Genomic DNA, 56,950 nt, shown 5'->3' with positions numbered 1-56,950 from the left:
CGCGGGGGCGGGGCATCGGCGTGGAGGCGAGCAACCAACCGACGCGCGGCCAAGACCTCGCAGATCTGAAAACGTTGCACCAGCTCCTGATCGACCCGATCGCCGATTTGCTGCCCACGGATCCGGGCGATCGCGTGATTTTGATTCCCCAGGGCTCTCTGTTTCTGGTGCCCTTCGCCGCTCTAGAGAACGCCCAGGGAGAGTCGCTGATCGAGCGCCACACCCTGATCACTGCGCCGTCGATCCAGGTGCTGACCCTCACCGAGCAGCAGCGCCAAAAGCTCACCCAGCAGCCCCAGGCCAGTCAGCTGGTGGTGGGCAACCCCGCCATGCCAACCCTGCCCAGCCTGGACGGCCCCGCCGAGGCGCTCTCGCCGCTGCCCGGTGCCGAAGAGGAGGCGCGGGCGATCGCCGATCTCCTGGACACGACGGCCTGGACGGGCAAGCGCGCCACCGAAAGCGCCATCGTGCCCCAGATGGCCGAGGCGCGACTGATTCATCTGGCGACCCACGGGCTGCTGGACGACTTCACGGGTCTGGGCATTCCGGGGGCGATCGCCCTGGCGCCTGATGGCCGGGCCGACGGCCTCCTGACCGCCAGCGAGATTCTCGATCTCAAGCTCAATGCTGACCTGGTGGTCCTGAGCGCCTGCGACACGGGCCAAGGACTGATCACGGGGGATGGGGTGATTGGCCTGTCGCGATCGCTGCTGTCTGCTGGCTCTGCCAGTGTGCTGGTGTCGCTGTGGGCGGTGCCCGACGAGCCCACCGCCGCTCTGATGACGGAGTTTTATCGCCAGTACCGCCAAAATCCCGACAAGGCCAAAGCTCTGCGGCAGGCGATGCTGGTGACGCAGCAGGAGTACCCTGACCCTCTGGACTGGGCGGCTTTCACGCTGATGGGGGAGGCCGAGTGAGCGATCGCCCATCGCCACAGCAGACGCCCAAAACGGAGGGTGCAGCGGAGACACTCGCTAGCCAACCTACAAATCCATCTGGGCGAAGTGGTCTTGCAGGAGCCGGTGCATGAACCGGTAGCGACCGCCAATGCGCTGCAACAGGAGCCGCTCGGTGCAGTAGTCGAGAAGCAAATCGTAGCGGAAGGGCGCATAGCGATTCCAAGCCAGGACAATGCGCAGAGCAGTATGTTGAAGCAATGCTTTCCCACCCCCCTCTAGAAAACTAATCAAAACTAACAAAGCCAGAGAAACAGCGACTATTTGAGACAGCAGCTGAGGACCAACTATGCTATTCAAGAGATTTTCGAGGAGAAGCTTCAAGGGCAAAGCCGTTGCAAGGGCAATTGTGCTGACAATTATCATATTTTTGATTGAGTTTTTAATACCTTTATTTGACTCGGTTCGAGTTTCGATATCAGCTTTGAGACCACTAATCAGCCCACTAATTAGCCCACTAATTAGCCCACTAATTAGCCCAAAAACCAGCCCAAGCATTAGCCCAATCGTTAGCTCAAAAATTAGCCCAAAAATTAGCCCGCCAGTTAGCCCAATAATGAGCCCAATAATGAGCCCAACTATTAGGCATTCCTGGATCGATTGTAAAATTTCTCGCCGCGCTTCACGCGACATCGAAATCGAGATTGATTCTACGAGATTAATTATATCCAGCCCACCAATTAGCCCAGCTATTAGCCCAGCTATTAGCCCACCAATTAGCCCAAAAATTAGCCCAAAAATTAGCCCACCAATTAGCCCACCAATTAGCCCACTAATTAGCCCAAAAATTAGCCCAAAAATTAGACGATATGTCCATTTTTGTTGTCGAGTCAGCAGAGCAGAAGGTTGTAGCTTTTCGATCAATAGCTCAGTGCTAGAGTCGCGGTCCAAAGTCATGGCAGCAAAGACCAGAGAGCGGCGCACGGCTTGGCGGGTTGGCAGTGACTTTTTGCCGTAAGTTTTGCTAAGAATGCCTTGTTTTCGCTGGACTGGATCAAGAATCAACTCTCGCTCGATCGTCGCTTCCCAGTAGGTATCGAGCAAGTACTCAACTTTTTTCTCAGAGGTGCTGCGCGCACTCCAGTCTTGAGCCACAAATTTTCCCTGAGTCGCGACCAAACCAAACATGGACAGGAACAAAGGTTTGGTCAGCAACTCCTGCAAAGCTGCGTCTTGGTGCACAGTTTTCCAGACATCTTGCAAGTCAAATTGGACAAAATATTCTTCGATTTGCTGCGAGTTGAGCGCTTGTACATAAATTGCTCCGTACAAGCTCAGCGGTTCTTGCACCACTTGCTCAAATTCTTCTCGCCGACAACAGATTAGCACTCCGCAAGGACGCTCTGTCATCCCTCCCGTCAACCAATTATTGATTGCCGAAGCACAAGCTTTCTGATGTTGCGGCGCAACTTCATCGAGGCCGTCTAGTAAGGGCACCAGTTGGTGCTTTTCGAGCCAGTGTTTCGCGAGATCTAGGGGTAACCCATACTTAGCTTTTAGCTCAACCAATAACCACTCAAAAATTGGCTGCTTTGGATCTTTCCAAGCCGACAAACTGAGGATTACCGGGATTGGTTCTGCCCTGTCAAACTGCGCTCGATCTAGCAATTCTTGGGCCAGCTCCAGCAGCATCGTGGTTTTGCCTGCTCCTGGCTCCCCCAAGATCAGCAACTGCCGAGCAATCTTTGGGCGATCGAACACCTCGATAATCCGCGTGTCAGGGTCCAAAGCTTCCCCTAACTGCTCTGGTTGTACGACCGTCGCAGACCAAGGACGCTGAACCCGATAGTCTTGCTGCTCCATGCCCAGCACCAGCCGCACTGCCTTATGCAAAGACTGCTTTAACTGCTCTTCTACCTCTCTGGTAACATCTCGCAGCAGATTTGCTTGGGTGGGGTCTCGTTTGGCTAGTGGTTTTGGCTGGGATTGCGGCCCATTGGGCGACTTGCGATCGCGGGCTATGACTTTTTTGCTAGAGCCTTAGTCCACCGACTAAACGTCGGGAAATGGGTGCGAACAAAGCTTTCGGTGTCTATCTCGGCCTCATAAGCCAGACTCACAAACGGCGGCAACAGCGACAACGCTCCTTTCAGTTTTGCAGCCGCAGGAGTTCCGGGTTTGCTCACCTCGGCATAAATCTTTTTGAGATAGTCCAACACCTCGTCAGGATATTGCTGACTCGTTTGCAGTTTCTCGGTTTGCTCAACAATTTCAGCAACGATCACCTCCGCCTCTGGCTCAGTGATCGCGGCTATCCCTGACTGCTCCGCCAAGATCTGCCAATACTCTTTTTCATATTCTCGAATCTTAGGTTTTATCTCCAAAACCAACGTTTGTTGAGCCTGGATGCTCGGCCTTCCTGTATTTAGCAGTATGTCCCGCTCTAGTTGCTCGTGTTGCTCCCATAAGATTTTCAAAAACTCTTCAACTGTGCGTAGGCGATCGCTCGTCATCCGTGGCTCCAGAACCCAAACGTCAGTATTTCGGTTTTACCCGATCTGTCTCGAAATACTGATTAGGTTTTTACCGAATTGCAGAAAATTCGTGAACTCTTTCTCAGGGCTTCGCTAGCCTACTGGTCTGGCGTCAGCAATCGGTAGCACTCCTGGGCGATCAGCCAGTCCTCTTGGGTGTGGACCACCAGGATTCGCGCCGTCGAATCTGGGGCCGCGATGTCCGCGTCTCGGGGCGACGCGGCATTTTGGGCCTCGTCCAGCCGCACCCCCAGAAAAGCCAATCCCTCGCACACCGCCGATCGCAGAGGCCCGTGGTGCTCCCCCACCCCCGCCGTGAAGACCAGGGCATCGAGCCCACCGATCGCGGGCAGCATCGACGCGATCGCCCCTCGCAGGCGATGCACATAGATATCGAAGGCTAGCTGGGCGCGGGGATTTCCCTGGGCGATCGCCTGCCAGATCTGGCGCATGTCCGCCGAAATTCCCGAAATCCCCTTGAGGCCCGACTCCCGGTTGAGCAGGCGATCGAGCTCCTCTACACTCATTTCCCCTTGGCGCAGCAGATGCAGCAGCAGCCCCGGATCCACCGACCCCGAGCGACTGCCCATCATCAGCCCCTCCAGCGGCGTGAAGCCCATGGTCGTATCCAGGCTCCGGCCCCCGCGCAGCGCCGCCAGGGAGCAGCCATTGCCCAGGTGGGCGATCACCATTCGCCGGTCAGGACGAGGCCCCAAGATCTGCTCAACCCGCTGGACACAGTACTGGTAGCTGATGCCGTGGAAGCCGTAGCGCCGCAGCCCCTGCTCTCGCCAGGCGTAGGGGCCTGGGTAGACCGCCGCCGCCTGGGGGAGCGTGCTGTGAAAAGCCGTATCAAACACCGCCACCTGGGGCACCTCGCCCAGATGGGCCTCCACCGACTCGATGCCCGCCAGGTTGGCTGGGTTATGGACCGGGGCGATCGCCGCTAGACGGGCGATCGCCTCCTTCACCGGGGGCGTCACGCGGGTACTCTCGCGGTACTCCTGGCCGCCGTGAACCACCCGATGCCCCACCGCCGCGATCGCCGCTGGCGACTCGATTACCTGAGTCTCGCCGCTCCACAGCGTCCGGAGCAAAAACGCCATCGACTCCGATCGCGACTCCGGATTGAGCTCCCAGCGGCGACACACCCCCGCCTGGGTTTTCACCGTCAGCTCCGCCACCGTCGCCTGGTGGGTCCAGTCCAGATGGGCCTCCCACAGCGGCGCTGGTACGGGGTCCGGCAGCGTTGCGCTGTCCACCTCGTACAAACAGCTCTTTTGGCTGCTCGAGCCCGCATTCAAGACCAGGATCTTCATGGTCGCCCCTGAGAAACGGCTGCCAGCGATCGCCCTAGAGGCTGTGGGCCAAACGATCGAGGCGATCGGAGTAGGTCTGCATCACATTGAGGGCAAACATCGGCGTCTCCTGGACCGCAAACAAAAAGCGCTGCTGATCGAGAAAAGCCAGCTTGCAGGTGGTTTTCGCGATCGCCGTATAGGGTCGGTTGGCGTGGCCCAGCAGCGCCCCAATTCCAAAAACAGAGCTCGCAGAGAGCACCTCCACCGTCTTGCCGTCTACCTGGAGCTCCACTTCTCCGTCCAGGATGCCGTACATATAGTTCGCTGGCTGTCCCGCCTGGAAGATAGCCGTACCGGCTTCGACAATTTTGGGATCTGCCTGTTTTTGGAAAATTTTGACAGTTGCTGCGGGTTCTAACATCGTGCGTTCTCAGACTCAGTAAAACAACACCGGACAAACGCAGGGCGACCGGAAACTCGGTCCCCCAAAGTAGGGACACAAGGGGCTAGCGCTCAGGCATCAGCAAGGCACTCCTCCAAAACCGGCAGGCTGGCGTGAGGTGCACCAGCCCCGGCTAGGGAGTGTTTTGCGTGACCAGCTGGCAATGATCCAGACTACAGCGCTTTCCAGCAGATGTTAGGAGCGCTACAGCACCTTCCGGGGTCTCTCTGGGCTGTGGGCGATCGCCCACAGCCAGCCTCAAGCGCTGGTCTTGGCCAGCTGCAAGACCGCGCCTAGACCCGCGCCCATCTCTTCCGGCGTGATTTTGCCGTCCTTATTGACATCGAGAGCATCAAAAACCGCATCGGTCCCCAGCCACTCTTCGCGGGTGATGAAGCCATCGCCATCGAGGTCATAGAGGCAGAACAGCTCTTGGGCCGCGGTGTTGACGGGCTCGGGGCCTTCTAGCTGGCTGAGGCGATCGATCAGCAGCGCCTCCAGGGTTTCGAGGGCCTTGGTAAAGCCGGTGATCCCTTCGTCGAGCTTCTCCGAGGCCATGCGGTTCTCGGTGTGGAGCCGCTCAAAGGTGGCCTGGTCCATGGACTGGCGCTCAAGCTTCAGCGTGGCTGCGTGAGCGGGATCGAGCTTGCGGGGCAGGTCGGCCTGGGTCGCCTGAAGCTCGCTCAGCAGGGCCGGGGAAATGGTGAGCAGATCGCAGCCTGCCAGCTCGGTGATTTCGCCCGCGTTGCGGAAGCTGGCACCCATGACCTCGGTCTTGTAGCCAAACTTTTTGTAGTAGTTGTAGATCTCGGTGACCGACAGCACGCCGGGATCTTCGGCAGCGGAGTAGCTGTCGCGACCGGTCTCTTTTTTGTACCAGTCGAGGATGCGGCCCACAAAGGGAGAAATCAGGGTGACGCCCGCTTCGGCACAGGCGATCGCCTGATGGAGGCCAAACAGCAGGGTCAAGTTGCAGTGAATGCCCTCTTTTTCCAGGATTTCGGCGGCGCGGATACCCTCCCAAGTCGAAGCAATCTTGATCAAAACGCGATCGCGCCCGATCCCCGCAGCTTGGTATTCCGAGATCAGGTAGCGGGCCTTGGCGACCGTGGCCTCGGTGTCGTAGGACAGCCGGGCATCCACCTCCGTGGACACGCGCCCCGGAATGATTTGCAGAATCTTCAGGCCAAAGGCGATCGCCAGCCGATCAAAGGCCAAGTTCGCCACCGCCGACGCCTCAGCCGCCGCGCCTAGATCTTGGCGAGCCTGCGTGAGGGTGTTGTCCACGATCTCTTGATACTGGGGCATCTGGGCCGCCGCCGTGATCAAAGAGGGGTTGGTGGTGGCATCCCGAGGCTTAAATTTCTCGATGGCCTGAATGTCGCCAGTGTCGGCCACCACGACGGTCATTTCGCGTAGCTGATCGAGCAAGCTCTTGGACATAGTTCTCTCATCAATGATGGTGTCAAGGGTGGGGTCGGCGATCGGACGCAACGGTGATTGCGGTAGGCCCCAGGCATTTTCGACATCAGGGGACAGCCTCTGGTGTTCCCCCGCGCTAGGGTCTCCGCTGGGCGATCGGTCCGGTGTGGTCCTGCCCCCACCAACCTCCCCAAATGTATCGGATGGCTCGGGTTCTCGCCCAGTTTCGCCACAAACGTTCAAACCTGGCGAGGTTTGGGGGCGATCGCGGCCTTGCTCAGAGCCGCGCGCGATCGCCCCTCCCCCGCTCAGCGCCCTAGTAGTGCCACTGCCAGTCGCGAATCGCGGGCATATCGTCGCCGTAGGTGGTGATGTACTGCTTGTGCTCGATGAGCTGGTCCGCCAGCATCTGGCGCACGTGGGCACCCTTCACCTGGAGCCCCGGCACCCGGTCAATCACGTCCATCACCAAGTGGAAGCGATCGAGGTCATTGAGCACCACCATGTCAAAGGGCGTCGTCGTCGTTCCCTCTTCCTTGTAGCCGCGCACGTGGAGATTTTTGTGGTTGGTGCGGCGGTAGGTGAGGCGGTGAATCAGCCAGGGATAGCCGTGGTAGGCGAAGATCACCGGCTTATCCAGGGTAAAGAGGCTGTCAAACGCCTTGTCGCTGATGCCGTGGGGGTGCTCCGTGTCAGGCTGGAGAGTCATCAGGTCCACCACGTTGATAAAGCGCACCTTCAGCTCAGGGAAGTGCTGGCGCAGGATATCTACCGCAGCCAGAGCCTCCAGGGTAGGGATGTCCCCCGCACAGGCCAGCACCACATCGGGTTCGCTGCCCTGGTCGTTGCTGGCCCACTCCCAAATGCCCAGACCCTTGGTGCAGTGCTTGATGGCCTCATCCATGGTCAGGTACTGGAGGGCGGGCTGCTTCCCGGCCACGATCACGTTCACGTAGTGGCGGCTGCGCAGACAGTGGTCGGTCACCGACAGCAGGGTGTTGGCGTCGGGGGGCAGATAGACCCGCACCACCTCGGCTTTTTTGTTGACCACATGGTCAATGAAGCCGGGATCTTGGTGACTAAAGCCGTTGTGGTCCTGGCGCCAGACGTGGGAGGTCAGAAGGTAGTTGAGAGAGGCCAGGGGACGCCGCCACGGAATATGGCGCGTGGTTTTCAGCCACTTGGCGTGCTGGTTGAACATCGAGTCGATGATGTGGATGAAGGCCTCGTAGCAGGAGAAGAAGCCGTGGCGACCGGTGAGGAGGTAGCCTTCGAGCCAGCCCTGGCAGGTGTTCTCGCTGAGGATCTCCATGATGCGGCCGTCGGGAGAGAGCTGGTCATCGTCGGGCAGGTAGTCGCCCAGCCAGGTGCGATCGCTCGCTTCGAGGACCGAGCCCAGTCGGTTGGAGGCGGTTTCGTCGGGGCCAAACAGCCGGAAGGTCTCGGGGTTGCGCTTCATCACGTCCCGCAAGAAATTCCCCATGACGCGGGTGGCTTCGGCGATCGTGCCTCCCCGCTTGGGCACCTCCACCGCATAGTCCCGGAAGTCCGGCATCCGCAGGTCTTGGAGCACCACGCCGCCGTTGGTGTGGGGATTGGCCCCCATGCGGCGATCGCCCTCGGGCGCTAGCTCCGCCAGCTCCGCGATCAGCCGCCCCTTTGAGTCAAACAGCTCCTCCGGCTTGTAGCTCTTGAGCCACTCTTCCAGCATCTGGACATGGCCCGGATGTTTGGCCATGTCGGCCAGGGGCACCTGGTGCGATCGCCAGGAACCCTCGGTTTTCTTGCCGTCCACTTCCTTGGGGCCGGTCCAGCCCTTGGGCGATCGCAGGACGATCATGGGCCACTGGGGCCGCCCCTTGAAGCCCTGGGTGCGGGCATCGCGCTGAATTGCCTTGATTTCGGCGATCGCCGTATCCAGGGTCGCCGCCATTTTTTGGTGCATCTCCACCGGATCCGAGCCCTCGACAAAATAGGGCTTGTAGCCGTAGCCCACCATCAGGCTCTCCAGCTCCGCCGGGCTAATGCGCGCCAGCACCGTCGGATTGGCGATCTTGTAGCCGTTGAGGTGCAAAATCGGCAGCACCGCCCCATCCCCAATGGGATTGAGGAATTTATTCGAGTGCCACGACGTGGCCAGGGCCCCGGTTTCCGCCTCGCCGTCGCCCACCACACAGGCCACGATCAGGTCAGGATTGTCGAAGGCCGCCCCAAAGGCATGGGACAGCGCATAGCCCAGCTCGCCCCCTTCATGGATCGAGCCTGGGGTCTCCGGCGCTACGTGGCTGGGAATCCCGCCCGGAAACGAGAACTGCTTGAAGAGCGCCTGCATGCCCTCCTCATCCTGGGCGATGTTGGGGTAGACCTCGCTGTAGATGCCTTCGAGATAGGTGTTGGCCACCAGCCCCGGCCCGCCATGCCCCGGCCCCGCCACGTAGAGCATGTCGAGGTCGTAGGCCTTGATCACCCGATTGAGATGGGCGTAGATGAAATTCAGGCCCGGCGTCGTCCCCCAGTGGCCCAGCAGGCGCGGCTTGATGTGCTCGAGCTTCAGGGGCTCCTTGAGCAGGGGATTGTCTAGCAAATAAATCTGCCCCACAGACAGATAGTTTGCCGCCCGCCAGTAGGCATGGATTTTGCGCAATTCCTCATCGGTGAGGGGTTTGTTGTTTGTCGAAGTTGCTACAACCATTTTTAATGTTTAGACTGATTGATCGCTCTTTTTCGTTTGAACTGTCTGCTCAGGCTATTTCAGTTGCCCCTATTTTAGTGATCCCCCGGGAAAACGCCTGGAATTTGGCAGTCATTTAGCGTTTTTCAGAATCATCCCCAGGCCAGAGGAGAACGAAAGAACGCTTTGCTAGCCAAGCAGATTTGTCCCTGAAGCGATCGCCCATTGCCGCCATTCTAGAAGGAGAAAGATCGTCAAGATTGAGCCTTCGAAGATGGCGTCTCACCCACCCCGGCGATCGCAAACTTAGCCGTTTTACGGCGCTATTTTTGACAGAAACCGCGAGCGCTTGTTTGTTATCTAAATCACGTTTTAGGGTGAAGGTCGGCCAGAGGCCACCAACCCCGCCAAGCCCCGCATTTTCTCCGTGTCCCTCGGTCCGCCCAGCCCCAAACGGGGCACACTAATCCCATGACTCACCCCCTCCCTCTCGTCCCTTCTCTGGAACTGCTGCTGATCAGCGGCAAAGGCGGCGTCGGTAAAACCACCCTCGCCTGCACCTTGGCGCGGCAGTGGGCCGCCAGCCAGCCCGGGGAGCAGGTTTTGCTGCTGTCGACGGATCCGGCCCACTCCCTGGGCGACGTCCTGCAAGAGACCGTGGGACAGGACGCTCAACCCCTGGGCGATCGCCCCAATCTGGCCGTGCGCGCCCTCGACGCCAAAACCCTGCTGCAAGACTTCAAGGCGCGCTACGGCGACCTGCTCGAGCTGCTCGTCGAGCGGGGCAGCTTCGTGGACAACGAAGACCTGACACCCGTGTGGGATCTCGACTGGCCCGGAGCCGACGAGCTCATGAGCATCCTAGAGATCCAGCGCATCCTGCGAGAGCGCGAGGCCGATCGGGTAGTGGTGGACATGGCCCCCAGCGGCCACACCCTGAACCTATTCGAGCTGATGGACTTCTTGGACACCCTGCTCGAAGCGCTAAATCTTTTTCAGGAAAAGCACCGCGTCCTGGTCCAGACCCTGGCGGGCCGCTACACCCCCGACGAGGCCGACGACTTCTTGCGGGATCTGCGCCGCGACCTGACCGAGGGCCGCCAGCTGCTCCAAGACGCCCAGCGCACCGCTTGCTGGATCGTGGCGATCGCCGAACCCATGAGCTGGCTCGAAACCCAGCGCTTCCTCGACGCCTTGACGGCATTGGGCATCCCCTGCGGCGGCTTCCTAGTCAACCAAATCCAGACCGCCCCGCTCAGCGACGATCGCGCCTACGAACAGCAGCAGCTCCTGCAAAAATTCCAGCACCTGGCGGGCGATCGCCCCGTGTGGATCTGCCCGCAGCAAGGGATCGCCCCCGTTGGCAGCCGCGCCCTCGACGCCCTCGCCCCCCAGCTCCAGCCCTTCCACGCCGCCGAAACCCCCGCGATCGCCGCCCCACCCACCATCCAGTGGCCCGAGCCCATTCCCCCCGGCCTGCCCGACCTCCTCGCCGACGGCCGCCGCCTGATCATCATCGGCGGCAAAGGCGGCGTCGGCAAAACCACCGTCGCCGCCGCCCTCGCCCTCGGCCTCGCCCAGCGCCACCGCGATCGCCGCCTGCAAGTCATCTCCATCGACCCCGCCCACTCCCTCGGCGACGCCTTTGGCCAGCCCCTCGACCACGACCCCCAGCCCCTCCTGCCCAACCTCCTGGGCCAAGAAATCAACGCCGATCGCGTCCTCGACCAGTTTCGGGCCGACTACCTGTGGGAGCTCGCCGAAATGATGAGCGGCGGCAACGACGACAGCACCCTCCAGATCGCCTACGGCCCCCAAGCCTGGCGGGCGATCGCCGATCAGGCCCTGCCCGGCGTCGACGAAATGCTGTCCCTGCTCACCGTAATGGATTTGCTCGATCGCGGCGACCTCGACCTGATCCTCCTCGACACCGCCCCCACCGGCCACCTGCTGCGCTTCCTCGAAATGCCCAGCGCCCTCGCCGACTGGCTCGCCTGGATCTTCAAACTCTGGATCAAATACCAAAACGTCCTGGGCCGCACCGACTTCATGGGCCGCCTGCGATCGCTCCGTCAGCGCGTCCTCCAGGCCCAAAAAAAACTACAAGACCCCGCCCACACCGAATTTATCAGCGTCCTGCAAAACCAAAGCGCCATCATCGCCGAAACCCAGCGCCTCACCCACGCCATCGACCAGCTTCACATCCCCCAACACTACGCCATCCTCAACCGCCACCAGCCCCACCAAACCAGCCCCAGCGAACACTTCCCCCACCAAACCCTCATCCACCTCCCCGACCTCCCCCGCTCCGTCCCCCCCAGAGAACGCCTCCAACACGCCGCCCACCTGCTCCTCCAACACTAAAACCCAGCGCCGCCCGAACCCGCCCATTTCTCCCAGATCTACCAACGCCCTCTCCCCCAAATCTGCCAACACCCTCTCCCCCAGATCTGCTTTTGTGCGCCAGCACAAACCACCCCACCCCAGCCCAAGCCCAGCCCCCAAACCTCTCCCCAGCACTCTTATCGCGAAGGGGTCTGGGGGGAAAGCGCATTCCCCCCAGCGGGGGCTTGGGGGTAGCACCCCCAAAGACCGCCATCGCTGAGCCCCAAAAGCCCATAAACCAACACACGAATTCTCCTAACACCCTCTCTCCCAGATCTGCTTTTGTGCGCCAGCACAAACCACCCCACCCCAGACCCAGCCCAGCCCCCAAACCTCTCCCCAGCACTCTTATCGCGAAGGGGTCTGGGGGGAAAGCGCTTTCCCCCCAGCGGGGGCTTGGGGGTAGCACCCCCAAAGACCGCCATCGCTGAGCCCCAAAAGCCCATAAACCGAAGACCTAAGCAATACTTCCCCGCTTCCGAGCTTCCTTGTAAGAAATCCCAATATTTTGTAGGCCCGCCCGCAGCATCTGCTGCTCCAGCAGCGCAAAAAACCGCGCGCGATCGCCCCCCCGCACCACCGCCTGATTGTGCGCCTCCGCCAGCGCCACCGGATAGCCATAGCCCTTCTGGACCTGCGCCAGCGTCAGCCGCAGCGCCCAATCCAGCAGCACCCTGTCCTCCGCCACCCAAGCCGGAAACTCCACCCGAGCCACCTCCGGCCCCACATGGAGATAGCAGAAATAAATCCGCTGAGGCTCCTCATATAGCTCCAAAATCCGCGCCCAGCTGCGCCAGAGCGGCCCCCGAAACCCCGGCTTCAGCGAGCCCGCCCACAGCAGCGAATCCCGCAGCGGACTAAACACCTGACACGGCGCATTCTCCACCGCCCCCGCACAGTGGGTCGCACAATCCGGATTGGCATAGGGGCAGCTCTCCAGTCGGAAAAAATTCAGCGCCTCCGTACTGCGGGACGCGCTCAGATAGCTCACCAGAGGCACCCCCAGCTGACGGATTTGCTCCCAGGCTGCCAAAATCGGCGGCAAAATGCGATCGCGCGCCTCCGCCGGTAACCCCTCCAAAAACCAATAGATCAGCGAGCCATCCACCATCGCCAAACAAGGCGACGACTCCAACAGCGACGGCTGCACCACCCCCGAGCCAGAGGCGATCGCCCCCGAGCCCGCCACCTCCTGCACCAAATCCGCCAGCACCACCGACTCCAACACCGTCCGCTGATAGCCCATCCACTCCTCCGTCCGCACGCCCCACTGACGCGACAGATAGAGGTCCTCCGCCCGATACACCACCTCCGGCAGACTATCGAGCAGCGGCGCGCAGGCCTGCCCATAGTGCAGCACCACCCGCCCCACATTCAGCAAATAGCAGTAGGCAATCTCATGGTGATTGGGGGCCATCTGCGACCCATCCGTCGCCACCACCGAATGCAGCGCCGGGGCCGGACCCACCTCCACCATCGTCTCCAGCGGCTCCACCGGCTCCGCCGCCGCAAATCCCAGGCGATCGCTCCACTCCCGGCGCTGCTCCACCAGCACATCCTGCCGCCGAATGGCCCGCGCCAAAAGCTGCTGCACCCGCTCCAGACGCTGGCGACTCGCGATCGCCTCCTGAGCTAGGTGCTGACTCATGCCCTGCATTTGCAGCGCTAACTTTGTGAGATCCAGCATGGAGAATCACTCTCGCAGTTTCTCCCCATTGTGCGCCGAGCGATCGCCCTCGATCCATCGCCAGATCCTAGGCGTGCCCCGTCGACTCCTCCATCATCGTGTTGCGCCGCAAGCTGTACTGCCACACTTCCCGCGCCTTCGCCCGCGCCCGCCAGTCCCGAATCGCGCTGGCCGTCCGGCTCGCAGGCGAAGCATAGTTCTTACCCATGCGCCGCGCCGCCCCCACCGCATCTTCATCCTCATCGCCCCAGGGCGACGACTTCGCCGGCCGGCGCTGCACATTCATGCACTGGGCCAGACTGTCCAGGTGATCCTCCAGATCGAGGGCCCGCAGCACTTCCTCCGCCGACTGATAGCGCTCCCGCAGCGACGACTTGAGCATTTTGTCGAGCACCTTGCCCAGGTGATCGCTGACCGTCACCATATCGCGCCAGCGCACGTCCCCCGTAAAGGTATCCACGTCGTAGTCCACCGGCCGCTCGCCCGTCAGCAGATAGAGGCAGGTCACCCCCACCGCAAAAATATCGCTGGAATACACCGGCCGCAGCGCAAACTGCTCCGGCGGCGCAAAGCCCACCGTCCCCACAAACTGGGTCGAATGGCGACAGCTCGTCTCGCCCGCCTGGGCGATCTGCTCCTTGACCGCGCCAAAGTCGATCAGCACCAGCCGCCCATCGTCGCGGCAGCGAATCAAGTTGGGGGGCTTGATGTCGCGGTGAATCACGCAATTTTGGTGAACGTACTGCAAAAGCGGCAGAATCTCGCGCAGAAACTGCTTGACGGCCTCCTCGGACCAGGGACCCGATCGCCGCACCTCTTTCGCCAGCGTCACCCCGCGAATATATTCCTGAACCAGATAAAACTCGCCATCGACCTCAAAGTAGTCGATCAGGCTGGGAATCTGGGAGTGGCTGCCGAGCTTGCTGAGGATCGCCGCTTCTCGGTGGAAGCGCATCCGAGCGCGCTGCAACGCTTCGGGGTTGTTGACCTTGGGACAGAGCTGCTTGATAACGCACAGCGGCTCCCAGGGCAGGGTGATGTCTTTGGCCAGGAAGGTAACGCCGAAGCCTCCTCGACCCAATATCCGTAGAATTTCGTAGCGATCGCGAAACAGCTGTGTCGAGCCGCAAATTTGACCGAGAGCAGTCTCTTGCAGCACATCAGCGTGAGGGTTTGATAGCCGGGCAGGAGGGCAATTCATCGATCTAAGGCCAAGGATGGACAAGGAGGAATCACGATGGGCTCCAGTCCCAAAGGACCAGACAGGTATGACGTTGCCTTTATGACCAGTTTAGAAAAAGATTGGGGGTTTTGTTGAAATCTTCACAGATCGATTGGGAGCGCCTTGAAAGTCTGTGTGAAGAATTATGGGCAGCCAGTACACTCAGAGACCGTGTTCTAAAAAACACCCCGGTCGGCTCCTAAAACAAAATCTCTCCTTCGGTAGATTTTGCCCAATCGCCCCTCCCCGCTTCAGGACGATCCGCACGAAAAAAGCGTGCCCCAAAAGACACGCTCCCGGGGGGCGATCGCCCCCCCGATCAAGACCCAGAGCGGCTCTAGGCCCAGAAATCCACCACCTGATAGCCCAGCTCCGTCATCATCTGACGCAGCAGCGGCATACTCAGACCGATCACATTGGTGTGGCAGCCGTCCAGCTTCTCCACAAACAGACTGCCCTGGCCCTCCAGGGCGAAGCAGCCCGCGCAGACCAGCGGTTCTCCCGTGGCCACGTAGGCCTCGATTTCCGCATCGCTGACCGCCGCAAAATGCACGCGGGTCACCCGGTGGCGCACCACCTGGCGGTGACGGGTGCGATCGAGCAGGGCGTGGCCCGTATAGAGGTCGCCCACCTGACCGCGCATCTGGCGCCAGCGGGCGATCGCCTCCTCAGGGTTCGCCGGTTTGCCGTGAATCTCGCCCCGCAGAGCCAGCACCGAATCGCAGCCGAGCACCAGCCCCTGGGGAAACTCCGACGCCACGGTTTCCGCCTTGCAGCGGGCCAGGGTTTCCACCAAAACCCCCGGATTGGGGTCTTGGACCAGCGATTCATCAAAATGGCTCGTGCGCACCACCGGCTCGATCCCGGCCATTTGCAGCAGACGCCGCCGGGCCGGCGACGCAGACGCCAAAACAAAGGTTGGCATACTCATCGCCTCGCCTAGTAGACCGTGAAGGAGCTAACCACGGTCTTGAAGCGCTCCGCCATCTTGGGCCAGCGCCGCTCGGGCGTAGAAACATTGAAGGTCAACAGTCGGCCTCGGCTCACCGCAGCGCTGGCGAGGTTGTGGCGCTTTTGGTTGGGCAGCTCGACCTCGTACTCCAGCAAGTAGTAGGTGATGCCCTGGGATTCGCGGGCCTCAGCGTTCACCAGCTCGGCCTTGCGACCGGCCTCGACCGAGGAAATAATGCTTTGGGCCAGACGCTGACCCAGTTCAGAGGGCGTACCCAGGTCTTGGAGGGTTTGCCCTTCTTCGACCGGGTTGATGACCACGCTGACGTTTTCGGTCTCTTCGATCAGGTCGTGAAAGACGACGTCCGGGCCACCAGACACTTTTACAGACACCCATCCGGTCGGGTACAAGAATTCGTAGCCTTTGTTGGTGTTGACGTAGCTGTTGAGGCCCGCTCCTCCCGAGACGCAGCCCGACAGGCCCAGACACAGCACCGCGAGCAGGACGGCGGCAAATCGTTTCAGCATTGCGTGACTTTTCTCCAAACCTCTGCAAACTCAGCCCAGGCGTCACAGGTTCGCGATCGCCCGCAGGCGGCAGCTTTCGGCGCTATTTCCGTTGAGACGCTGGCGAAGAGGCCCAAGCCTCCCCAGCCCCCTCAGAAAGGTCGAGGCTGCGCACCACCGGTTCCCATTGTCCCATTGCTCGCAGTGGTTGGGGCGATCGCCTAGGGCTCAGGGCTCCAGTCTGGGCACGCAGAGTCCTCGGGCCAGCCCGCCGGATAGAAGCCGCACACCAAAACGGTGCGGGTAGCGCGGCTCTGACCGTAGGCGATGCCGTGGTAGTGCTGGCAGCCAACACAGGTCGAGGGCCGCGTAGGGGCAGTGTCGTTGAAGCCCAGCTGCGATCGCAAAATCTGCAATTTGCTTTGGTGACGGTGCCAGCGCTGGTGGTCCGCTTTGATAAAAAAGTAGTTCGCCCGCTGGAACGGATCGGGAGCCGTGGTCATAGCAGGGGCAGGTGGCGAAGGATACCCCCTAGCCTACTCAGAATTTGGGTCGCTGTACTCGGTACAGAGGCAGAAGTGATCCCCCGGAAAGTCACCAAAATCACCGAGCGTAGCCGGTTTCTCGCAAAAAGCTCCGCAGCTCACTGAAGTACTGCTCGCGATCGCTGTAGCGGTACACCTGACGCAGCCGTCGCCAGCCGTCTTCTTCCTGGCCCAGCAAATACTTGTCCGCCATATAGGCCGCTAGCACCCCTCGCACCTCCAGGGCGTCATGGTTCGGATTTTCGCGGCGGACGCGCTCAAAGCTCTGCCACCAGCGAAAGGCGTCATTGTAGATTCGCGCTGGGTACTGGCGCGTCACATCGGTCCAGCGCCCCGCCCGATAGTTCCAAATCTGCACCGGGACCCCAGAGCCCGCAAAGGAGGTGAACTGATAGGCGAAACGGGGATCCGCCGACACAAATTCCGGCACTGCGTCGCCGTTGAGGAACTCCCGGCGGTAGGAATAATCTCGCCAATCTTTGGTGGATGCCTGGTAGGTGTTTTGATCGGGCAGATAGCGATAAATGTTCGAGACCGTGCAGCAGTGAGCCCCGCCGGTGTACAGGTCCAAGATCACCTCTGGCTCACCGTCGGCGTCTAGATCCTGAATCTCGACTGGGACCTCGCCCCGAGCCGCCAAGGCCACCAAATTGGACTCGGGCACTGCTGCATCGAGGAGGGTTTGGCCCTGACGGCTGATCTGGATGCGCACATTGTTGACAAAGCGGCTGTCGGGCTCGGGGTCGTAGGAGACTTCCGCCGAAATGGGGCCATTCACCAGGGTTTTGGTTTCGGCCTGGGCTGGCAAGGCCACGCTACTCAGCACAGCTAGGCTCAGGCCAAGGGTCGTCAGGAGCGATCGCGCTTTCATGGGGACATCTCCGGCTGCAGCAGCCAATCAAGGGATGCTTCTAGACCACAGGCACCGAAGACACTTTTCCGGTCAACCAGTAGGTCACCATGCTGCCCCGACCCCGGACATCGATGGGGCCGCGCTCTTCGAATTCGTAGCGATCGCGCAGGCACTCGTAGGTGGAGGCCGTCACCTGGATGCCATTGGGCAGGCCGTGGGACTCCATGCGGCTGGCCACATTCACCGTGTCGCCCCACAGGTCATAAATAAATTTCTTGGTGCCGATCACCCCCGCCACCACCGGGCCGGTGTTGATGCCGATGCGGATGCTCAGCTCGAAGTCGTGGCTTTGGTTGAAGTGCTCGACCGCTTCCAGCATGGCCAGGGCCATCTCGGCGATCGCCTCCGCGTGGTCGGGGCGCGGCATCGGCAGGCCCCCCACCACCATGTAGGCATCGCCAATCGTCTTGATTTTCTCTAGGCCGAACTGCTCGGTCAGATGATCAAAGGCCGAGAAAATCTCGTTGAGCAGGCCCACCAGCTGCTCCGGCGCAATCTGGGCCGACAGCTCCGTAAAGCCGACAATGTCAGCGAACAAAATCGTCACGTCCGAAAAGCCATTGGCGATGTGGTTGTGGCCCTGCTTGAGCTTCTCGGCGATCGGCTGAGGCAAGATATTCAGCAGCAGCTGCTCAGCCTTTTGCTGCTCCCGCGCCAGCTCGGCATTGGTCTCCCGCAGAGCCAGCGTGCGATCGGCCACCCGCAGCTCCAGCTCCTGGGAGGTCTGGCGCAGCCGCCCGATCACCAGCAGCAGACCCACCAGCGCCAAGACCGAGAGGATCAGCATGGTCAGGGCCGTCCCCCGCAGTCCCTCGCGAGTCTGCTCGATCACCGAGTCCAGGGGCGTAATGATCTCCAAAATTCCCCGCACGTCCCCGGCCTTCCAGTCTCGCTTGGGGCTGTCGGGGTGCTGGTTGTGGCAGTTGACGCAGCTCGCCTTGAGGATGTCGGCCTGGGCATAGCGAAAGCTAGCCTGACCATTGAAGGTTTCCAGGCGAGTAAAGGGGGTCTGGGGGTCGCGCTGGAGCTGGGCGATCGCCGCTCGCTCAAAGTCGTCCTGGGGACCGCCGGTAGCCTGACGCCAGGGAAAAGGGTAGTTGCTAAAGAGGCGCACCACCATGCCAGAGTTGGTGTCCTCGATGCGGTGCCCCAGCTCGATCAGGTAGGTCGCCGGTAGCGGGACAGCCCCCTCTTGCTCGCGATAGGCATGGGTGACAGTCACCCCAGAGGATTGCTCCAGGCGCTGAACGACGTCGGTGTTGTAGAGGGTGCGGGCCTCCTGGATCACCTGGGCGTACAGGGTGGCGTTGCGCAGGGCCTGGGTCTCGACCAAGTTGGACGCCAAGCGCGAGGTATTCCAGAAGGCAGCCAGGCCACCCGCCAGCACCAGCAAGACCAGCAGCAGGACCGTCCGGCGATAGATCAGGCGCTGAATGGGCCGCAGGATAAACCGCCGGAGCAGTCCGCGAGGCGTTAAGCTAGCGAGAATTTGATCTCTGGGCATGGCTGCTGTTGAGGGGGGCTTTGGAATCTGGGCGATCGCACCTTTTGCCGTTGCCAGCCGCAGGGAGGGAACGAGTCTGGTTTTGAGGACGGTCTACAACGACCCTAGCTGGAATTTCGCACATCCCCATCCCCGACGCCACTGTGGGGGCGATCGCAGGCTCCCAGGTTCGTCACGCATCCCCAACGGGCGATCGCGCTAGGCGGTGAGCCGTCCGCAAAATCTGACCGGCCAGCACCGCCGCCCCGAAGCCATTATCAATATTCACAACGCCAATTCCGGCCGCACAGGAATTTAGCATCGTCAGGAGCGCCGACAGCCCCTGGAAGCTCGCCCCATAGCCCACGCTGGTCGGCACTGCGATCACCGGACAGGAGGCCAAACCCGCCACCACGCTGGGCAGCGCCCCTTCCATACCCGCCACCACGATCAGCACATCGGCCTGATCGATTACGTGGCGATTATTTAGCAGGCGATGGATGCCGGCCACCCCCACATCCCACAGCCGCCGCACCCGAAAGCCCGACAGCTCCGCCGTCATCGCCGCCTCTTCGGCCACCGCTAGGTCCGCCGTCCCCGCCGACAGCAAGCTGATGGTGCCGGGGTAGCGGGGCTCGAGGTGCTCCGGCGCCAGCGCGCAAATGCGGGCCATGGGAAAGTAGCGCGCATCCGGCACCTGCTGCTCGATCTGGGCAGCCACCTCCGGCGTGATGCGCGTCGCCATCACCACCGAGGTCCGCTGGCGCATCACCTGCATGATTTCGGCGATCTGGCCCGGCGTTTTGCCCGGTCCCCAGATCACCTCTGGGAAGCCCGTTCGCAGGGCGCGGTGGTGGTCGATGTTGGCAAATTCGCCCACCGGCTCAAAGTCAAAATATCTCAGTTTCTCCAGGGCAGAGTCGGGGCTGGTCTGGCCAGCCGCTACCGACTCCAGCAAAACACGCAGCGCTTCAGGTTCAGTCACGGCTCTCTCTCAGAAAAAGGTCGCCCCCAAAGGGGTTAGTCGTTTTTGATTTTAATTTCTCGCAGGTTCCACAGGCCCCAGGTCGGCAAGCTGGAGTACTTTACGCCGTCGAGGCGATCGCGCCCCGCCATCAGCGCCAACTCCGCCACCAGGTGAATCACCGGCAGCTCCTCCTGGACGATTTGCTGAAACTCGCCGTAGATCGCCCGCCGCTTCGCTTCGTCTAGCTCCTGAGCCCCCGCCGTAAACAGCCGGTCGATCTCCCGCTCCCAGGGGTAGGGCTGCCAGCCGTCGAGGGGCGGCTGGCCGGGCTGGGGACCGAGGTTGAAGACGTGGGAGCCGCCGCCGCTAGTCCACAGATTAGCGCCGGAGTGAGGTTCAGCGCTGCCGGTGAAGCCGATCAGGTGGGCGTCCCAGTCGCGGGAGTCCGTCAGCTTGCTGGTCAAAGCATTGAAGTCGATGGGCGTGAAGTCCACCTGCATGCCGATCTTGGCCAAGTCGCTGCGAATTTGGGAGCCGATCGCCTCACGGATCTTGTTGCCGCTGTTGGTGAGTAGGGTGAACTGCACCCGGTTGCCGTCGCTATCCAAGAGCTCGCCGCGATCGCCATAGCGAAACCCCGCCGACTCCAGCAGCGATCGCGCCTTGGCTGGGTCATAACCATAGGTCTTGAGGCCCTGGTCTGGCGACAAAAAGTAGGGGCTCTGGAAAGACACCGGCGAGTCTTGCAGCTCTCCCAGGCCGCGAAACACATTGTTGAGCAGCTTGGGGCGATCGATGGCGTAGGCCACCGCCTGCCGAAACGCCTTCTGCTGAAACCAGCGCGCCTTCACCGGATTCACCACCGGCTGCCCCTGGGCGTCGCGGCCCTGGTTGAGGTTAAAGCTCAAGAACGTCGTTCCCGACCAGGGGCCACCGCCGTAGACCTGGAAGTTTCCCCGATCCTCCTCCCGCCGCAGCAGCGCAAAGTACTCCGGCCGCAGGGGGCGCGTATCTCCCATCACGTCCAGATCCCCCGACCGAAACCGCAGCAGCTGGGTATCGGTGGACTCGACGATTTGCCAGATTACCCGGTCGATATAGGGGAGCGGCTGGCCTGCCTCATCCCGCCGCCAGTAGTAGGGATTGCGGCGAAAAATCACTCGCTGCCCTGGCACGTACTGGTCGATCAGGTAGGGGCCGCTGGTCACGATGGAGCGCGGGTCCGCCCCCGTGGACCAGGTCGAGAGAAACTCCAGCGTGCCGTCGGGGTTGCGGGTGCGGGTGGCGGCCTCTAGGGCATGGCGGGGCAGGATCGCGACGCCGGTGGGGGGACCAATGGTGGTGCGCAGCAGGGGCGCGAAGGGCTCCGGCAAGATGAACTCCACCTCGCGATCGCTGCGTTTCTGGACCTCGGGGAAGCGGCCCTCGGCCCCAATGCGCAGACCGTCGGCTCCGTCCGTGGGGATGTCGGGGTTGAAGATCACCTGTTGATAGGTAAAAATCACGTCATCGGCGGTCAGGGGCTCGCCGTCGGACCAGCGCAGCCCCTCCCGCAGCCGAAAGCGCACCCGCGTGCCGTCCTCCGAGATCGTCCAGGCCTCGGCGAGGGCCGGCTCGATGAAGCCCGTTTCCCCGTTTTCCGCCGTCAGCCCCTCGTAGGTAAACAGAAAAACATTGGGAAACTCCTGGTTGAGGGCCTGGTTAAAGGTTTTGGGGTTGCTCAGGGTCGCCAGGACGATCTGGGAGCCCTGGGCGGCAGCCACCCGCAGCTCGGAGGAGCGGCAGCCCACCAGACACAGGGCGATCGCCAGACACAGAGCGATCGCCCGTTTCCAGCCCTGACGCTTCTTAAGGAGCGATCGCACCCTTTCCATCGCTACTCCGCTCGCAGCTCCGCCTTCAGCGCCGACTGCTCCACCAGCCGCAGCAGCGGTGCATTCCACAGGATCTGGTACACGCTGCTCTGCAGCGGCGACATCTCGACATTCTGCAAGCGATTTTTCACCGCCGCCAGGGCGTAGCCATTCACCAAGTGGATGTAGGGCAGGTACTCCTGGGCTAGCTGCTGGGTTTCGGCATAGATTGCCTTGCGCTTCGCCTCATCGAGCTCCCGAGCCCCCTGGATATAGAGCTCTCCAATGCGGGCCTCCCAGTCGTAGACCTCCCGCCCTTCGACCGGCGGCTGTCCCGGCAGCGGCTTTTGGTTGAAGCTATGGAGGCCTCCGTCCGGCGACCAGATATTGAAGCCGTTGTTGGGCTCGACGCCGCCGGTAAAGGCCAGGAAGTGGCACTCCCAGTCCAAAGAATTGGTGATTTTTTCCACCAGCGTGCCGAAGTCGATGGGCTGGAAGTCCACCTGCATGCCGATCTTGCCGAGATCTTGGCGAATCTGGGAGCCGATGGAGTCACCGAGGCGGCCGCCGGTCGGCGCCAGCAGCGTAAAGCGCACCCGGTTGCCGTCCTGATCGAGCAGCTGATTGGCCGCGTCATAGCGGAAGCCCACCGACTGGAGCAGCTGCCGCGCCTTCTCGGGGTTGTGGTCGTAGACCTTGAGGCCCTCCTGGCGGGAGAGATAGTAGGGGCTCTGGACCGAGATGGGCGAATCCTGGGGCTGTCCCAAGCCGCGCAGGGTGTTGTTGATCATCTTTTCGCGATCGATGGCGTAGGCCACCGCCTGACGAAATTCCACCGTGTTGAACCAGCGGGACTTGATGGGGTCGATCAGAGGTTTGCCGTTGCGGCTGCCCTTGTTCAGGTTGAAGGAAATGAAGGTGGTGCCGGAGTCGGGGCCGCCATTGTAGATGGTGAAGTTGCTGCGCTTTTCTTCCTGCTTGAGCAGGGCAAAGGAGGCGACGCCGATATTGAGCAGATCCAGGCCGCCGGCCCGGAACTGGAGCAGGCCCGTTTCGGGGGATTCGACGATCTGCCAGACAAAGCGCTCAATGGAGGGCAGCGGGTTTCCCTGATCGTCGCGCTGCCAGTAGTGGGGGTTGCGGCGAAAGACCACGCGCTGGTTGGTGATGTAGCGCTCGATGGTGTACGGACCGTTGACGATGATGTCTTGGGGCGGGGTGTCGATGCCCAGGGCCGTGACGAATTTGGGGCGGCCGTCGGGTTCTTTTTGGGTAACCAGGGGCTCGAGGGAGTGCTGGGGCAGGATGGGGAAGCCGGTGATGCGCAGGAAGGGCGCAAAGGGCTCGGGGGTGGTGAACTCCACTTCGCGATCGCTGATTTTGCGGACGCTGGGGAGCTGGCCGCTGACGCCGATGCGCAGCACGTCCCGGGCATCGGTGGGGATGTCGGGGTTGAGGTAGACCTGATCGTAGGTGAAGACAACGTCATCGGCGGTCAGGGGTTCGCCGTCGGACCACTTGAGCCCCTCCCGGAGCCGAAACCGGATGCGCAGATTGTCGTCGGAGACCTCCCAGGACTCGGCTTGGGCCGGCACGATGGCGCCCTGGGCGTCTTCGGTGATCAGCCCTTCGTAGAGAAAGCCGAAGACGTTGGGCGACTGCTGGCTGAGGACGTAGTTAAAGGTTTTGGGCTCGGTGGTGGTGATGCCCACCACCTGCGGCACCTGGGCCGTGTCTTGGTTTTTGAAGTTTTCGAGGCTACAGGCGGGAAGGGCGATCGCCATCAGCCCGCAGCAGGCGATCGCCAACCAGCGACGCCACCAGCGGCGGAGGGAAACGGTCATGGGCATGGATCAACATCTGCGACAGTCCGTGCCCAGTATTGTACGAGGATTGCTTCGGGTTCGCCCTCCCGGTCTAGGAGTTTTCGCAGCTAGGCGGGCACCGTCAGGGCCGCGCCATTGTCGCGGGCGCTGAGCTTGAGCAAAAAAGCCACGGCGCGGCGGCCCCAGACTTTGAGGGGGGTGTAGGAGGCTGCCGCTGGGCCAAAGCAGATTTCCAGCATGTCGGTGTGGATGATGCCGGGGTTGAGGGCGATCGCCGCCATGCCCAGGGGCAGCTCCTGAGCCAGGGACTGGGTGAGACCCTCGATGGCCCACTTGCTGGCGCAGTAGGGGGCCACCTCCGGCGAGGTCGACCGGCCCCAGCCCGAGCTGAAGTTGACGATCACGCCGCTGTTGCGATCGGCCATAGCGGGCAAAAAGTGGCGGATCACGTTGGCCACGCCCTTGATATTGACGTCGATCACTCGATTAAATTCTTCGCTGGGCACCTCCCACAGGGGCGCCAGGTGGTTGATCACGCCCGCATTATTCAGCAGCAAATCCGGGGGACCGTACTGGGCGATCGCCCGCTCGGCCCAGGCCTGGACCTGATCTTCTTCCGTCACATCCACCACCGCAAAGTCATGGGGCGCCCCAAAGCGCGCTTGCAGCTCCGCCGCCGCCTCCGGCGTCTGGACGCAGCCCAGCACCTGGTGCCCCGCCAAAACAAACTCCTCCGTCATCGCTCGCCCCAGGCCCCGACTTACCCCCGTAATGACGACCACGCGTTGATTTGCCATCGCAGCATCCCTCCTATGAATTGGGAAATACCATAGGGCAAGGCCGTGCGGTATCGTGATCAAACAGTGGCAACCTCATCACACCCGCAAGCCCATGACCTCGGTGCAACCTCATAAAAAAGCCAAAGCTTTAAAATCCTCTAGTCGCCGTCCGGCCAAAGAACTGTGTAGCGAATGTGGCCTGTGCGACACCTACTATATCCACTATGTCAAAGAAGCCTGCGCTTTTCTCAATCAGCAGATTGCGGACCTAGAAGCCGAGGCCCACGGGCGATCGCGCGATCTCGAGCAGTGGGACGACTGCTACTTTGGCGTTCACCAGACCATGATGGCGGCCCGCAAGCAGCAGCCCATCGAAGGAGCCCAGTGGACCGGCATCGTCAGCAGTCTGGCCATCGAGATGCTCAATCGGGGCTGGGTTGAGGGCGTGGTGTGCGTCCAAAATACCGAGAGCGATCGCTTTGGGCCGCAGCCGGTGATCGCCCGCACCCCCGAAGAGATCCTGGCCGCCCGCGTCAACAAGCCGACCCTTTCTCCGAACCTGTCGGTGCTGGAGCTAGTCGAGCAATCCGGCCTCAAGAAGCTGCTGGTGATCGGCGTGGGCTGCCAAATCCAGGCCCTGCGAGCCGTCCAGGACAAGCTCGGCCTCGAAAAGCTCTACGTCCTCGGCACGCCCTGCGTCGACAACGTCAGCCGCGACGGCCTGCAAAAGTTCTTGGAAACCACCAGTCGATCGCCTGAAACCGTCGTCCACTACGAGTTCATGCAGGACTTCCGGGTCCACTTTAAGCACGAAGACGGCTCCATCGAGAAGGTCCCCTTCTTTGGCCTCAACACCAAAGAGCTCAAGGACGTGTTTGCCCCCTCTTGCCTGAGCTGCTTTGACTACGTCAACTCCCTGGCGGACCTGGTGGTGGGCTACATGGGCGCGCCCTTTGGCTGGCAGTGGATCGTGGTGCGCAACGATCGCGGCCAAGAGATGCTGGATCTGGTGATGGACCAGCTGGAGACCCAGCCGGTGATGTCCAAGGGCGATCGCCGGGCCGCCGTGCAGCAGAGCATCCCCGCCTACGAAAAGGGCGTCACCCTGCCCATGTGGGCCGCCCAGCTGATGGGGGTCGTGATCGAGAAAATCGGTCCCAAGGGCCTGGAGTACGCCCGCTTCTCCATCGATTCTCACTTCACGCGCAACTATCTCTACGTCCAGCGCAACCACCCCGAAAAGCTGGCGGACCACGTACCAGACTATGCCCAGCGCATCGTGGGCCAGTACCAGCTGCCCCAATCGTGATCTCCGGGGCGATCGCGCCCCTTTCGCAGGGTAGAGAGACAGGTTTCCCCGAGTGTGATTCACTCGATCAGCGCCAGGTGCGGTGGGTCGAAGCGCGATCGCGGGAAACCTGAGGAGGAACGCCAGAGGACAGGGGATGGAGAAAATCGAATCTCTGCCCATCATTGGCTGGAGAGAGTGGCTGGCCCTGCCCGAGCTAGGCATTTCGGCCATCAAAACCAAGGTAGACACCGGGGCGCGCTCTTCTGCGCTCCACGCCTTTGACCTTCGGCGCTTTTGTCAGGCCGGCCAGGAATGGGTCCGCTTCACCATTCACCCCTACCAGCACGACCTGCAGCAGACCGTGGTCGCGACCGCCCGCGTCATTGATGAGCGCCAGGTGCGGACCTCTAGCGGCCACACAGAGCTGCGTCCGGTCATTCACACGCCGATTCTCTTGGGGGGCTGCCAGTGGCCCATCGAAATCACTCTCACCAACCGAGACGTGATGGGGTTTCGGATGCTGTTGGGGCGTCAGGCCATTCGCCAGCGATTTTTGGTGGACCCTGGCCACTCGTTTTTGCTTAGTTCCCTGCGGCTGCCGTTGCGATCGCCCACTTCCCGCTCTCAGCCTCTATGAAAATCGCGATTCTCTCTCAGAAAGCTTCGCTCTACTCCACCCGCCGTCTCAAGGAAGCGTGCGAAAAACGGGGCCACGACGTCCGGGTCATCGACTATTTGCGCTGCTACATGAATATTGCCTCCCACAAGCCGTCGATCATGTACCAGGGCAAGCTGCTGGAGGGCTTTGACGCAGTGATTCCGCGCATCGGGGCGTCCCAGACCTTTTATGGGACGGCGGTGGTGCGCCAGTTCGAGATGATGGACGTGTTTACCGCCAATGAGTCCCAGGCGATCTCGCGATCGCGGGACAAGCTGCGCTGTCTCCAGCTCTTGGCCCGCGAAGGCATCGGCCTGCCGGTCAGCGGCTTTGCCCACTCCACCAAGGATATCGAGGGCCTGATCGGCATCGTGGGGGGTGCGCCCCTGGTGATCAAGCTCCTCGAAGGCACCCAGGGCATCGGGGTGGTGCTGGCGGAAACCTACCAGGCCGCCAAGTCGGTGATTGAAGCTTTTCGGGGCCTCAACGCGAATATTTTGGTGCAGGAATTTATCAAAGAAGCTGACGGGGCCGACCTGCGCTGCTTTGTGGTGGGGGGCAAGGTGGTGGCAGCCATGAAGCGCCAGGGCGGGCCGGGAGAGTTTCGGTCCAATCTCCACCGGGGCGGCACGGCCACGGCGATCAAGCTGACGCCGGAGGAGCGCAGCACGGCGGTGCGGGCCGCCAAAATCATGGGGCTGAATGTGGCGGGGGTGGATTTGCTGCGATCGAATCACGGGCCGGTGGTGATGGAGGTGAACTCATCCCCGGGCCTAGAGGGGATCGAGGAGGCCACCCAGGTGGACGTGGCCAGCAAGATTGTTATGTTTTTAGAGAAAAATGCAACACGGCCCAAGGGGCGCGATCGCGTGCAGCACTGACAACGCCAGGGAGCAGTCCCCGGCGATCGCCTTTGAGTTTGAGTCGGTCAAAATTGGTCCCGGCGAGCGGCGACGCCTCGAAATTCCCATCGCCCGCCTGCCCACCCACGCCCTGGTGTCGCTGCCCGTGACGGTGATTCAGGGTACCGGCCCGGGGCCGCGCCTGTGGCTGAGCGCCGCCATCCACGGCGACGAGCTCAACGGGGTCGAAATCATCCGGCGGGTCCTGAACCGCGTCGATCCCCAGACCCTCCAGGGCACGCTGATCGCCGTCCCCATCGTGAATGTGTTCGGCTTTTTGGACCAGTCGCGCTACCTGCCCGATCGCCGGGATCTCAACCGGTCCTTTCCGGGGTCGGTGCGGGGGTCTCTGGCGTCGCGGCTGGCTCGCCTATTTATGGAGCGGGTGGTCAAGCAGTGTACCCACGGCATCGACCTGCACACCGCCTCTCACCACCGGGTCAACCTGCCCCAGATCCGCGCCAACCTCAGCCACCCCGAGACGCGGCGCTGCGCCCAGGCCTTTGGGGCACCCCTGATGATCCATGCAGCGGTGCGGGACGGCTCCCTGCGCCAGGCCGCCGCCAATCTGGGGATTCCGGTCTTGCTCTACGAGGGGGGCGAGGCGCTGCGATTTGATGAGGAGGCGATCGCCGCCGGAGTCACGGGCATTTTGCGGGTGATGGCGGCCCTGGAGATGCAGGCGGATTGGCCCGGTCCGGCCGCGGCGCCGTCGATAGAAATTCAGCAAACGCGCTGGGTGCGATCGCCCCACAGCGGCATCCTGCACCGCCAGGTCAAGCTCGGCCAGTGCGTCCAGCGCCAGCAGGTGCTGGGCTACATCGCCGACGCCTTCGGGGACAGCCCGGTCACCGTGCGATCGCCCTGGGACGGCATCGTCATCGGCTGCACCCGCAATCCCTTGGTGCATCAGGGCGACGGCATTTTTCACCTGGCGCTCCAAACGGCCCATTCATCGCTTGATCCCTCGCCAAAACCTATCTAAAGCGTGGTGAAAGGTTTTCCTCAATTGGGCAACCTAGATAGTTGGGCTCTAGTAGTTGGGCAATCTAGTACTAGAGCCGCGTGTTTCCGAGCTTAAAAGTCTCCTGATCTTGGCAGCCAAACCACGCTCATTCTCACCGAGTCACGACGGCGAACCAGGCAGGTCAATCTACTCACTCTGTGTTTCCCAAGGAGCAAGGAACAATGTCAAAAGAGCGCGCCAGTGATTTTTTGGAAGCGATCGCCCAAGATGAAACCCTACGTCATCGTTTTCAGGGCGTTGAAGACGGCGAAGCCTTTTTGGCGATCGCCGACGAGATGGGCTACACCTTCAGCATCGGAGAGCTCAAGGAAGTCATCGGCGAGCTGAGCGAAGGGGTCCAAACCCGACGCCACACCGGCGTTTGGAAGTGGCTCCGCAGCGACGCTAGCTGGCTTTGGAGCAAGGTCTGAAGCAGACAACCAAGGGGGCGATCGCCCAAACATTCGAAATCAGCGGGAGAGTCGACTCTCCCGCTGATTTTTGCGTCAGCGCGGCAAAGCGCCTCGCCCAGAGTCGCTAGGCCTAGGGCGACGGCGAAGCAGTCGGTGAGGGCGATGCGGCTGGCGGCGCGACCGGAGAGGCTGAGGCCTCTGGCGAGGGCGAAGCCGCCGGAGAACCAGGAGCCGGGGACGGTGACGCAGCCGGTGACTCTGGCGCAGCCGGGGCTGGGCTGGGCGTCGCGCCGGTTGGGGGAGTCCCTGGCATCGCCGGAGCAGCCGGACTGCCGGGCGCTGCGGGCGTCACGGAGGGGGCACCAGGAAACGGCGAAGTCGCGGGCGCGGCTGGGGCCGTCTGGGCAGGCACTGGCTGCGAGCCACGCCCCAGGATGCTGGGGTCTCCGTTATCGAAGATCCCGGCCACGCAGCCGATCATCAGCGTCGCCAGAGTCCCGATAAATAGCGCTTTCCAGCCGAGCTCAGAGATATCTTTGCGCCGCGAGGGAATCAGGGCGATCGTCCCGCCGACAAAGATCCCCACCGACGCCATGTGGGCAAATCCCGACAGCGCGTAGCTGACAATCAGCACCGTGCGATCGCTCAGTGCGCCCGCCGCTGCCAGCTGGCCAAGCTGCTGATAGGGCGGAATCGCGGTCTTGAGCAAGCGGCTACCAATCAAGATCGACGCCTGCCAGGACTCGTCGTAGGGCACCCCGGTCAGCAGCGTAAAGGGATAAAACATCACCCCCAAAATATTGTCGAGGGTCACCACCTGGAACACCTGGCCCACCGGCTGCAAGAACGCGTAGGAGGAGTTTTGCAGGCCCGCCAAGGCTGCGAAAATCTGGTCGATCAGGGACACCAGACCCAGGATCAAAATCAGCACAGCGCCAATGGTCACCGCCATCCGGAGACCGTCAATGGCGCCGACGATCGCCGCGTCCACGGGGCTCACCCGCTCGATAGGCTCCCCGCCCACCGTTTCTTGGGGCGCGCCCTCAGTGGCAAACTCTTCGTGGCCATCTGCAAACTGCTTTTCTTCATCGAAGCCCGGACGAGTTTTGAGGCCTTTATTGGGCTTCTCTTCCTGGGGAATGCCGCCCGCCGTCAGGGGAATCTCCGTCTCCGGCACCAAGATTTTGGACAAGACAAAGCAGGCTGGAATCGCGATGATGGACGCCGAGACCAGGTGCACCAAGATATTGGGGAAGACGTCCTGGAGAGCCCGCACATAGATGGCCAGGGTCGAAGAAGCCGCCGTCCCAAAGCAGCAAGCCAAGATCGCGCAGAGCTCGCTGCGGGTCATTTTGGCCAAGAAGGGCTTGACGACGATGGCGGCCTCGATGCCTACGAAGATATTCGCAGCGCCGCTGAGGGCCTCTGCGCCGCTCAGGCGCATCACTGCGTAGAACAGCTTCGCAAAGAAGTTCACGACGGGCTGGATCACGCCAATGTTGTAGAGCAGGGCCATCAGGCCAGCAAAGAAGACCACCGTCGGCAGCACCCGAAAGGCAAAGATAGTCCCAATACCGGGAGTGGGCGCCTGGCCAATGGGCGGAATCAGGGCCGGGCCAAAGACGAAGCGCGCCCCCACATCCGCCGCCACGAAGACGCCATCTAGCAGCCGACTAAAGGCTTCGAGGGCGAATTTGGTGGGCGGGAACCAGAAGACAAGCAGGCCCAGGAGGAGCTGGAGGCCAATTCCCCAAAAGATAATGCGCCAGGGGACGATGCGTCGATTCTCGGAGAACAGCCAGGCGATCGCGCACAGGCCAAACATGCCGAGCAGCGAAATAACGTTTAGATATATCGGGTGAGCCATAGGCCAAGTCCTCAATCGGGTGCAAAGGCAAAACGGCCGGGGGTTACGTTGCTTTGGCGGGGTAGGCGGAGAGCCCTAGAGGCAGGCCAGATGGCCAGACCCGAAGCCAACGAGGAGAATTTCCTCTAAAGTGGCTTGCGGCGGGCATTCTGTAGCGAAATGATACACCCAAGAAAATACTGGAAAATATTACGTTTTCTGTGTGTTTTGGCGGACATCCTTCATCTGGAGGATGCGGTTTTGGCGAGAGGGGGGCGATCGCCGATCGGGAGCACACCGAGCGGGGGACGCTAAGATCAGGGCCAAAGGCTCAATATTAGGGCCTTGCTCCGCGGTTGAGCGGCCTCTTTTTCTGCCCATTCGCCTCAGGACGCCCATGGACGCCTTTGACCCAATTTCGCCCGAGTGGACTCAGCAGGCAACCCACGCCCACGGCTTTTGCTGTCCCGTGTGTCACCGCGGGCCTCACGATGCCCTGCGCGTGTGGCTCAATCGGCGATCGCCCGTGTTCACGCCCGGAGCGGGCCGCAAGTGGCAGGAGTTTTATAAGTGTCAGTGCGGCGCGGCCTGGTGGGCCTGGAGCAGCGATCGCCCGCCCTCGCCCCTCCAGCCCGCCGACCGAGCCGAGGGGTCAGCCCCCGATGAGTTTTGACCCCAGCTTGCCCACAGAGGCCGCCCGTCTAGCGACGCCCAAAGCGAACCTTCAGACCATCTTGGGGATGGGGCGTTGGCACTGCCGCCAGAGACAGATCCTGATTGGGCAGCAGTTCCCAGGTGTACTCGCGGGCCAGCAGCGCCGCAAACAGCTTCATTTCGAGGCGCGCAAACTCTTTGCCCAGGCACTCTCGCAGACCCGCCCCAAAGGGCACATAGCCGCCAAAGGCCGGACTGCCCGCTTCTGAGCCAAAGCGCTCTGGATCAAACTGATCGGGGTTGGGATACAGCTGACCGTCGCTGTGGGTGCTGCCGATTTGGTAGAGCACCGTCCAGCCTTCCGGGATTTGGTAGCCCTGAAACTCGCAGGCTTTGAGCACCCGCCGGAAGCCACCGCCCACCGGGGGAATCAGGCGCAGCACTTCCTTGAGCACCTGCTCCAGGTAGGTCATCTGCTTGAGGTTCTCGAAGGTCAAGGGCAGGTCCACGCCGAGGCTCTCCTGCTCGGCGCGCACCTTGGCGAAGACCTCCGGATACTGCGCCATCAGCAAGCAAAAGGAGGCGATCGCCGAGGTGAGGGTTTCATGGCCCGCAAACAGCAGCAGCAGCACCTGCTCCTTGAGCTCTTCGAGGCCCAGGCGATCGCCGTTTTCGTCCTCCGCCGACAGCAGCAGCCCCAGCGCATCGGTCTGAGACGCGGGCATCTGCTGGCGCTGCCGAATCAGCCGCTCCAGCTCCACCATCATCTGCGATCGCGCCTTCATCGCCTTGCCAAATCGCGTCCACGGCAGCTCAATGGGCAGCATAAACAGCCCCGCGCACCACGTCTCAAAGTCATCGCAGAGTCGGGTTTGGGACGCATTGTCCACCCCCACCAGCAGCTTGCACGCCACATCAAAGGTGTACTTGCGCAGCTCAGGGTACCAGGTCAGCTCCCCCGTCTGGGTCCAGGCCCGGACATAGCGCTGGGTAATCGCCAGCATCGTCTCGGCGTAGCTCGCCAGCGCCCGCGGCTGGAAAGCCTGATAGAGAATCTTGCGGCGGCTCTGGTGCTCCGCGCCATGCTGCAACGCCAAAGACGCATTGCCCAGCAGGCGCCGCGTGCTCGTCGGCCACGTCACCTCAAAGCTCTGATTTTCCTGGGTCAGCACGAAACGGTTGGCGTCAGCGCCCTTCAGCACCACCGTCGGCTGCCCAAAAATCTGCGTCTTGAACACATCTCCATACTTTTGATGGCGCTTTTGGGCAAACTTGCCGTCTGTGACAAAGGCCAGCGACTCACCAATGACAGGCAAGCCGAAGGAGCCAGGCGGAACGGGTTTCACATTGTTGGTTGCAGTCATAGTGCCAATCGAGTGTTGCCAGCATTGTCTCTAGTATCAGACAAGGGTTCTGGCAATTGGCAACCTGACTTGACTGCGTCTTTGGGTTACCGGAGAAGCAGCGTTATGGACTTTCGAGGAAGGTTTGCACTTCGCCGTTGGGACTCAGGACCACCCGCAGCACCGGCGTGCGATCGCCCTCCACCGGCGACACAAAAGGCTCTCCCATCAGCGGCATCGCCGTGCGATCGAGATAGGTTTCCGACGCCTGCCCCAGGGGCACAATCTGCTGAATGGAGCCGTTGGCGTTCAGCACCAGCCGATACTCCAGCGTCTGGCTCAGGCCCTCAGGCGGGCTCCACTGCTGCCGGAAATACTGCCGCGCCTCCGCCACCTGGGGAATGGTATCAAAGGCCGTTTCGGTTTGAGGGGCTGCGGACCGAGCCATGCCTGCGGCGGCTTCTCCGTCCGCAGGGGCTGCTCCCAGCGACAGCGACGATGCTGCGTTTTGGTCCGCTAGCGGATCGCCGCCCAGCTTCGCAGCTCCCGCCTCCGCCCCGGGAGGAGCGGGCTCTACCGGCGCTGACGCGATCGCCGTTTCGGGAGATTCAGCCTGGGTCTGGGCCGGTGCCTCCGCAGGAGCAGCCCCGCCCCCTTGAATCGGCGCCACCGGGATTCCCGTCACCACCGACGCGCCGGGATCTTCTACAACTGTCTCTTGTTGAGGGGCCGGAACTACGGTGGTTGAGGTACCCGGGACCCCTACCGAGGGCAGTGGCTGGCCTGCTTGGGTGCCGCTCCCAGCAGCGCCCGGAGACGGCAAAACTTGTCCCGAGGTCGCTGGCGGCTTGGGCACCAGGGCAATGGAGGGCTGCTGGGATCCAGGCGGAGGCGGCGGGGGCGTTGCAAAGTCCGTAGGCCCTTGATTGGCCGTGGGAGCATTTAGCTCCGAGCTAGCCGTCGTCGCGACGGGACTGTTGATAGAGTCCACCCACTTCACCGCGCCGGTGGTCAGCCCCACCGTCACCAGCACCACAGCCGCTGTGCGCAGCCACGTCGGCGGTGCCTGGACCCAAGCGGGCCGCTCCAGGGTCGGCATCGCCAACACATCCACAGTGTATTCATCGAGGGCCGAGGCGAGGTCAAAAAGCTGCAACAAACTCAGGGTGACGACCGCTTGCTCAGCGCTCGGGGCCAGCTTCCCCAGGGTCAACTGGTGGGACAGCCGGCCCTGGGGCGCCAGGACCAGGCCCAGCGCTTCGGCGCGGCCGCGCGGCGTCAAGGTGCCGTCTACCAAAAAGAATTCCGAGCCGCTACTGGCAACGGGTTCGGGGTCTGGCGCTAGGGAAATGGTTTCTCCGGACTCGTCCCAGGGCGATCGCGCTAAGGCAGGATGAAGAGAGCGCGGGACCGCCTCCGGTTCGAGGGACGACTGAACGAGCAGGCCCTGGACATAATCTGAAACGACGTCACACAGAGCCTCTAGCTGAGCGCGATCGCCGTGAATGACAATCTGCTGATCCTCCGGCAGGCGCGGGTCATCAAAGCGCAACTGAAACCGCAGGTTTTTCAAGACCGGTCTCCCAGCCCAGCGTGAGAGCGGCGAGTCCTTTGCAGCCACTTCGAGGGTGCAGGTCGGGGGAGTATACCGTCGCCGAACTGAGGGGGACAAAATCATGGCAGGTCTTCTGAATACGTCGAGCGGAGAGAAAGAACGACAGCTCTGGTCAAAGCAGGCCCAAACAAAGCCCAACTATTTCCTGGCAAGGGGAGTACTGCGATCGATCAGGGCCAGCCAAAGTCGTCGAGGACCACTCGGAGCACTGTAAAAGAGCAAATCGATCAGCAGCTTCAGCGCGAGGGGCGTCAGACTATCGGGAGAAACCTCTTCGCCATCCTCCATGCGCTCTTGATAGGTATTGCTGAAGGCATCAAGATAGTCACCCAGCAAAGAAGCCTGGTGAGGCTCTCGGTCTTCAGCCGTCATTTGCTCTAGCAACACCACCGCCCGCCGAATCAGCTCTTGATGCTGTTTCGCCAGGTGGCAGATGATCAGCACGAGGGCTCGCGCTTCCTCAACATCCAATTTTTTGCGTCCACCCTGGCCTTTGCGGAGCGGACTCGACTGACGCAGTCGCCACAGCGCCACGCGGTCAGCCACCACCGCCGCCAAATCAAGATCGTTCGCTGCCTGGAGGATGGCCTCCGAGGTGATGCCCGTCAAAGCTTCGAGGGCAAGCAGCACCAGATCCAGCTGGGCTTTGATGTTGTCCAACTGCACTGGGTCTGGTTGGGAGATCAGGGGCAGCTCTTCCCAACTCCGATTTGAGGGGGGCGACTTGACTGTAGAGCGCATAACTTCAGGATAGGAGATGGCGTTGGATTCAGCCTAGCAGTTACACATCTGGAAACAGACACCCGATTGTGCGATTCCAAATCTGGTCGTCACATTCCGTTACGCACCGCTGAGACGGCACTATCGCCACTGCTGCTGAGAAAACGCCGCCAGAGTCAGCCGGACGCCGTGCTGCACACTCTAGTGCACGTGGACCACCGTTACGCCGGTGCCGCCATCGGCCTGCTCGGCGGGCTCAAAGCGGCTGACCTGGGGATGCTGCTGCAAGAAAGCATGGATGCCTTGGCGCAGTTTGCCGGTGCCGTGGCCGTGGATGATCCACAGCGGCCCGTCGGCTTCGGCGATCGCCCCTTCTAGGACAGTTTCAGCTTCGGCCACTCGCTTGCCGCGCACATCCACCGTATTGCGGGAGGTCCGAATGGCAGGCGCTGGCGGCGGCGGCGGCATCTCGGCCACAGCCTTGGGGGGCTTGGGCGGACGCTCGGGCTTCTCCCCTTGCAGCGACTCAACGTCTTCTAGGGCGACCGTCATTTTCATCAGGCCAAAGCGGACGGTCATCTCGCCGTCTTCGTCGGGGGCGGTTAGGACCTCGGCGGTCTGGCCCAAACGGGGAATGCGCACGCGATCGCCCACCTGGGGCTGAAAGCCCGGCTTGGGTTTGGGGGCCGCTTGCTGAGAGGGCAGCTGGCGCGTGGCGATCGCGTTGAGGTTTTGGGTCGCCTGCTGAGCGCCCTGGGCGGTGGGTCCCCGCTGGAGCTGCTTGATCACCTGGGCAATTTCGCGGCGGGCCTGGGCGATCGCCTCTTGGACCGCCCGCTCCTGCTCCTGCTGCAAAGCCTGCTCCCGCTGCTTCAGCAGGCCCGCCTTGCGCGCCACCTCCGCATGGAGCTGCTCCGCCTGCACCAAAATTTTTGCCGCTTCTGTCGCTTTGTCTTCCTGGCGACGGCGCTGCGCCTCTAGGCCCGCAATCACCTGATTGACCTCTTCGGAGGCACTGCCGCCGACCCGCTGCTGGGCCTGGGCCACCACCGAGTCCGATAGCCCCAGTCGCCGCGCGATGGTCAAGGCATTCGATCGGCCCGGAATACCCCACAGCAGGCGGTAGGTGGGCGACAGGCTGACGTCGTCAAACTCCACCGACGCGTTTTCGAAGCGATCGTCCTGGTACTTGAGGGCCTTCAGCTCGCCAAAGTGGGTCGTGGCCACCGTCAGCTGGGCCGCGTCCGCCAGGGTTTGCAGCAGGGCAATGGCCAAGGCGCTGCCTTCGGTGGGATCGGTCCCCGCACCCACTTCGTCGAGGAGGACCAAAGAGTCCGGGGTCACACGGTCCAAAATGCGAACGATTCGGCGAATATGCCCCGAAAAAGTCGACAAGCTCTGCTGAAGGGACTGCTCATCGCCAATATCGGCCAAAATCTGGTCAAACCAGGGAATTTCCACCGGTTCTCGGGCCGCCACATACAGCCCTGCCTTGGCCATGAGGGCCGCTAGGCCCAGGGTTTTCAGGGTGACGGTTTTGCCGCCCGTGTTGGGTCCGGTGATGGCCACCACCCGGAGCTGGGGCTGGATCATCAGATCAATGGGGACAACGGCGCTGCCCTGCTCGTGCTGCTGCTGCCACACCAGCAGGGGATGGCGCAGCGATCGCAGCGTCACCACCTCTCCCGCCGTTCGCTGGACAAAGCGGGGCACGTTGCCGCCCAGCCAGAAGCTGTAGCGGGCGCGGGCCGCTGCCAGGTCCAGCGTGGTGACAATGGCCAACAGGCGCTCTAGGGTCGGCAGCACCTCCGCGATTTCGGCGGTCAGTCGGCCCAAGATCACCGCTTCTTCGGCTTGCTCCTGGCGCTGGAGCTGGCGCAGGCGGTTGTTGCGCTCGACCACCGTGTGGGGCTCGACGTAGAGGGTCGCGCCGCTGGTGGAGGTGTCGTGGACAATGCCGGGAATGGCGTCTTTGTGGGAGGCCTTGACCGGAATCACGAAGCGATCGCCCCGCTGGGTGATCACCGACTCCTGCATAGCCTGGGACTGGCGCTGCATGATCCGAAACAGGGTCTGGCGCACTTCCTCGCGCTGGCTGCGCTGCTTCTCGCGAATCTCCGCCAGCTTGGGGCTGGCCCGGTCCATCACTTCGCCGCGATCGTCAATACAAAAGTGAATGCTCTGCTCGATTTCGGGATAGGTGCGCAGCTCTGAAACCAGCTCCGTCAGCACCGGCATGTCGGCTTGGTCGTCGATCACCCGGCGCAGGTTTCTGGCCCCGGCCAGGGTCGTCGCGATGGCCAGCAGCTCCTCCCCCGACAGCACGCCCTGGCGCTCAGCCCGCTCAAGGGACGGCCCGATATCCATAATCCCGTCAAAGGGCAAGCCGCTGGTTTGGCGACTTTCTAGGCGATAGACCTCCTCGGTTTGGGCCAGCAGTCGCTGGCTCTCTTCGAGGCTGGCCGCTGGCTGCCAATGGCGCGCTGCCACCGTGCCCAGCTTGGTTGACGCAAAGGTTGCCAGGTGCTGGCACAGACGGGGCCATTCCAGGAGATCAAGGGTTTCAGATGCAATCAAAGGGCGATCGCTCAAAGCAAGTTTCACTTCATTCAGGCGAGGGGACAAACGAGCAATTCAGGCGATCGCAGACGGTAGCCACATCCTGCGATCTATCCGCAAGCCACGCACACTTTCAGAGACCCAAGCCCCTTTAAAAGGGGCGCTCCTTAGGCAGCAGAAGGAGCATGCTTGGGCAGCCCGTGGCCCTGGCTTCTTCTAGCCTAGCAGATTTAGATTACGCGTACTACAAGGATTACAAGCGAGGTGCTAGGACATGGGGGGCGGCGGCGCTTCCATTTGGGAGGAGGCGGGTGGCTCTGGCGGCGGCAGGGGCGGCAGCTCCGGTTCGGGCATTGGCAAGGGCTCCGGCTCCGGCGCGGGCTCAGGGGCCGGGGGCGCGGGGGGCGGGGCCTCCTGCACCGGCGGCTCGTATACGGGGGCGGGTTCTGGATCGACGGGCTCTGGCGCGGGAGCGGGGTCAGCCGGAGCAGGCTCTGCCTCATAGGCCGGCTCCTCATAGGCCGGTGCCTCATAGGGGTCTGGCTCAGCAGGCTGCCACTCTTCGTAGGTGGGCGGCGGCTCGATGGGCGCTTCGTAGGGCTCTTCGCTCCAGGTGTCTGCTGGCAGCTCGGCCGGAGGCGGCAGGTCTTCGTCCTCCGCTGACTCTGAGATGGGCCACTGGTCACGCCGGGGGAAGGTTTGCTCTTGGCGCAAGAAGGACGGTCGACTCAGGATGCCCTCGGCGATCGCGCCGGAGCGCCAGAGCCAGCCGAGGCTTGCCCCGCCCACCGTCGCAAACAGGGCCGTTAGCAAGAGCGCGCGGGGAAGGGCGCGATCGCCCGGGGGAGAAGACGTTGAGGTCACTTTGGAGGGTGTTCCTACCGAGGGTTGGGGAGAGGGAGCGGGGGTCAAGGGAGCAGACGGGGAAGCTGGGCGGGCCGCCGCGGGGGCAGGCTGCGCAGGGGGCGGGGCCATGGCTGGCTGGGGGGTTGGCGGGGGCGTGGCTCCTCGGGGCACCGTCGGCAGGCTGACTGCGGCAGCCCTGGGCAAGGCTGGAGAAGACGGCGGCTTCGGAGCGGAGGAGGGTGGAAGGCTGGGGAGGGCGATCGCCCCCGAGTCTTTTAGGGCCTGGAGCCACTGGTCAACTTTTTGCGGCCGCTGGGCCGGTTCTCTCTGGAGGCCCCAGGCGATCGCCTGCTCCACCGGGGGGCTTAGCGTCGGACACAGGCGACGCAGCAGCGGCAGCGACAGCCCCTCAAAGCGCAATTGATCAGCGATCGGCGGTTTTTTCCCCGTTAGCAGCGCAAACAGCGTGGCGGCCAGACTATAGATATCCGTCGCTGCTGTCAGAGCGCTCTGGGATTGCTGGACCTCGGGCGCCGCATAGACCGGATCAAGCCAGCCCGAAGTGACAGCGCTGGGGCCGAGCAGCGCGCCCAAACCGGGATCAACCAAGATTAGATTCGGCGTTCCCCACCGCTGGACCAGACGCTGAGGCTGCACGCCGCCGTGGCGCAGGCCGCCTTGGTGCAGCACAGCCACGGCTTGCGCCACCGACCGAATTCCTTGCAGCGCCTCCGATTCTTCCAGGGGAGCCTGTTTCACGCGCTCGACAATCGAGGCTCCCGGCACAAATAGCGTCACCCAAAAGGCGCGATCCTGCTCTTCAAAGCAGTCAACCAGGGGCTCGAGGTGGCGATGGGGCAGCTGGATCAGGCGACGCCCGAGATCCAAAAAACGCTGGCGATCGCGCTCAGAACTGGGCTTTGACGGCACCGGATCGGCCAGCGCCTTGACCAACACCGGCTGATTTCCCAGCAGGCTTTGGTAGACGACCAGCAAACTGCCCGCCTGCTGCACCGCACCGAGGGTGTATTTGCCATTTTGCAAGACCGCTTCCGACGCAAGGGTCATAGGTCAAGCCCAGTTCATAAATGTTTAGAGACAAAGGTCCCGACCATCAGTTTCCGTGGAAGGTCTTGGGAATGTCAAACCGCCGCCGCTAAACCCTGACCAGCGGAAAACAGCCAAAGCCGCTGGGCCAGGGCTTCAAAGTTTTTGGGGAAAATGGGTAGCCAAAAAGGCCTCTGCCGCCGCGCGATCGCCCACTTGGCCATCCAAAAACGCCGCAAGGAGCTGCTCTAGCATCTGCTTAAATTGACGCCCTGGCTTGTAGCCGAGTGCCTTGAGATCGTTGCCATCTAGGGGCGGCTTGGCCTCCCGCCAGCGGCTGAGGTAGCGCCACACCACCCGACGCAAGGGGCGATCGCCCCTTGCCCCAATCAAAATCAGGGTCGGCACATCGTAGCGCTGTAGCTGCTGAGCCATTTCACTCGGGCGATCGCAGGTCAGCAAGCCTTGGCGCACCGCCGCCTCCCGCGCCGCCAGCTGGCCCAAGCGATCGATGCTGTCCACCGGCAGCTGAAACTGCTCCGCCACCCGCACGCGATCGCCCCCCGGCAAATAGGCCAGCATCATTTCCAGCAGCATTTGCCAGTGCTCCAGGCTTTGGGCCGCATCAAAGCGCTCTAGGCCCCGATTCACCAAGCACAGCTGCCGCCACAGCTCCGTCGTCAGCTCCAGATCCCCGTGGATGCAGCGCAGCGCCCCCAGATCCGCCAGCAGCTTGAGAGCCAGCCGCCAGTACGGCGCCTGCAAGATATACTTCAGCTCGCTTTTCAGGCGCGTCCCCAGGGCCGGGACCAAGGCATTTTCATCCTGGGACCGGTGATAAACGCCGCTCTCGATGGCGTAGCGAATAAACCCCTCCGTTTCCGGCTCGATGCGGAAGCCCAGACGCACCGCAAACCGCACCGCTCGATAGATCCGCGTCGGGTCTTCGATGAAGCTGTTGGCGTGGAGCACCCGAATTTGCGCCGCCTGCAAGTCCAAAAAGCCCCCAAAAAAGTCCAGCAGCTCCCCTGCCCGAGGCTGCGTCAGGCGCACCGCCAGCGCATTGATCGTAAAGTCTCGCCGGTACAGGTCTTGGCGAATCGAGCTCGCCTCCACCTCAGGATTGGCCGCCGGGTAGGGATAAAACTCAGTGCGAGCCGTCGCAATGTCGATCCACAGCGAATCGAGGTCCGGATCGCGGTGCCACAACAGGGCCGCCGTCTGGAAGCGACCGTGCACCTGCAAACGGCCATTGGGATACTGCACCTGCATTTCCCGCGCCAGCTCCACACCCGCCGCCTCCGTCAGCGATCGATGAAATCCGTCCACCACCAAGTCGATATCGCTGATCAGTAGGGTGTCTTCGGAGTCAGCCAGCAGCAGATCCCGCACCGCACCACCCACCAGGTACAGGTGCCAGCCCCGGCGCTCCGCAGCCGATGCCGCCGCCATGAGCACCGCCCACAGGGCCGGTGCCAGGCGATCGCGCAGCATCTCCAGGGACAAGTCGCACCAGGGACGGCGGCGCGTCAGGCCCTCCAGAGCATCCTGCTCCGAGGGGCGCTGCTGATGAAGCTGGCGCAGCACATCGGTCCGCGTCACGATGCCCACCAGCTGACCGTTTTCGACCACCGGCAGGCGACCAATGTCGTAGGTCACCATCAGCTCCTCAACCTCTGGCAGCAGCGTTTCCGGCTTGATGGTTTTGACCTGGGACTTCATGTAGCCCTTGACCGGCGCATGGCTAAAGCCGTGGTGCAGCGCGATGTCGAGATCCCGGCGGGAAATAATGCCCACCAGCTGATCGTCGGCATTGACCACCGACAGGCCCGAATGGCCGTAGCGCAGCAGAATGCGCTGGGCTTCGCCGATCGTTGTGTCTGGGCGAATGGTGCGCACAGGAGACGACATCAGCTCGCGCGCGGTCGGCGGATCGGGAATCCGCTCGCGCAGCGTCGCCACCAGCCCATCGAGGGTGGCCTGGGGATCGACGCCCCGCAGAGTCGCCGTGGCAGCCCGGGGGTGGCCACCCCCGCCCAGGGACTCCATCAGCGAGCTCAGGTCCAGATCGTCTAGGCGCGATCGCCCAATGAGATTGAGCCGCTCCTCGTCAGAGTCATCCCCCACGGGATAGTGCGCCCCCAGCAGCAGCACTTCGCTCTCGGTCAGCTCCATCAGCTGGGAGGCCAGGCTCGACAATCCCGGCACATAGGACTCCGTAGGCAGCAAGACCCAGGACAGCACGGTCCCCTGGACGGTCTCAGTGTGCAGCGTGTCCAGAGCCACCGCCAGCAGATCCTGGAGCTGGGGCGAAAAGCCCGGCTCCACGTAGTCGGCGATCGCCCCCAAACTCGCGCCCTGATCCATCAGCCACGCCAGCGCCCGAGCATCCCGCGCCGTCGCCTGCCCAAAGGTCAGCGACCCCGTATCCACATGAATTCCCAAGGCCAGCACCGTGGCCTCCGGCACCGTCAGCGTCACCTCCGCCGCCTGGAGCTGCTCCACCACCAGGGTCGTCGTTGCTCCCACCGCCGCGATCTGGGTTTCGGTAGCCGGAATGTCGCACTCCGCAGTGAGGTGGTGATCGTACAGAGTTACTGCCTTGAGGTGGGGCAAGTCCAGCCACTCCGCCGCCTTACCCAGGCGATCGCGCCGCTGGGCGTCCACCACGGTGATCGAGCGAATGCGCTGGGGATTCACCGATCGCCGCTCGATGAGGGAATACTCGTCCCGGTGCAGCGCCAAAAAGTCCCGCACAGCCGGATGGCAGCCGCCCGTTAGCACAATGCGCGCTCCCGGCAGCAGGCGCGTCATCCCCACCGCCGCCCCCAGAGCGTCAAAGTCCGCTGTCGTATGACACAGCACCAAATCCATAAATCAGGCGTCTCAGCTATGCGCAAGGGTTCCAGTCTGTTTGCCCAGGAGCCAGTTATCCCAGACTCAGGGCGATCGCTACTGTGATCCTAGTGAATTGCGCCTGTCAAGAACCAGCCGGGGCGATCGCCCTCTCCCTTTTTGTCGAGATCCCCGCCTTTCCTGCGCGAGAAAATGGCCAGAGAGGGGCGTTTATCTGGTAGCGTACTAATCAGTATTGATCAAGCTTTTGAGAAACTGAGCCACTTATTGGCCTCTTTGTCCACTGCTCGATTAGTTTGGAATTGCAGCCATGTTAACGATCCTGTTTCAGATTGCCCTCGCCGCCTTGGTTATCTTCTCCTTTGTGATGGTCGTCGGGGTTCCCGTCGCCTACGCTTCTACCGAAAATTGGGATCAATCCAAGCGCTTGATCCTGCTCGGTAGCATTGTTTGGGCCGCTTTGGTCATTGCCGTTGGCGGACTAAACTACCTCGTCGTCTAGGCCGACGTTGGACGCGCCCACGCTGGCGTCGACCAACTGGAGCTTTTTCGATTTTTTGATATGTCAATCCAGCGAAGGGTTGGCGATCGCCCTTTTTCGGGCCTGTCAGCGTACGGGTCGGTGAACGAGCGATCGCCAACCCTTTTTGGCATTGGGCTTTTTGCAGGGCGATCCCAACGAGCCTGATAGGATAGGAACCACGTTGAGTTGAACCCACACTGACATCATGGCCGTTTTCGAGGGATCCTTCGTTTTCGGGGACGCTGCTCCTCGCATCGCGATCGTTATCGGTCGCTTCAATGACCTGATCACCACCAAGCTCATCGAGGGGTGTCAGGACTGCCTCAAGCGTCACGGCGTCGATCCCGATCCGAACGGCACACAGGTGGACTACATTTGGGTGCCCGGCAGCTTCGAGATTCCCTTGGTGGCTCGTCAGCTCGCCCTGAGCTACCGCTACGACGCCATCATCTGCCTCGGAGCCGTGATTCGCGGCCAGACTCCCCACTTCGATTACGTCGCCGCCGAGGTCTCCAAGGGCATCGCCGCTGCCGCCTTCCAAACGGGCGTGCCGGTGATCTTTGGCATCATCACCACCGACACGATGCAGCAAGCCCTCGAGCGCGCCGGCATCAAGAGCAACAAGGGCTGGGAGTTTGCGATGAATGCCCTGGAGATGGCTAGCCTGATGCGCCAAATGCGCGCCGGACTGGAGATCAACCCCAACGGCACGCCTGCCCTGGCCGGTGGCGCCCCCAGTGCGATCGCCGCTGAGGCATTCCGTCAGTCCGCCAGCTAGAGCGCGATCGCCCCCTGACTCCGTCGCCACAAAACGCAAAAAATTCGGAGTCAGGGGTTGACAACCTTAACGGAATCATAAGATTATATTGAAGCGCTTGCGGGTATAGCTCAGTGGTAGAGCGTCACCTTGCCAAGGTGAATGTCGCGCGTTCGAATCGCGTTACCCGCTTTCACGAAACTCCAGTTCTGGATTCGTTGGATTCTTCCAATTACTCTAGAAATGTTTTCGTGGACAGCTGGTGAATCAAGCGCTGGTTGATGGTTTCTGCGGGTATAGCTCAGTGGTAGAGCGTCACCTTGCCAAGGTGAATGTCGCGCGTTCGAATCGCGTTACCCGCTTCTCAAAAATTCAGCTCTAGCTGACGAGCTCAGAATCAAGGTTTCAACACCTCAGAGATCAGGCGATCGCCCGTAAAATTTCCATAAAAAAAGCCGTCGGGCCAGCTCTGAGCCAAAATTCAGGTATACACTCAGAGGATGAGGGCTACTGGGATTACGCCTCTCAGGGGTGGCGATCGCCCGCGTTAGTGGCCTACGCTTTCGACATCTTTCGTCGTTTTTGTGTCATCGCCCCTCGTGCAAGCGCAGAAAGCCCAAAAGATTGACTTCACCACCGAATATCCCTGTCCTTGCCGGCGGCGGGGACAGCTCGTTCCGATTACGTTGACGGAGGCCTTTGGCTGCGATCGCTGCCAGCAGATTTTCGTGGTCGAAGATAACGGCTATGCCCTAGAGCAGCTCTCGACGACCTACCCCTACAAGCAGTCTTGGCGCTGGAGCGGCCATCAGTGGTACCGAGTGCACTCTGTCTTTCGAGAGGGATACCTTCCTCTGGCCTTGGGCAGTATTCTGGTCTTACTGATTGTTTGGTTGCCCCTCGCCCTCCAATCCAGCATCGGCCCGGGGATTTTGGCGTGGGCAGCCATCTCAGTTTTGTTAACGATGCTGCCAGCACTCATGATGTGGTTGGCCTATCGGCGATAGCCCATGACCCATGATTCCCATTCCTCTGCTCCGGTTGACCTGCCCCATATCCTAAAGCGTTCTCAAGAGGCGGCGATCGCCCTCGGGGGCATCAGGGCCGCCGATCGCAACCAAGCGCTGCATGCCGTCGCCCAAGTCATTGACGATCGGCAAGATGACATCCTCGAGGCCAACACCCTGGACCTGGAGGCAAGCCGGGAAATGGCGGTGCCAGACCTGATTTTGGACTGGCTCAAGCTAACGCCGGAGCGGCTGCAAACCGCCGTCAAGATTTTGCATCGCCTCGGGGAGCTCTCGGACCCCGTGCAGCAGCGGGTGATGAGCACCTCCTACCAGCTGGACAACTGCCAAACCTATGGGCAACTGGTACCCCTGGGCGTGATTGCCATGATCTACGAGGCGCTGCCCGAGCTGGGGGCGATCGCCGCAGGCATGTGCATCAAAACCGGCAATAGCCTGATTTTGCGAGGGGGCAGCGAGGCGAGTCACTCCAACGCCGCGATCGCCCAGGCGATTCAGCTGGCTCTCGACGACATCGGCTTGCCCAACGGCTGCTTGCAGCTGCTCGATCCCGATCACGGCGCTTCCATTCGGGAAGTCGTCACCCAAGATCAGTTCATCAACTTGATCATTCCCTACGGCCGCCCCAGCCTCGTGCAGCAGGTCGTGCGCCAGGCCACCGCGCCTGTTCTCCAGTCCGCCATGGGCAACTGCTACCTTTATTGGTCGCCCTCCGGCAGCCTGGACCTTGTGCGGCACCTGATTCTCGACAGCCACCAGAGCGAGCCCGACCCCGTCAACGCCATCGAAAAAGTCCTGATCCACCGCAACCAAAACTCAGCCGCTCTCAACACCCTCTGGAACAACCTGCAAGAGAAAGGGTTTCAGCTGCGGGGGGATGCAGCCCTCGTCGCAGAATATCCAGAGCTGATGCTGGCTGAAGCTAATGAATGGCGTCAGGCCTATCTCAACAAAATTGTCGCCTTCAAGTCTGTCGAGAGCCTCGAAGAGGCGATCGCCTGGATCAACCAGCACAGCAGCGGTCACGCCGACTGCCTTGTCACCGAGTCCTACCAAGAAAGTCGACAGTTCTCCGCTGGTGTGAACAGCGCCTCCGTCTACATCAACTCCTCCCCCCGATTCTCGCGCAATCCTCGACGCATCAGCGCCATCTGTCTCGGCATGTCCAATCAAAAAGGTCATCGTCGCGGCTCCATCGGCCTAGAAACCCTGACCACCGTCAAGCACGTCATTCAAGGCAACTCTTGGATCTGATAGGCTCGCGCCAAGCGAGGCGCTCCAGCAATCACAGCCCACCACGGGCACCCAAAACCCAAAAAGAGATGCAATTTGCATCTCTTTTTGGGTGTGACCTTTGATTAACTATTGACCAATCAAGGAGTCTTTGGCGTTAAAAACGTCTTCTACTGTTCGTTATTAATCAGTTTTACCTTAGTCGCCAGCCCCAGCATTTGCAGAAGGCGAATCGTCATCCAGGTCATGTCAATTTCCCACCAGCGCAGGCCATGGCGAGCAGAATACTGGAACGCGTGGTGATTGTTATGCCAGCCTTCACCGTAGGTCACGAGGGCAACCCACCAGCAGTTGGTAGAGCGATCGCCAGCGTCGTAGGTGCGGTAGCCAAACTTGTGGGTTGCGCTGTTTACAAACCAGGTGCAGTGATAAACCAGCACTAGGCGGACAAAAACGCCCCACACCACAAACGGCCAGCCTCCCAAGAAGTAGAGGACCACGCCTAGAGCAGCCTGGACCAGCAAGAAATACTTGTCAAAGAAGAGGTATACAGGATCCTCGGCAATGTCTTTGATGAAGCGGTGGATCTCCTTTTTGGCCGGTACTTCGTAGAGCATCCAGCCCATGTGGCTCCACCAGAAGCCCTTGCCCGAGTTGTGGTGATCGACGCTTTGATCCGAGTGCAGGTGGTGGTGGCGATGCAGTCCCACCCACTCAATGGGTCCACCTTGGGCAGCAAGGCTAGCGCAGAACACCAGGAAATATTCAAGCCATTTGGGAGTTTGGAAACTGCGGTGCGCCACGAGTCGATGAAGACCGAGCGTAATCCCAAGTCCCCCGGTCACCCAGTGCAAGAAGAGTGCTACTCCGACGGCTGCCCAGCTAAAGTTGCTGGGCAGCAAGGCAAAGAGAGCCCCGATGTGAATGACGGCCATAAACGTAATGACCGGCCAATTTAGTGAAAGTTTGGTTGGAGTTGCAAGCGTCATGCAAGTCTCTTGATACACAACTTGAATTTAGATCATGCCTAAACTGCGCGATAATGAAACACCGCGCGTTTAGACGGAGAGAGCGGGGTGTTTAAAAACAGCGTTGAGGAGCTGCAAGCGGCGCAGCAGGCACTGTCCCAGATCTTTGCTGGAATCGACACCCAGGTCAAGGAGAATTTGAGGCGGGTTTTAGGAGCGTTTCAGCGTCACAATGTCGGCGTCCATCACTTTTCAGGGGTGAGTGGATATGGTCACGATGACCTAGGTCGACAAACGCTGGATCGAGTGTTTGCAGATATTGTGGGAGCAGAAGCTGCGGCGGTTCGCGTGCAGTTTGTGTCCGGTACACACGCGATCGCCTGCGCACTATTTGGCGCGCTTCGCCCCGGAGACGAAATGCTGGCTGTCGCGGGTCCCCCGTACGACACCCTAGAGGAAGTAATAGGTCTGCGAGGAACACATCAAGGCTCTCTTCGCGACTTTGGCATCAAGTATCGTCAACTTGAACTAACACCTCAGGGTACGGTGGACTGGCAGGCTTTAGTTAAAGCTATCACACCCGAAACAAAGTTGGTGGCGATCCAGCGCTCCTGCGGCTACTCCTGGCGGCCGAGCTTGTCCATCGAGGACATCGAGAAAATCGTCCAGATTGTGAAGGGCCAGAACCCAGACACAGTCTGTTTTGTAGACAACTGCTACGGAGAATTCATTAGCGATCGCGAGCCGACGGCGGTGGGTGCAGACCTGATGGCAGGTTCGCTGATCAAGAACCCTGGCGGCACCATTGTCGCGACGGGCGGCTACGTAGCGGGCCGCGCGGATTTAGTGGAGGCGGCCACCTGTCGCCTGACGGCGCCGGGTATCGGCAGCTCGGGCGGCGCCACCCTCGACCAAAATCGCCTGATGTTCCAGGGACTCTTCCTAGCACCCCAGATGGTCGGGGAGGCGATGAAGGGCAATCACTTGGTCGCCTATGTGTTTGACCGGCTGGGCTATCCGGTCAACCCGGCACCTTTTGCGCCCCGCCGAGATGTCATTCAGGCAATTCAGCTCGGGTCCCCCGAGAAGCTGATTGCGTTTTGCCGCGCAATCCAGAAGCACTCTCCCATTGGCTCTTACCTTGATCCGGTGCCTGCCGGGATGCCGGGCTATGAGAGCGAGTTGGTGATGGCGGGCGGCACGTTCATCGATGGGAGCACCTCGGAGCTGTCGGCGGATGGTCCGCTGCGGGAGCCCTACGTGGTGTTTTGTCAGGGAGGCACCCACTGGACCCACGTGGCGATCGCCCTGGAGGCGGCCATCGAGGCCATCGGTCCTGCAACGGCCTAGGGCGATCGCCCCCCAAAAGGGAAACCCTGTAACCATGTTTTCGGTTACAGGGCAACACTCACTCACGCGGATCTCAAATCACCCTCAAAACCAGCCCAATTTTGTTAGAAACTCTGTTCCTAAAAAACCGGAATTTTTTGCCACCCTGTGGGCTTGTTTGGGAGTGGAAACTTCGCTAGTCTTCTGGACCGCACATTCATATTAGCAAGGCTCTGAAGGCGCTCCAGATTTTCGTGATAATTTGAGACAAAGTGTATAACGCCTGTGAATTAGAGTTAGTTGTTCTTGATAGTTTGATGCCTTGAGACGCATAATCGGCCGCTTTTCGCGAGAAACGCGTCTAAATCACTTCAGAATGCCAGCGACATCATTCTGCAAAGTAACACCCAACCAGGGGTTTAATTTTTTTAGTGCAAAATAGGGCCAAAAACAACCCTAAAAATCTCTCACCAAAACTCGCTGATAAGGCGTTTTGTCTCCACCAATGACTTCTCAGTCAAGGGATTTCTGAGGCTGCAAGAGTCCCGCCCAAGGACTCTATTTTAAGGCTGGTGATTTTTGAGGGCGATCGCCTGCTGGGCGATGTCATTTTTAGTCAGAATGCAGCCAGCAACTCGGTGGGCGAGTTCCTATCAGAAACTCAGGGGATGACTCGCCTGAGAAAACATCAGGCCAAATTTTTGGGCTCTGATCTGGAATCTGGACCTGGGAGACTGAAGTTTCTGACGATCGCAGTCTCCTGGGGCTTTTGCGTTAGTTTGCGCAGCCCGGAGCCCCAGAAACCGGGCGATCGCTCCGCAATCGCGATGGCAGCAAAAAAATAATGGACATTTTTGTATTACGCGTGTAGCATATTAGTCATTCAAGAATTTTCGCCCTATCGCCTTTCTGAGATTTCGTTTTCCAACCGCAAACCTCTAGTCAGCCCCTGACTGTCATGAAGCTCTCCTCCTTTGACCTTGACCTCACGACCAGCGCTCACCGGCAATCCGGTGAGGCAGGCGTGGCCATGGTCCAGGTAGGAGGTCAGGTCAGCCGCCCATGGCGCGCTCTCAGCGGCGCCCCAGTTCAAGGGCGTTTTGGCCACGACGGGACCATTCAGGGTCGCAGCCGCGGCGCTGAACTGGTGGCAAACCTAGCATTTCGAAGCGGTTGGCGCGGAAGAGGCTTTTTCCGACCCCAGGATTAGAGAACTCCAAACGTTCGTCTAACCCCCGCTTCTCGTTGGCAGAAGCGGGGGTTTTTCAATGGTTGAGCAATCACCCACTTCGATCGCCAAGGAGCTCCGTTCCCAGGTCCCTTCACCTTTTGCCAAAACGCTTTGGCCCCAGCGACGGGAGCGCTCCAAACTCCCCTTCCCCGCCTCCGGAGGCGGGTTCCTGATCTGCTCTTTCAAGGAACCTCCGGTTATGTTGAAGCTGATTTACACCGAGGACGATGTACAGCTAGAGCGGCTGTCTGAGTCGATTGAGGCGTTTGTGACCCAGCGAACGCTTTTGGCCCTGCGGCTCGGCCAGCCCATCCACGTAGTCCAGGGCCGCGCAGCGTTTTTGCTGCCCGCTGATTTGCCGGAACTGGCGCAGCTAGACAAAGCCTGGGCCAGTCTCGACGCTGAACCAGACATAGAGATATTTCGCGCGGATGCAGATTATATAGAGGTCGGTCTCCACGGGCTTTGGGTCACCCCAGAGACTGCATCTGAAGAGGGTCTCTTTTTGTCGCTTTTGGGCGATCGCCTGGAGCGATCGCTAGAGCATCTGTGGCAGGTGGCCCAGACCCAGATGTCCTTCTTGCGCTAGCTCAGGCGGGCAATAAAGGGGGCGATCGCTTCTACAAAGGTATCCGTTTGCTCGTAGGGCAAGACATTGCGGCCGTCGAGCTTGAGCCCTTCTCCTTGGGAGAGGTGCTTGAGATAGTCGCTGAGGCGATCGCTCGGGGTCTCTTGCTTGCCCGAGCGGCTGATGCTGGAGGCCGTGTCGCCCACCACAACCAGAGTGGGGTGGGGGATCGCGACGATCGCCTCCTGGTAGCCCTTGCGCCAGAAGCCCGCCAAAAAGGCAAACACCGCGTACCGCGTCGCCATATCTCGCGAGCCCTCGTGGAGCATCGCCAGCCAGGGCTCATCCACCCCCTCCGACGCCGCAAAAAGCTGCTTGGCCGAGAAGGACTGCAAGAACTGCCGGCGCCGAGCGTAGCGGTAAAACAGCGCGCCCAAGGGCGATCGGAAGAAAGACCAGCTCAGATTTTTGCGCCACTCCGGCCACGCCAGCGTCATCACTGGCCACGCAGGCGGCCCCGACAGCACCATCCCGCGCACCAGCGTCTGGCCCAGTTCGCGCTGACACAGCTCAATGGCCACCGGAAACAGCGCCCCCTGAACCACCAAGATCGCGCCCTGTTTGACCACCGTTTGCAAAAAGTACTCTAGCTGCTCCGCCCAGATCTCAGGCGGATAGGCGATCGCCGGCAGGTCGCTTTCGCCGCAGCCCAGCAAATCCAGGTTGTAAATCGGGTTTTGAGCGCCCGATCGCTGCCACCCTTCGCAGAATCGATCCCAAAATCGTCGCGACAGCCCCACCCCGATCGGGTGCACCAGCACCAGCGGCGTCTGGCCCGCAGACGCTTCTGACGCCCGCACCTCATACGCGCACCGGTGACCGCGCCAGGCGTAGAACTGCGTCGAGACACCCGTTTCCACCATCGAAGCCGCAACGTCAGGCTGCATCATCACGTATTCGTTCCTTTCACAAAAAATTGTTTTAAAAGTTCGCTGGGCTTGCGGTCCCAAACGTCCCGATGGTCATAGATCAGGCCGTCAGGCCCCAGCCGATAGGTCGAGTTGCCATTAAAAAAGAGACGCGGCCGCCAGGGCAAACGCAGGGTGCCCCGCACCGTCCACGTGACAAAGACTACGTCCGGCTCAGTCTGCTGAATGTCGTGGACATCAAAATGCAGATCAGTGAAAAAGAGCTGGCCGTGAAAGCGCAGCGTCCAAAAAATAATGCGGTAGTTGAATTTGCCCTTGAAGGTATTAACCGGGTCTTTGAAGAAAATATCAGCGCTGTAGATGTCGTAGGAAATATCGCGCTCGAACAGGGTCGGCAGATCAGCCCACAGCGTTTCCACAATTTGGCTGGCGGGCAGCACACTTGGGGCAGACGGGGCGCGATCGCCCGCAGACTGAGGCGGGGGCACAGAGGAATCAGCCATAGAAACTCACTCAAAGCGCCGAAAGACGTGAAATTTTGGCTCAGGAGCATCCTACCAAGCCAGAGCCAGCAAAGCCTCAGCCATGGGCAAGATCGCCCCCTAAGCCACTTCTTCCCAAACCCGTCCCCGAGCAGGCACCGTAGAATGAAGAAAGTCCGGTCTAAACGTTACGAAAGTTCACTATGTCGACAATAGCGGCGATCGCAGTATTGGCGATCTTGATCGTGGTTCATGAGCTAGGACACTTCCTGGCCGCTCGGCTGCAAGGAATCCACGTCAATCGCTTCTCGATTGGCTTCGGACCCATCCTGTGGAAATATCAAGGACCTGAAACCGAATACGCTCTGCGCGGCTTTCCCCTGGGCGGCTTTGTCGGCTTTCCCGACGACGACCCCGACAGCCCCATCCCCCCCAACGATCCCGACCTCCTGCGCAATCGCCCCATCTTGGACCGGGCCATCGTCATCAGCGCTGGCGTCATCGCTAACCTGATCTTTGCCTACTTCCTCCTCGTCGCTCAAGTCGGCATCGTCGGCATTCAAGACTTCAACTATCGGCCTGGGGTCCTCGTTCCCCAAGTTGCCACAGACGTCAGCTCCGCCGCCGCCCGCGCCGGCATCCAGGCCGGAGACATCATCCTCTCTGCCAACGGCGAAACCCTCACCGCATCCGAAAGCTCCATCCCCAAACTGATGGACATCATTCAGGACCGGCCTGGTGAGCCCATTCCCCTAGAAATCAAGCGGGGCGACGAAATTCTCGACCTCACCGTCACCCCCGAAAATATCGACGGCAAAGCGCGCATCGGCGTTCAGCTTGCCCCTAACGGCGACATCATTCGCCGCCGCGTCAACAACCCCCTCGACGTCTTCGGCATCGCTGCCCAGCAGTTTCAGCAAGTCACCATCCGGATTTTGCAGGGCTTCGGTCAGCTGATCAGCAACTTCAGCGAAACCGCCGAGCAGGTCGCCGGTCCCGTCGCCATCGTCGCCATCGGAGCCAGCGTTGCCAAGTCGGATCTGGCTAGCCTGTTCCAGTTTGGTGCCCTGATCAGCATCAACCTCGCCATCATTAATATCCTGCCGCTGCCGGCCCTCGACGGGGGTCAGCTCGCGTTCTTGCTCGTCGAAGGCGTGCGCGGCAAACCCCTGCCGACCAAAATTCAAGATGGCGTGATGCAAACCGGTTTGATGCTGCTCCTCGGCCTCGGCATCTTCCTGATTGTGCGGGATACGGCTCGCCTCGACTGGGTTCAGCAGTTTTTCCAATAGGCATGGCAACCCAGCGAAAACGAACCTCCGCAAAGCAGCGCGCCACCGAAATTTTGGTGCGCCTAAAGCGGCTTTATCCTGACGCGACCTGCACCCTCGACTACGAAACACCCGTTCAGCTGCTGGTGGCGACGATCCTGTCTGCCCAATGCACAGATGAGCGCGTTAACAAGGTGACCCCCGCCCTGTTTGCTCGCTTTCCGGATGCGGAGGCGCTGGCTGGAGCCGAGATCAGCGAGCTGGAGGAGCTGGTGCGCTCCACCGGCTTCTATCGCAACAAGGCGAAGAACATTCGGGCGGCCTGCCATCGGATCGTGACGGAGTTTGGCGGCAAGGTGCCTCAGCGGATGGAGGAGCTGCTGTCCCTAGCCGGGGTCGCGCGCAAGACCGCCAACGTGGTCTCGGCCCACGCCTTCGGGGTGAATTTGGGCGTGACCGTGGACACCCACGTCAAGCGGCTGAGCTTTCGCTTGGGCCTCACCAAGCACACTGACCCGATTCGGGTGGAGCGGGATCTGATGAAGCTGATCCCGCAGCCGGACTGGGAAAACTGGTCAATTCGGCTGATTTATCACGGTCGGGCGGTGTGTATGGCGCGCAATCCGGCCTGCGATCGCTGCAAACTAGCGGATCTGTGCCCTTCCGTCGATCCGGCCAAGCGACCGTCTGCCAAAGCTTTGGCAACTTCAACCCCGATTTCCTGACTTTTGATCGAGGGAAATTTGTGCTAAGCTCTATGACTTCGCTAGAATGGAAAACGCTGTCTCAACTGAGGGTCTAAGGACATCTATGGCCAAGAAAAGCATGATTCAGCGCGAAGTCAAGCGGCAGAAGCTGGTAGACAAGTATGCCGACAAGCGCGCTGAGCTGAAAGAGCAATTTGCCAAAGCAACCACGCAGCAAGAGAAGATGGATCTCCATCGCAAGCTGCAGCAGTTGCCTCGCAACAGCTCCCATATCCGTCTGCGGAATCGCTGCTGGGCGACGGGCCGTCCCCGGGGTGTGTACCGCGATTTCGGTCTATCTCGCCACGTGATCCGCGAAATGGCTCACGAGGGTTTGCTGCCAGGGGTTGTCAAGTCGAGCTGGTAATGGCCGCCTTCAGCTTTCATGCGCCCTGCGCATGAAACTGACCCCCTGGCTCTTTCGCTACTGACCACAGCAGCGATCGACTCCCAAACTCTCTAATAGCAGGTCGCTTACTGCGTTAGCGACTGCGAATTCACTATAAAAACTTTTAGAAAAATCAAAGGCCTGCATCTCGGTCACGAGGGCGATCACGAGGGAACCAACGTCGTTTTCGCCCTCCATGCGCTGTCGCACGTAGACCTGAGCGGCTCGGGTCGCGATGTCGGCGTTGATGCCTTCGGGCAAGAATTCTGAATCTAGCCAGTGATGGAGGGCTGCCTGGAGCCACTGCCCTTCTTGCTGGGGATTTTGCGATGGGGGTAGGGTGATGGGAGGAATCGCATCAGCCATGGTGTTTTCTCCTTCAGTCCAAGCTTGCCGCTGGGGTCGGTCCGGGAAAGATGCTGGGTCGCCGGAACGCCACCCTGGCAATGTTGTGGGGCGGGGGACGTACCCCCACTATACAATCGCGCCTTATTCTCCCCAAATCCTCTGGCGCTGGACAGGCAGACGGAGGGACAAGCAGGAGGTCTGCGGTGGACGTTGAGCAGATTGTGACGGGCTACGCTCAGGGCTATTTTTTGATGGCCGACGAGACGGGTCGGCGCTTGGGCTGGTACAGCAGTCGCGAGCGGACGCTGATTCCGCTGGATGAGCGGTTTCGCTACCCGCGATCGCTGCGTCGGGTGCTCAATAGCGGCCGATTTCGGGTGGAGATCAACCAAGCTTTTGAGCAAGTGGTGGCGGGCTGCGCGGACCGTGAGACGACCTGGATTTCGCCGGAGCTGCGGAAGATTTATGGCCAGCTTCACCGGGCGGGCTGGGCCCACAGTTTCGAGACGTGGGAGGGCGATCGCCTGGCAGGGGGCGTTTTGGGCCTTGCGCTAGGCGGGGTGTTTATTGGGGAGTCGATGTTTTACGCGATTCCAGATGGCTCCAAGGTGGCGATGGTCAAGCTGGTGGAGCATTTGCGATCGCGGGGATTCCAGGTGTTTGATGCCCAGATGATGAACCCCCACCTGGAGCGCTTTGGCGCCTACGTGGTGGATAGCCGAGGCTACGATCGCCTGCTACAGCGAGGGATCAGACAGCGCTGCCGATTCTGCTGAGGCCAGGAGTATTCAGGGCTCAGCGACTTTGCGCTCGGTGACGAGGGTGAGGCTTGCCCAGCCGCCTTTTTCGTCGTAGGCGCGGATCATGCGCTGGCGCAGGTCGGGGGCGAGGAGCCAGCCCGCTTCGAGAAAGCAGGGCTTGCCCATCTGAAGCTGGGTGGGAGCTGTGACTGAGGCCCCGTCGGGCAGCAGGAGCACCTGGACCGATTGGCTGCCCTGGCTAAACAGGAGGCTCTGGCCGCGAATCTCGGCGGTGGAGGTCAAGGTAGTCGGCGGAGCGCCAAAGGTCAAGGTTTGCTGGAGGCGATCGCCCGCCAACTGGATCAGCGTGAGCTGCGTAGGTGCGCTGTCCGGCGATCGCCAGTCGGGATAGAGGGTCGTCGCTTCTCCTTCCCAGGTTCCGAGCAGGGCCTCCAGGGTCAGCGGCGGCCGGTCGGGCGCGTCGGTGCCTGAGCGCTTTTCCCGGATCAAGGTGATCTGAGACAGCTGGCTTTGGCGATCGTAGAGGGGCACCAGGCGCAAACGGCGATCGCCTGCAATGAAGCCAAACTCCGCCCCAAATTCCGAGAAGGGCCCCAGCTGGGTCGAGCCTTGGGAAAACGCGCCATTCTCAAACAGCAGCACTCCCCGCCCCAGGGAGCTGTACTCTAGGACCTGATCTTGCGGGGTTACTTGGTCTTGGGCATCCGGGGCATATCGGCGGATCGTCTGGCGAATGGTTTGGCGATCGTTGATGGCCTCAAGGGAGACCTGGGTGGGCATATCGGCGATCGCCTCTCCCTGGGGCGAGAGCCGCGTAAAGGAGCCCTCCCACGCGCCCAAATTTTCCAGCAGTGCATCCCACTGTGATTTCATTGCTTTTTTTCTCCGCTAACGCACTGCAAACCGCCGCACTGCCAACAAACTCCCCAGCAGGCCAACAGACCCACCAAAGCCAAGCAGAATCAGCGTTAGTAGGGTTTGCTCGGCCGCCGTGAGCGCCAGCCCCTGGGCCAGGAACTGGATAAAGTCCGCCTGCTGGGTGAGCAAACTACGCAAAAACTGCTGCACCGCCCCCAACAGGCCCCAGGCGATCGCCGCTCCCGCCACGCCAAAGGCCAAGCCCTGCAAAATAAACGGGAAATAAATCCAGCCCGTGGTCGCTCCCACCAGCTGCATCACCTCGATTTCGCGGCGACGGGCCATCACGATCAGGCGAATCGTGGTCGTAATCACGGCGATCGCCGTCAGGGTCAGCAGGGTCGTCACCGACACACTCAGCCACCGAAATCCCCGATTGAGCTGCTCTAGGCGCTGCACTGCCTCCGCCAGGTACTGGACCGTGTCCACCCCCGGCAGTTTCTCGAGGCGCTGGGCCAGAGACGCCACAGCCTCCGCCTCTCGCACCTGCACCCGCAGCTCGTCCACCAGGGGATTGCCATTAAGCTGGTCAGTCGCCGCCGCAATGTCTGCCACGCCCAAATCCTTGACCAGGGAGGCCCAAGCCTCCTCGCGAGGGACGATCGCCACCGACGCCACCTCTGGCAAAGCCGCCACCGACGCCTGGATCGCCGTCGGCTCCGCCGCCTCCTGGAGGTACACCGACACCTCTAGCTGGCTCCCAAACTGGTTTAGCAGGCGCTCTAGCTGCCAGGAGGCCTGAAGGTTGACCCCAAACAAAAACAGCAGGACCGTCACCGTACTAATGGCGGCCCAATTCATCCAGCCCCCACGCCGCAGTCCCAACAGCGTCTCTTGCATTAGATAATTCAATTTTGTTAGACGCTGTAACACAGCACACCTCCCTTTTGCCCTCGATGGTTGACATAATTCTTAGGACGCAATCGCCAGAATTGAGAACACAATAGCGTCAACGGCTCTTTTGAGCAGACGATCGAATGCGTCCCGGCGGTCTTCACCGCGATCGCCTGCTTGGGTTAAACAAAGTTCTAGTTTGATTCCTAGAAATTCCATGAAATCACTTAGGTTCTGAAATAATTCTTAGGACAATCTAGTGATGCGTCCATCGCCGGTACAGTCCAATCTATTGGTGTGAGCGTTGTCTTCGCTTAGGTCATTCTTATGAGTCTGTCTCGCCAGTCCTTGTTCGACGAAAGGTACTACCTAGCGACGAATCCTGACGTCGCCACGGCGGTTGCCAATGGGGTGTTCCCCAGTGGGTTTGTTCACTTCCAGGAAATTGGCCAATTTGAAGGGCGCAACCCTAGCGCCTACTTTAATACCGCCTACT

The 56,950-nt window shown here is 61.1% G+C and carries 50 protein-coding genes and 2 tRNA genes (2 of these 52 running past the window's edge); 22 read left to right on the top strand and 30 right to left on the bottom strand.

Features of this window, described 5'->3' with window-relative positions; all coding sequences use genetic code 11:
• On the top strand, positions 1-917 hold the 3' portion of the coding sequence (locus GEI7407_RS02510; RefSeq protein WP_015170550.1) for a CHAT domain-containing tetratricopeptide repeat protein. It extends 2,338 nt beyond the left edge of the window; the window shows 917 of its 3,255 coding nt (coding positions 2,339-3,255); the start codon falls outside the window, past its left edge; its stop codon occupies positions 915-917.
• Positions 918-983: 66 nt separating this feature from the next.
• Here GEI7407_RS02510 and GEI7407_RS02505 read toward each other — a convergent pair whose 3' ends face one another.
• From GEI7407_RS02505 to GEI7407_RS02480, 6 genes are all read right to left on the bottom strand, one after another.
• On the bottom strand, positions 984-2,759 hold the full coding sequence (locus GEI7407_RS02505; RefSeq protein WP_150109708.1) for an NACHT domain-containing NTPase: 1,776 nt from the start codon (positions 2,757-2,759) through the stop codon (positions 984-986).
• 155 nt (positions 2,760-2,914) lie between these two features.
• Positions 2,915-3,409 (bottom strand): hypothetical protein, encoded by a 495-nt coding sequence (locus tag GEI7407_RS02500; protein ID WP_015170549.1) that lies wholly within the window; start codon positions 3,407-3,409, stop codon positions 2,915-2,917.
• 119 nt (positions 3,410-3,528) lie between these two features.
• Positions 3,529-4,749, bottom strand: coding sequence for an acetate/propionate family kinase (locus GEI7407_RS02495; protein ID WP_015170548.1), 1,221 nt, complete (start codon positions 4,747-4,749; stop codon positions 3,529-3,531).
• A gap of 34 nt (positions 4,750-4,783) precedes the next feature.
• Positions 4,784-5,152 carry a Crp/Fnr family transcriptional regulator gene (locus GEI7407_RS02490; protein ID WP_015170547.1) on the bottom strand — a complete coding sequence of 123 codons (369 nt, stop codon included), beginning with the start codon at positions 5,150-5,152 and terminating at the stop codon, positions 4,784-4,786.
• Between the two features lie 279 nt (positions 5,153-5,431).
• The gene (locus GEI7407_RS02485; protein WP_015170546.1) at positions 5,432-6,616 is read right to left on the bottom strand and encodes a transaldolase; all 1,185 of its coding nucleotides are present in this window, start codon (positions 6,614-6,616) and stop codon (positions 5,432-5,434) included.
• Between the two features lie 295 nt (positions 6,617-6,911).
• Positions 6,912-9,287, bottom strand: coding sequence for a phosphoketolase (locus GEI7407_RS02480; protein ID WP_015170545.1), 2,376 nt, complete (start codon positions 9,285-9,287; stop codon positions 6,912-6,914).
• 450 nt (positions 9,288-9,737) lie between these two features.
• On the opposite strand from GEI7407_RS02480, the gene GEI7407_RS02475 reads away from it, so the two are divergent.
• Positions 9,738-11,630, top strand: coding sequence for an ArsA family ATPase (locus tag GEI7407_RS02475; RefSeq protein ID WP_015170544.1), 1,893 nt, complete (start codon positions 9,738-9,740; stop codon positions 11,628-11,630).
• A 478-nt stretch (positions 11,631-12,108) separates the two neighbouring features.
• Here GEI7407_RS02475 and GEI7407_RS02470 read toward each other — a convergent pair whose 3' ends face one another.
• From GEI7407_RS02470 to GEI7407_RS02420, 11 genes are all read right to left on the bottom strand, one after another.
• Complete coding sequence (locus GEI7407_RS02470; RefSeq protein WP_015170543.1) at positions 12,109-13,338, bottom strand: DNA double-strand break repair nuclease NurA; 1,230 nt, start codon at positions 13,336-13,338, stop codon at positions 12,109-12,111.
• Between the two features lie 67 nt (positions 13,339-13,405).
• The gene (locus GEI7407_RS02465; RefSeq protein WP_015170542.1) at positions 13,406-14,539 is read right to left on the bottom strand and encodes a serine/threonine-protein kinase; all 1,134 of its coding nucleotides are present in this window, start codon (positions 14,537-14,539) and stop codon (positions 13,406-13,408) included.
• A 358-nt stretch (positions 14,540-14,897) separates the two neighbouring features.
• Positions 14,898-15,491: a nucleoside triphosphate pyrophosphatase gene (locus GEI7407_RS02460; protein ID WP_041268243.1), complete on the bottom strand. Its 594-nt coding sequence runs from the start codon at positions 15,489-15,491 to the stop codon at positions 14,898-14,900.
• 8 nt (positions 15,492-15,499) lie between these two features.
• Entirely contained in the window at positions 15,500-16,039 is a 540-nt protein-coding gene (gene psbP / locus GEI7407_RS02455; protein WP_015170540.1) for a photosystem II reaction center PsbP, read from the bottom strand.
• 200 nt (positions 16,040-16,239) lie between these two features.
• Positions 16,240-16,521: a hypothetical protein gene (locus GEI7407_RS02450; protein ID WP_015170539.1), complete on the bottom strand. Its 282-nt coding sequence runs from the start codon at positions 16,519-16,521 to the stop codon at positions 16,240-16,242.
• A gap of 100 nt (positions 16,522-16,621) precedes the next feature.
• Positions 16,622-17,461, bottom strand: a complete 840-nt coding sequence (locus GEI7407_RS02445; protein WP_223294474.1) for a hypothetical protein — start codon at positions 17,459-17,461, stop codon at positions 16,622-16,624.
• Between the two features lie 13 nt (positions 17,462-17,474).
• Entirely contained in the window at positions 17,475-18,980 is a 1,506-nt protein-coding gene (locus GEI7407_RS02440; RefSeq protein WP_015170537.1) for an adenylate/guanylate cyclase domain-containing protein, read from the bottom strand.
• Between the two features lie 172 nt (positions 18,981-19,152).
• Positions 19,153-19,944 carry a nickel pincer cofactor biosynthesis protein LarB gene (gene larB, locus GEI7407_RS02435; RefSeq protein ID WP_015170536.1) on the bottom strand — a complete coding sequence of 264 codons (792 nt, stop codon included), beginning with the start codon at positions 19,942-19,944 and terminating at the stop codon, positions 19,153-19,155.
• A gap of 35 nt (positions 19,945-19,979) precedes the next feature.
• On the bottom strand, positions 19,980-21,800 hold the full coding sequence (locus GEI7407_RS02430; protein WP_015170535.1) for an ABC transporter substrate-binding protein: 1,821 nt from the start codon (positions 21,798-21,800) through the stop codon (positions 19,980-19,982).
• Positions 21,801-21,802: 2 nt separating this feature from the next.
• Positions 21,803-23,629: an ABC transporter substrate-binding protein gene (locus tag GEI7407_RS02425; RefSeq protein ID WP_015170534.1), complete on the bottom strand. Its 1,827-nt coding sequence runs from the start codon at positions 23,627-23,629 to the stop codon at positions 21,803-21,805.
• 83 nt (positions 23,630-23,712) lie between these two features.
• The gene (locus GEI7407_RS02420; protein ID WP_015170533.1) at positions 23,713-24,402 is read right to left on the bottom strand and encodes an SDR family oxidoreductase; all 690 of its coding nucleotides are present in this window, start codon (positions 24,400-24,402) and stop codon (positions 23,713-23,715) included.
• A 94-nt stretch (positions 24,403-24,496) separates the two neighbouring features.
• Here GEI7407_RS02420 and GEI7407_RS02415 point away from each other — a divergent pair, with 94 nt between their 5' ends.
• From GEI7407_RS02415 to GEI7407_RS02395, 5 genes are all read left to right on the top strand, one after another.
• The gene (locus GEI7407_RS02415; RefSeq protein WP_015170532.1) at positions 24,497-25,693 is read left to right on the top strand and encodes a Coenzyme F420 hydrogenase/dehydrogenase, beta subunit C-terminal domain; all 1,197 of its coding nucleotides are present in this window, start codon (positions 24,497-24,499) and stop codon (positions 25,691-25,693) included.
• A 136-nt stretch (positions 25,694-25,829) separates the two neighbouring features.
• Positions 25,830-26,312 carry an ATP-dependent zinc protease gene (locus tag GEI7407_RS02410; protein ID WP_015170531.1) on the top strand — a complete coding sequence of 161 codons (483 nt, stop codon included), beginning with the start codon at positions 25,830-25,832 and terminating at the stop codon, positions 26,310-26,312.
• A complete protein-coding gene (gene rimK / locus GEI7407_RS02405) occupies positions 26,309-27,214 on the top strand; it encodes a 30S ribosomal protein S6--L-glutamate ligase (protein WP_015170530.1) in 906 nt (301 codons plus the stop codon). Before GEI7407_RS02410 ends, rimK begins: the two co-directional genes overlap by 4 nt.
• Positions 27,174-28,220 (top strand): succinylglutamate desuccinylase/aspartoacylase family protein, encoded by a 1,047-nt coding sequence (locus GEI7407_RS02400; protein ID WP_015170529.1) that lies wholly within the window; start codon positions 27,174-27,176, stop codon positions 28,218-28,220. Before rimK ends, GEI7407_RS02400 begins: the two co-directional genes overlap by 41 nt.
• A gap of 203 nt (positions 28,221-28,423) precedes the next feature.
• Positions 28,424-28,672: a Nif11-like leader peptide family natural product precursor gene (locus GEI7407_RS02395; RefSeq protein WP_015170528.1), complete on the top strand. Its 249-nt coding sequence runs from the start codon at positions 28,424-28,426 to the stop codon at positions 28,670-28,672.
• A gap of 112 nt (positions 28,673-28,784) precedes the next feature.
• Here the strand turns inward: GEI7407_RS02395 and GEI7407_RS02390 are convergent, their stop codons facing one another.
• Positions 28,785-30,521: a NupC/NupG family nucleoside CNT transporter gene (locus GEI7407_RS02390; protein ID WP_015170527.1), complete on the bottom strand. Its 1,737-nt coding sequence runs from the start codon at positions 30,519-30,521 to the stop codon at positions 28,785-28,787.
• 376 nt (positions 30,522-30,897) lie between these two features.
• Between GEI7407_RS02390 and GEI7407_RS02385 the strand changes: the two genes are divergently transcribed.
• Complete coding sequence (locus GEI7407_RS02385) at positions 30,898-31,173, top strand: hypothetical protein (RefSeq protein ID WP_015170526.1); 276 nt, start codon at positions 30,898-30,900, stop codon at positions 31,171-31,173.
• A 28-nt stretch (positions 31,174-31,201) separates the two neighbouring features.
• On the opposite strand, the gene GEI7407_RS02380 is transcribed toward GEI7407_RS02385, so the two are convergent.
• The 6 genes from GEI7407_RS02380 to GEI7407_RS02355 all read right to left on the bottom strand — a co-directional run bounded on the left by GEI7407_RS02380 (position 31,202) and on the right by GEI7407_RS02355 (position 42,158).
• Positions 31,202-32,518, bottom strand: a complete 1,317-nt coding sequence (locus GEI7407_RS02380; protein ID WP_015170525.1) for a cytochrome P450 — start codon at positions 32,516-32,518, stop codon at positions 31,202-31,204.
• A 103-nt stretch (positions 32,519-32,621) separates the two neighbouring features.
• Complete coding sequence (locus GEI7407_RS02375) at positions 32,622-34,175, bottom strand: DUF4335 domain-containing protein (protein ID WP_015170524.1); 1,554 nt, start codon at positions 34,173-34,175, stop codon at positions 32,622-32,624.
• 75 nt (positions 34,176-34,250) lie between these two features.
• Positions 34,251-34,853 (bottom strand): DUF3038 domain-containing protein, encoded by a 603-nt coding sequence (locus tag GEI7407_RS02370; protein ID WP_015170523.1) that lies wholly within the window; start codon positions 34,851-34,853, stop codon positions 34,251-34,253.
• Between the two features lie 180 nt (positions 34,854-35,033).
• Complete coding sequence (locus GEI7407_RS02365; protein WP_015170522.1) at positions 35,034-37,409, bottom strand: endonuclease MutS2; 2,376 nt, start codon at positions 37,407-37,409, stop codon at positions 35,034-35,036.
• A 249-nt stretch (positions 37,410-37,658) separates the two neighbouring features.
• The gene (locus GEI7407_RS19265; RefSeq protein ID WP_015170521.1) at positions 37,659-39,305 is read right to left on the bottom strand and encodes a protein kinase domain-containing protein; all 1,647 of its coding nucleotides are present in this window, start codon (positions 39,303-39,305) and stop codon (positions 37,659-37,661) included.
• 135 nt (positions 39,306-39,440) lie between these two features.
• Complete coding sequence (locus GEI7407_RS02355; RefSeq protein ID WP_015170520.1) at positions 39,441-42,158, bottom strand: CBS domain-containing protein; 2,718 nt, start codon at positions 42,156-42,158, stop codon at positions 39,441-39,443.
• 292 nt (positions 42,159-42,450) lie between these two features.
• On the opposite strand from GEI7407_RS02355, the gene psbZ reads away from it, so the two are divergent.
• The 6 genes from psbZ to GEI7407_RS02325 all read left to right on the top strand — a co-directional run bounded on the left by psbZ (position 42,451) and on the right by GEI7407_RS02325 (position 45,702).
• Complete coding sequence (psbZ, locus tag GEI7407_RS02350; RefSeq protein ID WP_015170519.1) at positions 42,451-42,642, top strand: photosystem II reaction center protein PsbZ; 192 nt, start codon at positions 42,451-42,453, stop codon at positions 42,640-42,642.
• A gap of 226 nt (positions 42,643-42,868) precedes the next feature.
• Positions 42,869-43,441 carry a 6,7-dimethyl-8-ribityllumazine synthase gene (gene ribH, locus GEI7407_RS02345; protein ID WP_015170518.1) on the top strand — a complete coding sequence of 191 codons (573 nt, stop codon included), beginning with the start codon at positions 42,869-42,871 and terminating at the stop codon, positions 43,439-43,441.
• Positions 43,442-43,540: 99 nt separating this feature from the next.
• Positions 43,541-43,612: transfer RNA gene (locus tag GEI7407_RS02340), tRNA-Gly, on the top strand.
• A 98-nt stretch (positions 43,613-43,710) separates the two neighbouring features.
• Positions 43,711-43,782: transfer RNA gene (locus GEI7407_RS02335), tRNA-Gly, on the top strand.
• Positions 43,783-44,019: 237 nt separating this feature from the next.
• A complete protein-coding gene (locus tag GEI7407_RS02330) occupies positions 44,020-44,427 on the top strand; it encodes a hypothetical protein (RefSeq protein ID WP_015170517.1) in 408 nt (135 codons plus the stop codon).
• Between the two features lie 3 nt (positions 44,428-44,430).
• On the top strand, positions 44,431-45,702 hold the full coding sequence (locus GEI7407_RS02325) for a glutamate-5-semialdehyde dehydrogenase (protein ID WP_015170516.1): 1,272 nt from the start codon (positions 44,431-44,433) through the stop codon (positions 45,700-45,702).
• 149 nt (positions 45,703-45,851) lie between these two features.
• Here GEI7407_RS02325 and GEI7407_RS02320 read toward each other — a convergent pair whose 3' ends face one another.
• Entirely contained in the window at positions 45,852-46,670 is an 819-nt protein-coding gene (locus GEI7407_RS02320; RefSeq protein ID WP_015170515.1) for an acyl-CoA desaturase, read from the bottom strand.
• An 87-nt stretch (positions 46,671-46,757) separates the two neighbouring features.
• Between GEI7407_RS02320 and GEI7407_RS02315 the strand changes: the two genes are divergently transcribed.
• The 3 genes from GEI7407_RS02315 to GEI7407_RS02305 all read left to right on the top strand — a co-directional run bounded on the left by GEI7407_RS02315 (position 46,758) and on the right by GEI7407_RS02305 (position 49,798).
• Entirely contained in the window at positions 46,758-47,999 is a 1,242-nt protein-coding gene (locus GEI7407_RS02315) for a methionine gamma-lyase family protein (protein WP_015170514.1), read from the top strand.
• Between the two features lie 937 nt (positions 48,000-48,936).
• On the top strand, positions 48,937-49,188 hold the full coding sequence (locus GEI7407_RS20895) for a hypothetical protein (protein WP_150109707.1): 252 nt from the start codon (positions 48,937-48,939) through the stop codon (positions 49,186-49,188).
• 220 nt (positions 49,189-49,408) lie between these two features.
• The gene (locus GEI7407_RS02305) at positions 49,409-49,798 is read left to right on the top strand and encodes an alr0857 family protein (RefSeq protein WP_015170513.1); all 390 of its coding nucleotides are present in this window, start codon (positions 49,409-49,411) and stop codon (positions 49,796-49,798) included.
• Here GEI7407_RS02305 and GEI7407_RS02300 read toward each other — a convergent pair.
• Positions 49,795-50,727, bottom strand: coding sequence for an alpha/beta fold hydrolase (locus tag GEI7407_RS02300; RefSeq protein ID WP_015170512.1), 933 nt, complete (start codon positions 50,725-50,727; stop codon positions 49,795-49,797). The genes GEI7407_RS02305 and GEI7407_RS02300 overlap by 4 nt on opposite strands.
• Positions 50,727-51,209, bottom strand: coding sequence for a DUF2358 domain-containing protein (locus tag GEI7407_RS02295; RefSeq protein WP_015170511.1), 483 nt, complete (start codon positions 51,207-51,209; stop codon positions 50,727-50,729). The genes GEI7407_RS02300 and GEI7407_RS02295 overlap by 1 nt, the downstream gene beginning before the upstream one ends.
• Before the next feature lie 182 nt (positions 51,210-51,391).
• Here GEI7407_RS02295 and rseP point away from each other — a divergent pair, with 182 nt between their 5' ends.
• The 3 genes from rseP to rpsN all read left to right on the top strand — a co-directional run bounded on the left by rseP (position 51,392) and on the right by rpsN (position 53,572).
• A complete protein-coding gene (gene rseP, locus GEI7407_RS02290; RefSeq protein ID WP_015170510.1) occupies positions 51,392-52,480 on the top strand; it encodes an RIP metalloprotease RseP in 1,089 nt (362 codons plus the stop codon).
• A gap of 2 nt (positions 52,481-52,482) precedes the next feature.
• A complete protein-coding gene (nth, locus tag GEI7407_RS02285; protein WP_015170509.1) occupies positions 52,483-53,184 on the top strand; it encodes an endonuclease III in 702 nt (233 codons plus the stop codon).
• An 85-nt stretch (positions 53,185-53,269) separates the two neighbouring features.
• Positions 53,270-53,572: a 30S ribosomal protein S14 gene (gene rpsN, locus GEI7407_RS02280; protein ID WP_015170508.1), complete on the top strand. Its 303-nt coding sequence runs from the start codon at positions 53,270-53,272 to the stop codon at positions 53,570-53,572.
• 57 nt (positions 53,573-53,629) lie between these two features.
• Here the strand turns inward: rpsN and GEI7407_RS02275 are convergent, their stop codons facing one another.
• Positions 53,630-53,959 (bottom strand): hypothetical protein, encoded by a 330-nt coding sequence (locus GEI7407_RS02275; protein ID WP_015170507.1) that lies wholly within the window; start codon positions 53,957-53,959, stop codon positions 53,630-53,632.
• A 185-nt stretch (positions 53,960-54,144) separates the two neighbouring features.
• On the opposite strand from GEI7407_RS02275, the gene aat reads away from it, so the two are divergent.
• Positions 54,145-54,717 (top strand): leucyl/phenylalanyl-tRNA--protein transferase, encoded by a 573-nt coding sequence (gene aat / locus GEI7407_RS02270; RefSeq protein WP_015170506.1) that lies wholly within the window; start codon positions 54,145-54,147, stop codon positions 54,715-54,717.
• A 12-nt stretch (positions 54,718-54,729) separates the two neighbouring features.
• Here the strand turns inward: aat and GEI7407_RS02265 are convergent, their stop codons facing one another.
• Both GEI7407_RS02265 and GEI7407_RS02260 read right to left on the bottom strand, forming a co-directional pair.
• Positions 54,730-55,575, bottom strand: a complete 846-nt coding sequence (locus GEI7407_RS02265; protein ID WP_015170505.1) for a DUF3598 family protein — start codon at positions 55,573-55,575, stop codon at positions 54,730-54,732.
• A gap of 15 nt (positions 55,576-55,590) precedes the next feature.
• Complete coding sequence (locus tag GEI7407_RS02260; protein ID WP_015170504.1) at positions 55,591-56,493, bottom strand: ABC transporter permease; 903 nt, start codon at positions 56,491-56,493, stop codon at positions 55,591-55,593.
• A 288-nt stretch (positions 56,494-56,781) separates the two neighbouring features.
• Between GEI7407_RS02260 and GEI7407_RS20890 the strand changes: the two genes are divergently transcribed.
• On the top strand, positions 56,782-56,950 hold the start of the coding sequence (locus GEI7407_RS20890; RefSeq protein ID WP_015170503.1) for a tandem-95 repeat protein. Its footprint extends 11,294 nt past the window's final position; the window shows 169 of its 11,463 coding nt (coding positions 1-169); the start codon lies at positions 56,782-56,784; its stop codon lies beyond the right edge, outside the window.

Source organism: Geitlerinema sp. PCC 7407 (assembly GCF_000317045.1).
Lineage (GTDB): Bacteria > Cyanobacteriota > Cyanobacteriia > PCC-7407 > PCC-7407 > PCC-7407.
Note: the sequence above shows the minus strand (reverse complement) of the source record. Positions and strands in the feature narration are given on the sequence as shown.

What these genes read in the sequence shown, in the direction of transcription:
- GEI7407_RS02295 (WP_015170511.1), bottom strand. Translation starts at nt 51,209, where the DNA reads ATGGCTGATTCCTCTGTGCCCCCGCCTCAGTCTGCGGGCGATCGCGCC.
- rimK (WP_015170530.1), top strand. Translation starts at nt 26,309, where the DNA reads ATGAAAATCGCGATTCTCTCTCAGAAAGCTTCGCTCTACTCCACCCGC.
- GEI7407_RS02375 (WP_015170524.1), bottom strand. Translation starts at nt 34,175, where the DNA reads ATGATTTTGTCCCCCTCAGTTCGGCGACGGTATACTCCCCCGACCTGC.
- GEI7407_RS02505 (WP_150109708.1), bottom strand. Translation starts at nt 2,759, where the DNA reads ATGGAGCAGCAAGACTATCGGGTTCAGCGTCCTTGGTCTGCGACGGTC.
- GEI7407_RS02265 (WP_015170505.1), bottom strand. Translation starts at nt 55,575, where the DNA reads ATGAAATCACAGTGGGATGCACTGCTGGAAAATTTGGGCGCGTGGGAG.
- GEI7407_RS02440 (WP_015170537.1), bottom strand. Translation starts at nt 18,980, where the DNA reads ATGCCCAGAGATCAAATTCTCGCTAGCTTAACGCCTCGCGGACTGCTC.
- GEI7407_RS02370 (WP_015170523.1), bottom strand. Translation starts at nt 34,853, where the DNA reads ATGCGCTCTACAGTCAAGTCGCCCCCCTCAAATCGGAGTTGGGAAGAG.
- GEI7407_RS02410 (WP_015170531.1), top strand. Translation starts at nt 25,830, where the DNA reads ATGGAGAAAATCGAATCTCTGCCCATCATTGGCTGGAGAGAGTGGCTG.
- GEI7407_RS02325 (WP_015170516.1), top strand. Translation starts at nt 44,431, where the DNA reads ATGACCCATGATTCCCATTCCTCTGCTCCGGTTGACCTGCCCCATATC.
- GEI7407_RS02495 (WP_015170548.1), bottom strand. Translation starts at nt 4,749, where the DNA reads ATGAAGATCCTGGTCTTGAATGCGGGCTCGAGCAGCCAAAAGAGCTGT.
- GEI7407_RS02305 (WP_015170513.1), top strand. Translation starts at nt 49,409, where the DNA reads ATGTTGAAGCTGATTTACACCGAGGACGATGTACAGCTAGAGCGGCTG.
- GEI7407_RS02385 (WP_015170526.1), top strand. Translation starts at nt 30,898, where the DNA reads ATGGACGCCTTTGACCCAATTTCGCCCGAGTGGACTCAGCAGGCAACC.
- psbP (WP_015170540.1), bottom strand. Translation starts at nt 16,039, where the DNA reads ATGCTGAAACGATTTGCCGCCGTCCTGCTCGCGGTGCTGTGTCTGGGC.
- GEI7407_RS02460 (WP_041268243.1), bottom strand. Translation starts at nt 15,491, where the DNA reads ATGAGTATGCCAACCTTTGTTTTGGCGTCTGCGTCGCCGGCCCGGCGG.
- GEI7407_RS02475 (WP_015170544.1), top strand. Translation starts at nt 9,738, where the DNA reads ATGACTCACCCCCTCCCTCTCGTCCCTTCTCTGGAACTGCTGCTGATC.
- GEI7407_RS02425 (WP_015170534.1), bottom strand. Translation starts at nt 23,629, where the DNA reads ATGCCCATGACCGTTTCCCTCCGCCGCTGGTGGCGTCGCTGGTTGGCG.
- GEI7407_RS19265 (WP_015170521.1), bottom strand. Translation starts at nt 39,305, where the DNA reads ATGACCCTTGCGTCGGAAGCGGTCTTGCAAAATGGCAAATACACCCTC.
- GEI7407_RS02500 (WP_015170549.1), bottom strand. Translation starts at nt 3,409, where the DNA reads ATGACGAGCGATCGCCTACGCACAGTTGAAGAGTTTTTGAAAATCTTA.
- GEI7407_RS02415 (WP_015170532.1), top strand. Translation starts at nt 24,497, where the DNA reads ATGACCTCGGTGCAACCTCATAAAAAAGCCAAAGCTTTAAAATCCTCT.
- ribH (WP_015170518.1), top strand. Translation starts at nt 42,869, where the DNA reads ATGGCCGTTTTCGAGGGATCCTTCGTTTTCGGGGACGCTGCTCCTCGC.
- rpsN (WP_015170508.1), top strand. Translation starts at nt 53,270, where the DNA reads ATGGCCAAGAAAAGCATGATTCAGCGCGAAGTCAAGCGGCAGAAGCTG.
- rseP (WP_015170510.1), top strand. Translation starts at nt 51,392, where the DNA reads ATGTCGACAATAGCGGCGATCGCAGTATTGGCGATCTTGATCGTGGTT.
- GEI7407_RS02465 (WP_015170542.1), bottom strand. Translation starts at nt 14,539, where the DNA reads ATGAATTGCCCTCCTGCCCGGCTATCAAACCCTCACGCTGATGTGCTG.
- GEI7407_RS02470 (WP_015170543.1), bottom strand. Translation starts at nt 13,338, where the DNA reads ATGCTGGATCTCACAAAGTTAGCGCTGCAAATGCAGGGCATGAGTCAG.
- GEI7407_RS02355 (WP_015170520.1), bottom strand. Translation starts at nt 42,158, where the DNA reads ATGGATTTGGTGCTGTGTCATACGACAGCGGACTTTGACGCTCTGGGG.
- GEI7407_RS02450 (WP_015170539.1), bottom strand. Translation starts at nt 16,521, where the DNA reads ATGACCACGGCTCCCGATCCGTTCCAGCGGGCGAACTACTTTTTTATC.
- GEI7407_RS02485 (WP_015170546.1), bottom strand. Translation starts at nt 6,616, where the DNA reads ATGTCCAAGAGCTTGCTCGATCAGCTACGCGAAATGACCGTCGTGGTG.
- GEI7407_RS20895 (WP_150109707.1), top strand. Translation starts at nt 48,937, where the DNA reads ATGAAGCTCTCCTCCTTTGACCTTGACCTCACGACCAGCGCTCACCGG.
- GEI7407_RS02395 (WP_015170528.1), top strand. Translation starts at nt 28,424, where the DNA reads ATGTCAAAAGAGCGCGCCAGTGATTTTTTGGAAGCGATCGCCCAAGAT.
- GEI7407_RS02400 (WP_015170529.1), top strand. Translation starts at nt 27,174, where the DNA reads ATGCAACACGGCCCAAGGGGCGCGATCGCGTGCAGCACTGACAACGCC.
- GEI7407_RS02390 (WP_015170527.1), bottom strand. Translation starts at nt 30,521, where the DNA reads ATGGCTCACCCGATATATCTAAACGTTATTTCGCTGCTCGGCATGTTT.
- GEI7407_RS02490 (WP_015170547.1), bottom strand. Translation starts at nt 5,152, where the DNA reads ATGTTAGAACCCGCAGCAACTGTCAAAATTTTCCAAAAACAGGCAGAT.
- GEI7407_RS02380 (WP_015170525.1), bottom strand. Translation starts at nt 32,518, where the DNA reads ATGACTGCAACCAACAATGTGAAACCCGTTCCGCCTGGCTCCTTCGGC.
- GEI7407_RS02480 (WP_015170545.1), bottom strand. Translation starts at nt 9,287, where the DNA reads ATGGTTGTAGCAACTTCGACAAACAACAAACCCCTCACCGATGAGGAA.
- GEI7407_RS02275 (WP_015170507.1), bottom strand. Translation starts at nt 53,959, where the DNA reads ATGGCTGATGCGATTCCTCCCATCACCCTACCCCCATCGCAAAATCCC.
- GEI7407_RS02430 (WP_015170535.1), bottom strand. Translation starts at nt 21,800, where the DNA reads ATGGAAAGGGTGCGATCGCTCCTTAAGAAGCGTCAGGGCTGGAAACGG.
- psbZ (WP_015170519.1), top strand. Translation starts at nt 42,451, where the DNA reads ATGTTAACGATCCTGTTTCAGATTGCCCTCGCCGCCTTGGTTATCTTC.
- GEI7407_RS02320 (WP_015170515.1), bottom strand. Translation starts at nt 46,670, where the DNA reads ATGACGCTTGCAACTCCAACCAAACTTTCACTAAATTGGCCGGTCATT.
- nth (WP_015170509.1), top strand. Translation starts at nt 52,483, where the DNA reads ATGGCAACCCAGCGAAAACGAACCTCCGCAAAGCAGCGCGCCACCGAA.
- GEI7407_RS02420 (WP_015170533.1), bottom strand. Translation starts at nt 24,402, where the DNA reads ATGGCAAATCAACGCGTGGTCGTCATTACGGGGGTAAGTCGGGGCCTG.
- GEI7407_RS02300 (WP_015170512.1), bottom strand. Translation starts at nt 50,727, where the DNA reads ATGATGCAGCCTGACGTTGCGGCTTCGATGGTGGAAACGGGTGTCTCG.